We start from the raw sequence: 57,201 nt of genomic DNA, 5'->3' as shown, positions 1-57,201 counted from the left end.
CCACCTGGCCGGCGCGATCTTCACCCCTCCCTACCTGCTCAACGCGGACGGCAGCGAGAAGCCCCGCCCCGCCATCACCGGTCAGGTGCCCGCCCGAGTGGGAAACGGCAGCCAGTTGTCAGTAACCACTGACAAGGCCGTCACGTCCTTCGCCCTCGTACGCGCCGGCGCCGCGACCCACTCCACCGACAACGACCAGCGACGCGTACCCCTGCGACTGCGGGCCACGTCCGCCACCTCGTACGAGGTCGACATCCCGGCTGACCCGGGCATGGCCCTGCCGGGGACGTACATGCTGTTCGCGCTCGACGCCCAGGGAGTGCCGAGCAAGGCCCGGATACTGACGATCGGCTGAGCGGGACGACCCGGCCGGGCAATCGCTCGCCCGGCCGGGTCGCCGGGTCGGTTAATTGCGTAGCCGTGATTCACCGTCACGGATGGGCAACTGCTGTGCGCCGCGCCTAGGTTCGTTGCATCGCCCAGGCGCGCCGTCCCGAGCCCGGCGCGGTGACGACGGGAGCGAGTCGTCATCGCGCGTGCGGGAACATGCCCGGCGCGTCTCGCGATGTGTCCCCGCCCCGCGAACCAGGCGCGAGACACACCCGCCCGGTGTCGAAACGACCTCCCCCGGCGTGACGACACCGGGCGGCTCCGTGCCCGCAACGGCCCGGACACACCCCCTGTACGACCTCGTGCACGCACACCAGTCAAGACAGTCATCGCCGTTGGGCCGACCGGCCGGGAGACAACATTCGTGAGGAACGGAATTCCAGAGTTCGTGATGGAATTCAATGGGATCACCGAAGCACTCGACACTGCGAAAACATACGTGTTGGGTCGTGATCCGCATGCGGACATTCCATGCCAGGAGGCGTTCATCTCCTGGCGGCACGCTCAGATCCACTGGGACGGCCAGACCTGGGTCCTGCAGGATCTGGACAGCACCAACGGCACATACGCCCATGGCCGGCGCATCACGCTGGCCACGATCGCCGACGGTGCAGTGTTCACCGTCGGCGACGCCGCCCACGGTGTGCAACTGCGCTTCGCCTGCGGTGACGCGAGCGAGCCGTCGTCGTTGATCGCCCGGCAACTCTCCGTCAAGGTCAGATGCGGCAAAGGCTCAAGAAGGCTGCTGAACAGAGTCAGCTTCGTGGCGCCTCCGAAATCCCTGATGGCGGTGATCGGGCCGTCCGGTTCCGGAAAGTCCGTCTTGCTGCGTGCCTTGACCGGTCACCAGCGGAACGTCAAGGGCAAGGTGCGCTATGAGGGGCAGAACCTGCCTGGGTGTTTCGCCCAGTTACGTCACCAGATCGGTATCGTCCCGCAGCAGGACGTTCTCCATCCACAGCTCACGGTGCGGACCGCGCTCCGTCACACCGCAACACTGCGGTTCCCCCGCGAGACCGACGCTGCGGAGCGCGACCGTCGGGTCGACGAGGTTCTCAGTGACCTCAAACTCGACCTCCACGCCGACCAAACCGTCACCACGCTCTCGGGTGGGCAACGGAAGCGTGTTTCAGTCGCCCAGGAACTCCTGACCAGGCCTTCGCTCTTGCTCCTGGACGAGCCTACCTCCGGCCTGGACGCGGGCATGGACCGTGACGTCATGCGCCTGCTGCGGGGACTCGCCGACGGCGGCAGGACCGTCCTGGTGGTCACACACTCTGTCCGGGAGCTGGAGTTGTGCGACAAGGTGCTGGTCCTCGCCCCGGGAGGGTCCGTGGCGTACTTCGGTCCCCCGGAGGAGGCACTGGAGTTCCTCGGGCAGGACACATGGGCCGATGTCTTCTCCGCCTTCGAGGCGCGCAGTGGCCACGACTGGGCCGGCCGGTGGCATGAGTCGCCCCAGTACATGGCCTTGGCGACCGCCCTGCGGACGCCGGACACGCAAGTCTCCACGGCCCGTCAGATCGCCGCCCCGCCGAAGCCACCGCGTTGGACCACCCAGTTGTCCACCCTGGTCAGCCGATACCTGGCCGTCCTGGCCTCCGACAGGGGGTTCATCGGCCTGATGACCCTGCTGCCCATTGTCCTCGGCTTGGCCAACACCCTCATACCTGCCGATTTCGGCCTCCGGAAACCGCCCGACGGCACATCGAACGTCGAAGCCGGCACCATCGTCGCTTCTCTCGCCATCAGCATGTGCTTCGTCGGTGCCACGAACTCCGTTCGCGAACTGGTCAAGGAACGGGCGATCTACGAGCGGGAACGGGCCGCAGGTCTTTCCAGATCCGCCTACCTGGCGTCGAAGATCGTCGTACTGGGGCTGATCACGGGCGCGCAGGGAATCGTGCTGTGCGCAATCAGCCTCGCCCCTCGCGACCTTCCGTCCGAAGGCGTCGTCATCAAGGGCACCCCGGCCGTCGAGATGACTTTGGTCATCATGCTGCTCGGGTTCACATCGATGATGTGCGGCCTGGTCACGTCGTCACTGGTGAAGACCGCCGAGAGAACCATGCCACTCCTGGCTCTCTTCTCTGTTGCTCAGTACATGTTCTCCGGCATCGCGTTCAGACTCAGCGGTAGCCCCGGTGTCGAGCAGGCGGCCTGGCTGGCGCCCTCACGCTGGGCCGTCGCGGCCCATGGCGCGACGCTCGATCTTGAGCAGGTACTCCGTCCGCAGGACAGAACGACAAGCCCCCTCGCCACTGACCCTCTTCGGCAACACACGCTCGGCCAGTGGCTGATCGACACAGGAGTACTGCTGGCCGTTGCGCTCATGTGCTACCTGCTCACGATGCAACTCCTGCGCCGCCTCGAACCGGAACCCGTACGAAAGCCGAACCGACCTCGATGACAGTGTGGGGGATAGGGGGCGAGTCGCAGGTCGTGAGTGATGAGGAATGTGGTGCGCTCGGTGGTCGGGCGGCGCAGCGGCTCGGTGATCGCGGATGCGCCCATACGGTTGCCCGAGCGGCGCTGGCCAAGGCCGTTACCTCGATTCTGGCCACCGCCACGCCCGCCGCACACTGCAGAGCACGCCCCGCGTCCTGCTGCTGGGCAAGGCTCTTCCGCTGAACGCTCCGTCAGCCGATCGTCCAGCGCTGGTAACTCGACCCGGTGTAGCCCGCCTGAGTAATGAGGTCCCCGTCGCTCGGTCCGGCGACAGTGAGCGCCAGACGGCTGTGCTTGGCGAGGATCCTGCCGTCACCGGTCACGATCCACTTGGAGTTGTCCGCGCCGTCGAGCGGATACTGGATGACTGACGTTCCGCTGCTCATCCTGCTCTCCGTCACGTTCATCGCCAGGCCGGATACCACGTTGACGATCTCGTACGTCCCGTCGGCATTGGGCGTGAACCGCCAGTCCTGATGGTCGACGGCGGCCGAAGACCGCTGGTCGAGCTGCGTGCCCCAGTCCCGGGAAGCGTTCGGAACGTTCAGGACCTTGCCCGAACCGACGTTGGTCACCCGGTAGATGCCGTTCCACGAAGGTGAAGGCGAGGGCTTCGGCGTCGTTGACGGGGTGACCGAAGGTGAAGAAGGACGCTCAGGCGTTGGGCTGGTCGTCGGGGGAGCAACGGTGGAGGAGGCGTCGGTTGAGGGTGTGGGCTCGTGCGCCACGGGCTCTCGGCCCTCGGGGCCGGCAACGGTCGGCCTGGACGTCGACCGGTCGGGCGGAAACCCATTGCCGTCGTCATCGAGTGGCGCGGGCAGGACGAGGAAGGCGAGTCCGACGGCGAGAACGGCACCCCCGGCGAGACCGCCCGAGCGCAGCGGAGTGCGCGTGACCTGGGACCACCACCCCGCACCACCGTCCGGTGTGCCGGAAAACAACGCCCCACTGGCGGTGCCGGCTCCCCCCTCGGCCAAACGGGCCGCCACATACTGCGACTCGCCCCACAGCAGCACCCCGACCGGCAGCGCCGCACCCAACCGGGCGTTCAGATCGGCAAGTTCGATCAGCGCGCCCCGGCAACGGTCGCACTGCGCGAGATGCCGCTCGAGGTCCTTGCTCCTACGGCGGCCGGTGCGGCGCACAGCGGCACCGAGCAGCCCGGTGAAGCGGCGGCACTCCCCGCTCGAGGAAGCGCTCTCGGCGTGCGCGACAAGATAGGCCTCCCGCAGTCCCTCCCGCGCCCGAGATGCCAGCGACCCGACACCACTCGCGCCCATACCGAGGAGAATGCCCACCCTTGAGGCCGGCTCGCCCTCGACGACGGAGTGCCACAGAACGGCCTGCCAGCGCTCGGGCAGCGAACGAAACGCCTTCATCACGAGGCTGCTGTCCTCCAGGCGCAGTATCCGCTCCTCGCTGCTTTCCGCCTTGTCGTTCTCGGGCAAGTTCGCGAGCCACTGCTCGAAGTCCGGCGCCAGCTCGATGTGGCGAGCCGTAGTGGCCCATTCGGCGGCGATGCGGCGGACAACCGTGAGTAGGTAGGGGCGCCAGGCGGCCTCCGGACCACCACCACGCCGTACGGCTTGCAGGGTCCGGGCAAAGGCCTCCGAGGCAAGGTCCTCGGCGGTGTGCGCATCACGGCAGCACATGCGTGCGTACGCGAGTGTCGCCGACCGATGTCGCCGGTACAGCTCCTCCACCGCTGCGTCTGAGCCCAGCTCCCTTACCTTTCGGGCGAGTTCGGCGTCCGACGCGGCGACTTCGCTGTCAACGGACATGCGTGAGAGAGGCCTTCCTTGTGCCGACTACGAGGTGGAACGACATTCCCGATCAATCTTGCCCCTGCGGTCCTTATCGGCAAGACGGTGATACGCGAATACCTATACCCAAGAATTCCGAATGGCTTCTGCTCTCTTCGCCCTTGGGAAAACATGAGGATTGTTCATCCGGCCGACCCGCTGCTGCGGGTTGTACGCGCCAGGTCATGCCGGGAAAGCGCACCCACCTTCCGCAAGGCGCGAGCCACATGCTGCTCCACCGTCCGTGGGGACAGATGCAGCGTGGCTGCGATCTCTCGGTTGCTCAGGCCGGCACCGGCGAGTTGCGCGACCTCCTGCTCGCGCGGCGACAACCGCCCGTCGTAGCTGGGGCGGCCGGGGGGACGCCGCCGGTGGGTACCCGGATGGGCCCGTAACTCCGCTCCCACGCGTGCGGCATCCCACGTCGCGCCGAGCACTTCGAATTCGCGTGCGGCTTCGGACAGTTGCTGGATTCCTGCGGCGGTCTCCAGGCCGCCCGCCAGAGCGCATCGTCCACCGGCCTCCGCGACGAGGGCCGCCTCATAGGGCCGGGGCAGCACGCTGTAGCACATTCGAGCACGCTGGAAGTACTCCACTGCCGCTTGGAGTTCGCCGCTCGCCTCGGCCAGTAACGCTCGGCACCACGTCAGTGCGGCCACGGCGGTGGGGGCCCGTTTGCCCCCAATGCCAACGGCGAATTCGTCGGCCATCCCTCGCGCGACGCCCAGCCCCCCGGCCCGAACCGTCGCCTCCACCGCCCATGGGGCCAACTCGGCCGCCCACACCCATACGGCCTTCTCCCGCAGCCTGACCCATGCCTCGCCCGCCTCGCGTGCCGCGGCCGCGGGGTCCTGACGAGCCAGCGCAAGCCTGATGCGTACTCCTGAGGCCGCCGCCACCAGCGGGACCGCGCCATCGTCCCCGGACAGATCGGTGCTGGAGAGCCAACTGCCCACGTCGGTCCACTCGCCCTTCGCCAGGGCGAGCCGTGCGTGCACCAGGGCGGCATCGCCGTCAGGGGCCGATCCGGCGTCCACATCCCGGGTCAGTGCCCGCGCCCGGGCGGCCAGGCCGGACCAGCGGCCGGTCATCATGTCCAGAAGCAGGGAGGTGCAATGCGCGTTCCGTTGCGTATACGGCGCTCCGCTGCGGGCGGCCAACCGGGGCGCCTCGGAGAGCAGTTCGCGTGCCCGCACGTACTCGCCCAGCCAGACAGCCGCGTCCGCGGCGTTGGCCAAGCCACGGGCAGTGTGCCGGACGACCCGCGAATCGTCGCTGTCCCGGGGCAGTTGTTCCAGGTATCGCCATCCGAGCGGGTCACCAACGCTGAGCAGCACGGTCGCCCGGTTCGCCGCGACCGCCGCCCGGACTTCGGCATCCTCGCTCTCAGCCGCTGTCGTCCCGGCCCGCGTCAGCCAGGCGAGGTTGTCCTTCAGCGGGCCGGAAGACCAGTAGGGCAACGCCAGGGCCGACATGGCCCGCGCTGCCAGTACCGGGCAGCTCTCCAACTCCTCGACCGACCTGAGCAGTTCCACCCGCCCTTCGCGGCCCCGCCCGGCCTGGTTGCCCAGGAAGAGTCCGAGGTGGAGGCGGATCTCGCCCCGCACTGTCTCGGGCAGCGCCCGGTCTTCGACCAACCGGCGCAGGAGTTCCACCGTCTGACCGGAGCCCAGCCCGATGGTCGCGCTGCGTGCGAGTATCAAGGCCAGCCGAGGCCGGTTCGACTCCACTACCTCAGGGTGCGCCAGCGCGTCCTCGAGCAGCGAGATCGCCAGCTGGTGGTCGCCCGCCTCGACCGCTTCCTGCGCGGCATTCCCCACGCTCTCGATCCAGTCCGTGGTGCGACCGGTCGCGAGCTGATGACGGGCCAACCGGGCCCATGGCGCCGGACGGCGGGCTTCCAGGGCCGCGGCGGCGCGCCCGTGCAGCTCGCTGCGCACCGGACTCGGCACCAGCCGATACACGGCCGCGGCCTCCATCGGTGACCGCAGGCCGTACTGATCAGGCCCCAACTCGTGCAACACCCCTTCGCACAGCGCCGTCACCAGAGAAGCGCGGCCGTTCTCCGTCGACAGTCCGGCCACCCATGCCAATTCGTCCTCGCTCGCCGTTCCGTCGAGAACTGCTGCCGCCCACACCAGGCGCCGCGGCACCTCGTCCAGCGCCGCCAAGCGACCGGCCACCGACTCGGCGAGACGCAGCGGCACCTCGGCTTCGTCCACGTCCCTGGCAGTGAGCCGGCTCCGGCCGGCGGCCCCTGAGGATCTCGGGCCCGGCGGCGGAGCGGCCGCCCTCAGCTCCTCCAGCACATCGGTCACGACCTGCGCGATCCCACCCGTCCGCTCGTGGAGCCGGGTCAGGAACGGAGCCGAGCAGCCGTCATCACCCAAAGCGTCCACCGCCATCCGCTGCACGTCGGCCGCGCTGAGCGGCCCGAGCCGCAGATGGATCACCGGCAACTCGGCCGGGTACCCCACCGGCGCACCCAGCACCAGCCCGGGACGGGCCAGCTCCTCGGGGCGGTAGGTCATCACGACACGCAGTCCGGCCGGGGGATCGGCCAGCACGGTTCGCAGCGCGTGAGCGGCCTGCTCATCCGCGCGGTGAACGTCCTCGGCCACCAGAAGCACGGGCGAACCAGTGCCGCCCGAGGCCACCAGCTCCCCCAGAGACGATGCCGACAGCCGACCTGACCACGGCGACGCAGCCGGGGCACCGGCCTGCGTGGCGCCGGGACGATGTCCCGACCCCGCCTCCGGTCTCACCGACACGTTGCCATTCGGGTGGCATGGTCCGTCGACGACGGGAGCACCCGACGCCTCGAAGGTCACCATCAGGCGAGCGGCCTGGCCGGATTGGGAGCGGGCCAGCAGCCACTGCACGAATCTGGTCTTGCCCGTCCCCGCCTCGCCCTCGACCAGCACCAGTGCGGACGTGCCCGGCGCTGCCGACGCCAGCGGCCCGCGAACTGCCTTCTCCCACTCACTCTCACGCACTGCGGTCCCCCTACTTCGTTTCCTCGCACTTGAGCTTCAGCCGGCAGCCGGCTGGTCAGGCCGGTCCTGGTCCGTCCGGTATCCGGCGTCAGCTGCCAAAGCTGTTGGCTGTGACAGGGCGGACCTTCTTGCCCGATGAAGAGTGAGACTCGGCGACTACGTCCCGCGGCGTCACCAACTCGTTACATTGAGGGCTCCGGGACCCCCGGGGTTCCCGAGGTCCCGGGCTCGCATCCGCCGCCGCCACGGCAACTCCCGGCGGGGTAAACGCCTTGAATATGGCGTATCCGTATTTCGGGCGTCCCGCTTGTGCCGTCGGTCGGGTGGCAGCCACGGTCGGAGTGGTCTCTTGATCCCCCGATGCCTGTCAACGGGCACTCCAACGGAGTCCGATATGGCCACCACCGAATTCCCTCACCCCGCCAAGGCGCCTGCTCCGGTGCCATGTCTGGTGTTCCGCATCGCTCGGTCGACGCCCGCCACCGTGCGAGACCTACGACACCTTGCGCGCCATACAGCCCAGCAATGGGCGATCCCCGAGGGGCCGTGCCACTCGCTCGCGCTCGTCGTCAGCGAATTGGTCACGAATGTCGTGCTGCACAGCACAAGCCCGGACGTCGCTCTGCTGATCACCTTCGACAACTTCGCCCTGACCGTCGAAGTCATCGACAACGGACAGCGGCTGGAGGATGACGCCGGATTCTCCGCCATGGAGCAGCACGCCTCCTTCGGGCGAGGACTCGACCTGGTCAGAGCGTGCACCGACTGGCACACGATCCAACGCACCACGGCCGGTACCCGAGTAACGGCGCATATCCCCGTCACCAGTCGCGAGCCCGGGCGGCTGCCTCAAACCGGCGCATGAATCATGCACGTCGCCCGCATCACCGACCCCTCTCTCATGGAACCTGGAAGGCATTGCTGCTCCATGGTCGACAAGCAGGACGAAACACCCACTGACGCCGAGGCCCACGCCGCCGCTTCGCGGAGCCATGAATCCGACATCACGCTGGCGGAGTTGCGCCGGAGGCATCGTGACCAGGTGCTCGCGTACGCCTACACCTGCTGCCGTGATCCGGAGAGCGCCGACGATCTCACCTCGGAGGCATTCGCCCGCGCGCTGAGCGATGCCCGGGCCGGCAGCGCTCCCACGGTCGCCTGGCGCCCCTATCTGCTCGCCCTCGTCCGCCGCACCGCTGCCGACTGGGCGGACACCGCCCGGCGTGCCGAGCTGTCCTCCGACTTCCAGCAATGGCTGACCGACTCGCAGGCGAGCACGGCCGACGGCACGGAGCCCGAGACCATTCAGGAGCGCCTGCGCCGCCGTGAGGACGACAGCGCCGTTCTCACGGCGTTCCGTTCCCTGCCCGACCTCTGGCAGGCCGTTCTGTGGCACACCGAGGTGGAACGGGAACCGGCCGCTTCCGTAGGTCACTTGCTCGGCGTGGACGAGAGCGGAGTCGATCCGCTCCTGTCACGAGCCACGCGAGGGCTCCGGGATGCCTACCTGACCGCGCACGAGCGGAACTCCGCCACGAACGAATGCCGCACTTACGCCTCCATGCTCAGCATCGCCCCGCGCCAGTCCGAAGACGGCGCGGTTGAGGGCCCGGACCGGCATCCTTCGCAGTGCCACCGCTGCCGCAGGGCGCAGATCGAGCTCACCGCGATCGACGAGCAACTCGGTTTCATCCTGCCGCTGGGGGTTCTGCTGTGGGGAGGCCCGGTCTATGCCGTGCACCGGATGGTCGAGACCTGCCGGAGTACCGACGACAGGATTCCTGCCACGCATGCCGACCACGCCCTGGTGGACGACCGAATCGAGCAGCGGCCATGGGCCGGCTCACCGCTTCGCTCCGGGATGGTCGCCTGTGGCCTCGTCACCGCCCTCGGGCTCGCCATCCTCACGCTGCCGGAGATCCTCCACGGTCAGGACGAAGCGCCCTCGGCGGCTGCTTCGCAGGTGGAGCCGGAGTGGACGCCACCAGCGTTCGACGTCCCTCTGCCCACGCTCAGCCGCCCTACGTCACAGCCGTCCCCCACCGCATCACCACGCCGAGCCTCACCGACGCCCGTGGCATCGGTCACGGCAGCGGACCAGAGACCCACGGCGGCCATGAGACCTCCACTCGGACCGGTCACCTGGTCGGGCGCACTCCGCAACGCGGGAGTCAGCGCCCAGTGCGTCGAGTCCGCGGGCACGGGCGTTGTCCAGAACCCGTGCAACGGCAGCAGCGCCCAGGTCTGGGAGGCGGTGTCGTTCAAGGCGAAGCCGGGCTACTACTACCTGCGCAACGCAGCCAGCGGTGAGTGCATCGACTACCACGTAGGCGTTCAGCGTTTGCACGGGAACGCGGTCGACATCGAAGTCGCCATGGGCCCGTGCCGCTACACGGCGGAAGGACAGCTGTTCCGTTTCGACCCCTTCGCGGGCACGAGCGGCGACAGCAGCTACCTCCTGCGTGCCGAACTCGACGCCGCGAAGCCCTGGAACGAGATGCAGCTCGGGATGCGCGACTGGTGGGACGGGGAAGGTGCCACGCCGCCTCCGGAGCGGAACGCGCCGGTCGTGCTCACGTACCACTACTACAACGCCGTACGGCTCCACTACCTCGCCGAAGGCCGGGCACCCGCACCGAGCGCGCCCTCGAGCACGGCGGCCGCCCCGCCGAACTGACCGACGGCACTGACAGACAGAACTGACAGACGGAACTGACCGACGGAACTGAGCGAGTCCTTTCGGCTCCCGTGTCTGCCACCTACCACCGGAACAACAAGGGGAAAGGCTTGTATGCAATTACTCCTCGGTCCGCGCCCACGGCAGCAGCAACTCGCCGACGCGGCCTTGATGCTTGGGGCGCGCAAAGGACAGCTTGAGTTCTTCCGGCTTCTGTACCGCCGCCACTATTCCGCTGTGCAGGCCTATGCCTCCCAGTGCGTGGCAGGCCCGCTTGCCGCACAGGAGGTGACCTCGCGCGTCTTCGAAGTGCTGTTGCAACGGATGCAGGCGGGGGAGGCGTTTGTCGAACGCCGTCATGCCGGCATTCTGCGCGTTCAACTACTCGGACACGTCCGCACCACCGCCATCGCATACTGGCACCATGAGCCCGAGTCCCTGCGGCCGGACTTCCGCAGTTGGGTCGAGGCGGGCGCGAGGTGGCCTTGGGGCGAGGACGGTCAACTGGGTGTCGCGTTCGAGAGACTCCCTTCCCGCACGCAATGCCTGCTGTGGCATTCACTGGTCGAGCAAGACGCCCCAGCTTTGACGGCCCGTATCACAGGACTGCCTTCCCACGCGGTGCGCAGTTCGAGCGACGACGCCAGAAGGGCGCTGCGCCAGGCCCGGACGGACCTGTATCTGGAGCGGCTGGAACTCCCGGACTGCAGGGACGCGATCCAGCGCCTGGCGGCGCGGCAGGGTGCGCCACCCGCTACGAACGACGCGGCCCATCTGCTCGCATGTGCGGCCTGTATGAGCGTCTACGAAGACCTCACCCAACTCGACGCGCAACTTGAAGCACAACTGCCGGCCCGCCTGCTGGGGTGGTGGACCGGGCGGGAGTATCTGCGAGCCAAGGCCGCCATCCCCATACCGCTGGACGATCCGCCGTTCCTGGCAAGGCTGCTGAGGCAACCCCCCACCGATACCTCCACGGAACCCACGCGCGCCCGCCGGGCCGCCCCACGCACGAAACGAGCACGCGGCACCGGACGGAGGCGCGCATCCCGGCTGCACTCCTTGCCCCCTGTACTCGTCAGCCATTCCCGGACCGCTGCCGCTGTGACGGGCTTCCTCATGGGCATCGGTACGGGCCTGCTCCTGCTGACGGCTTGCACCCAGCCGTCCGGCGCGCAGCAGGAGCCGCCACGAAATTCACCGTCACCCACCCTTTCGGCACGAAACGGAGTCCGGGCCGACCAGTACTCCTCACAGCAGGAAACCGTCACCGGCTCCACCCCCGGCACTCGCCTCCTGGGATCCATGTCCTCGCTACGGTACGACGGGGTCCGCTTCTCCGCCGAGGACACCACCGCCCACGTCAGACTCGCAGGCCCCGCGGTGACAGGCGCCTGGATCGAACTGAGGGTCGACTCCCTCGCCGAGGTCCCGCTGGCCCGGATCGCGCCCAGCGCCGACGGTTCCGTGACCGACATGTCGGTGCCGATCACCCCCGTCGACGGCGTGCACCCTGTCCACGTGGTCGCCCACTGCCCCAAGTATCGGCCGAAGTGCATAGAGCTCTATTCCTTCGGCACCGGTACCGCATCATCGGGCCGGTGACGACCGAGGGACCGGTGATTTCCCGCGACCCGGTTTCGCCGTATACGGGGACGGTCGCGCCCGGTGCCTCGGACGCTGTCGCCGCAGCGACCGCCCTCGCGCCGAACTCGGTCATCCTGGCCGCCACATAAGCCCTGTGGGTCCGGGGCGCCCCGTGCGGCGGCGCCGAACATGGGGCCGTAGAGGCGGCACTCATCGATCCCCAGCTGGTCGGCGCGCACGCCCGGACAGGCTTCCCGCACGTCGCCCCGGGCTCCGGAGGCAGGCGGGGCGACATCGCTCTAGCTCAAGCCGAGCAGCTGACCGACGGACCGGGGCGGCCCGCTCGGCAGCCGTACCGCGGGCGGCGGTGAGCCGCCGGCGTGGGGTGGGTTCGGCGTTGACGATGTGGTCGGTGGCACCCGGGCCCTACAGTCTGCCCTTCACCGATCGGCTCGGGACTCGACGACGGGGAGACGGGCCACGACGCGGGTGCCTGCAGGGGAGGGGTGGATCGTGCACCAGTTGGTGCAGGCCCCGACCAGGTCCAGTCCTCGGCCGAACGCGGCGTCCTCGTCCTCCGCCACACGGCGGTCGGCCTCGCGCGTCAGCCAACGGCCGGAGTCGGTCACTTCGACGGTCAGCGCGACGCCGTCGAAGACGATGAGGGTCGTGACCTCCGCGCTGCCGCTGTGCAGCACGGCGTTCGTCGCCAGTTCGCTGACGACGAGCGACAGCGTCTCGCTCGCGTCGTCGGGAAGGGCCCACTGCTGGGCGGTACGGCGCGCGAAGCGACGTAGCTCCGGCACGGTTTGGGGCACCGCCCTGGCGATGCACAGGGCGCGCAGTCGTGTCGGTCCGCGGCGCGCTACCGATAACGGCCGCGGGCAGTCGGTGGTGTCAGGGCGAAGGCCGTCTATGAGGGCCATGCCAGTTTCTCCCGGAGTGGTCGCTGGTGTGCTGTGTGCGGGCATTGCTCCGACCGTGGCCGCCGTCGTACCGCCGGGACAAGCAGGGGAACCGACCTTACCTATACGTAATAACGCTGAGTACGCACGAGGTGACCCCCGCCTCTGCTTCGATGAGATCGCAGGGCTGCGAAATGGCCAAGGTGTTGAATCAGCCGTGGTTGGACAGCGTCCTGCCAAGCGCGGAACAACACAGGGGGACCCGTGATACGTGAGCGGGAGTGGGAGACGGCGGTACGCGAGCCACTGGCGTCGGCGCCGCCGGACGCGACGACGCTCGTGCTCGTCGACGGGGCGGCGGGGACGGGCAAGACCCGCTTCGTGAAGTGGCTTCTGGCGCTACGTGAGTTCAGCGCGATGCCGCGCCTGAAGGTGACGTTCTCCCCCTCGGGCGCCGTTGCCCTCCAGGAGCAGGCCCCCTTGAAAGGGCCCGCGTCACCGATGCCGAAGAACGGCTCCCTACGTCGCCCCGCAGGCACCCGGCCCCTAGCCCTGGGGCAGCCGGGACAGGCCGCACTCGCGACCTCCTCCCTGGGAGAACTGGCGGCATCGCTCGGCTCCGGTGGCCCGGTGCTGCTGGTGGCCGAGAACGTGCACCGCGCGGACGAGGAGGACGCACACGCGCTACGCACCCTCCTGGCCCACCCTCCGGCGGGACTACGCGCCGTGCTGACGTATCGCCCCGAGGAACTGGCCCGCCCCGGGCTGGTGCTGGGCGCGCCCGTGGGCTATCCCGCCGAGATGAGCCTCGTACGGCTGCGGCTCGGGCCGCTCGACGAGGCGGAGGTCCACGCGATGGCGCTGGAGGCGCTGGGCGAGGAGCGCTGTTCGGCCCAGTTCGTCACCCGGCTGCATGAGCGCTCGGGCGGCATCGCGCAGGCGGTGGCCGATCTGCTGACCGAGCTGAAGGCGGCCGTCGCGCTCCCGGACGACAAGCCCACGGCGCCCGGCCCGGCCCGGCTCACCGCCCGGCACGTGGACGAGGCCCCGGTGCCGGTCCGGCTCACCGAGCTGGTGGTCGGCCGTATGGCGGCGCTGGACGATCAGACCCGGCGCCTGGTGTGGGCGGCCGCCGTGCTCGACGACCTCGGGACGGAGGACGAGTTGGCCTCGGTCGCCGCTCTGCCGGCGGAGCACGGCCGGACGGCGCTCACGGCCGCGCTCTCCGAGGCGGTGCTGCACGAACTCGGGCTCGGCCGGTACGGGTTTCGTATGCCCATGGAGGCCGCGGCCGTGTATCTGCTGCTGCCCGGCCCGGTGCGCCGTGAGCTGCACGGCCGCGCGGCCGAGACGCTGGCGGTCAGGCGCCCGGCGCCCTGGGCGCGGCTGGCCCGCCATCAGTTCGCGGCCGGCCGGATCCCCCAGTGGCTGGAGAGCGTTGAGAAAGCCGCCGTCGAGGCCGTCGAGGCCGGGGACCACCAATTGGCGATCTCCTTGCTGGAGGACGTGCTGGCCCATCCGGTGGTCCAGCAGCCCGACCGGGTCCGGCTGACGTTGATGCTCGCCCGCAGCGCATACAACGGGCTGCGGTCGGACCAGACAGTGGAGGTCCTGCGACGGCTGGTCGACGACCCCGAGCTGCCCGCCGCCGTGCGCGGCGAGATCCGGCTCGACCTCGGGCTGCTCATCGGCAACCAGGTCGGGCGGCCGCGGGAGGGACGTACCGAACTCATCAGAGCCGTACGGGAGTTGGGCGCCCAACGGGCGCTGGCGGCGCGGGCCATGGCCGCGCTCGCGCCGCCCTACTGGCCGACCGGCCCGCTGGCGGAGAACCTCGCCTGGCTGGCGCGTGCAGAGACGACGGCGGCCGAGAGCGGGGTCGCGGCGGTACAGGCGGCGGTCGCGGCGAACCGGGTGACGGTGCTGCTCAGCGTGGGCGATCCGGACGGATGGCGGGAACTGGCGGAGCTGCCCCGGCAGAGCGACGACCCGCGGATTCTCCACCACGCGGCGCGCGGTCTGTTCAATGCCGCCGATTCGGCTGTCTGGTTGGGTGAGTACGCGCGTGCGCGTGAACTTCTGGCCGAGGGGTCGGAGCTGGCCGCCCGCAACGGGGACGCCTACATGGCACAGGGGCGCCGGGGGACCGCGCTGCGGCTGGACATGGCGACCGGCAACTGGGCGGGTCTGAACGCTCGGGCCCGCGCGCTCGTGGCGGACGCGGGCGAGATGCCGTACGTCGCCTGCGACGGCCTGATCGTGCTCGGCCTGCTCGCCGTGGCCAAGGGCAACTGGAGCCAGCTCGGGGACTGGCACTTCGGGTTCCTGGCCGGGGACGACTGCCCCGTACCGGTGGCCGCGGTGGCCGCGGGCAGCCGGATCAGGCCGGCCCAGGCTCGCGAGGACCTGGAGGGTGCGGCCCGGGAGGCGGCCGACGCATGGGCCAGGCTCAGGGCGAAGGGCGTGTGGGTCTGGGCGGCCGAGCTGGCCCCCTGGGCTGTCGAGGCAACGATCGGGGCCGGCCACCTGGATCTCGCGCGGGACATGGTCGATGAGTTCGCGGCAGGCATCGAGAGCCGACAGGCGCCCGCCGCCACGGTGGCCCTCACCTGGTGCCGGGCACTGCTCGCCGAGGCGGACCGGGCGTTCCCGGAGGCAGCCGACGGCTTCCGGCACGCCCGTACCTGTTACCGGGAACTTCCCCGCCCCTACGAGGCGGCCCTCGCCGCGGAGGCCGCCGGACGCTGCGCTCTGGCCGGGAGCCCGGGGGAAACAACCGCGGGAATCGCCGAGCTGACCACGGCGGCCGAGGAGTTGGAGCGCCTCGGGGCGACCTGGGACCTGGCCCGGGTACGGGCGCAGCTGCGCGCCCACCCCGGTGCCGAACGGCGGCCTCCGGGCCGTCCCCGGTACGGTGAGCAGCTCTCGCCGCGTGAGCAGGAGGTGGCGGAACTCGCCGGGGCCGGTCTGAGCAACCGCGAGATCGCGGCCACTTTGCATCTGTCCCCGCGGACGGTGGAGCAGCATGTCGCGCGCGCCCTCAAGAAGTTGGGCGCGGTCTCCCGGCTCGAACTGGCGGGGACGGTCCGTGGCGGCGAGCGGGACAGGTGAACGCGGCGGTTCCCGGCACCCGGTGCCTCAGCGGTCCGCCCCGACGAAGTCCCTGATCCGACGCCCTCCGACTCCCTCATCCGTAGGCCGCGCAGTTATGTACGTACCCGTGATGTGCCGTCACGGATAGGTAACTCCGGTCCTTCGAGCCTAAGTTCGTTGCAACGCCGCAGTCTCCGCTGCATCCGGGGCCGCACGATGCCGGTCGGGAGAGACCGGCTCGGGTGGCCACAGCACGCGAGGTGAGGCGCGTGTGTCCACCGTCCTGGCGACGCGGGGCGGAACACACCCACCCGGTGCGGGCCTGGGCATCCCCTGTCCGCCGGCAATGGCGGAGGCCCGACCGCACCGGGTGGCCCGCAGTCGGCCAAGCCCGGCCAATCCCCTTCAGACACCCCGGTGTTCGGCATGCCCGAATCCCGTGCATCGGATCGGAAAGGAACCAAGTGAACCAAACGCATCGAAAATCCCACCGCGGGCGCATACTCGTGGCCGCCGCCCTCGGCACCACGCTCTTAGGTGTCGCTGCCGTGGCCATGGCGGGAGAGGAACCTCCCACGCCGACGCCTCTCACAGCCCCCGCCGCGTCCTCGGCCGGAGGCAACCGCGTCCCCGAGCCGTGGAACCGGTCCGACCCCGAGGCCGGCCCGACCATGCCGGACGCCCGGCACCCGTCCACACCTGCCGGGACCGGACAGGCGGTTGACGGTACGGATCTCGACGCCTGCTTCGACAACGCCTGCGAGGTCGAGGTGACGGGCGCAGACACGATCCAGCTCGACGGTACGGCGGGCGTCGACGAACTCAGTATCGACAGCGTCGCCGACAACACACTGACCCTCACGGGTTCGTCCGGCAACGGCGCTCAGCAGTCCACCGCCAGCCAGACCGCCCCGGGCCGGTCGACGATCAACGATCTTGTGGTCGACCTCATCAGTGTCGACGGGGACCGGGCGATCATCCGGCTCTCCCTATTCGGTTCGCTGCGGGACAGCACCACCGAATGATCCGTTTCCCAGCGGATTCACCTCCCGATTCCCCTCCCGATTCCCCTCCCGAGCCCCCTCCCGATTCGCATCCGAATCTCCGTCTCTCCGTCTCTCCATCTCTCCGTACGAAGGACCGATCGTGACGCATTCACACGCCAGGCGTGCGCGCGGCAAGCGCACGGCGTTGGCAGTTGCCGCAGGCGTGGCGCTGTCCGCCACCCTGACCACATTCTTCTTCGCCAACGCGGACACCCCGACGAAGACCCGGCCGGAGGCTTCGCCCTTGGCCGGATCGCCCCGGATGCTCGCCGCGATGCAGCGTGACCTGGGCCTGACCACGAAGGAGGCACACACCCGGCTGGCTCAGGAAGCCGACGCGTCAGGCAAGGTCCCGTCAGTGCGGCGGGCCTCAGGAGCGAGCTGGGCGGGAGCGTGGTTCGATGCCGAGAAGGGGCGGCTCGCGGTCGCCGTCACCAGCACTGCCGCCGCGCGGCAGGCCGAGGCCCTGGGTGCTGTGCCCACCGTGGTCTCCCGCAGCCAGGCCGAACTCACAGGCATCGTGGACCAGCTCGACAGCGGGGCGGCCGGTGAGCCGCCTGCCGCGGTGACCGGCTGGGGAGCGGATCCGCGCACCAACAGCGTGGTCATCACCGTGGCCCGCGGACAGAACAAGGCTGACCCGTTCCTGACCCGAGCCCGCGCACTCGACCCTTCTGTGCGCGTCGTGGAGGGGGCGGCCGGGCAGCGTCAGCAAGAGGGAGAAGGGGAGGTGCGCGGCGGTGACGCATGGACGCCCGGCAACGAGTCCAATTGCTCCATAGGGTTCGCTGCCACGGGGGCGGACGGCAGCCGGCACTTCCTGACTGCCGGCCACTGCACGAACGACACGGGCCAGAGGGCATCCGCCGGCGACGGATCCGAGATCGGCGTCGTCAACGGCAGTGTCAACGGGGTCGACGGTGACTTCGGCAAGGTCGATGTCAACGCGGACGTCAGGCTCACGTCGACCGTCAACGCCTACGGCCAGGCGGCCAACGTGACGGTCTCCGACGTGGGCGAGGCGCTGGTGGGCCAGTCCGTGTGCCGGTCCGGCCAGACGACCGGGTTCCGCTGCGGCACTGTCCAGTCCGTTGACCGGACCCTCACCTTCCAAGGCCCCGATGGCAGCCAGACGGCGGTGGGCGGTCTCACCGAGACCGACGCCTGCTCCGCCGGCGGAGACTCCGGGGGTGCCTACGTCTCGGGCACCACGGCCGTGGGAACCCATGTCAGCGGCGCCGGAGAGTGCGGCTCCGCCGGCTCCGTGGCCAGCTTCCAGCCGGTCCAGGAAGAGCTCGACTTCTTCGGTCTGACGCTGGTGACCGGCGAGGACAATGCCGGTGGCACCGGCAACGTCCCCGCCGAACCCGAAAGCCCCGCCGTCACCCCTGGTACCGGCACCGATCCAGGGTTGTGACCCGACCCGCCCACCAGCACCGCGCGGTTCCACCCCGTACCGGTCCGGCGGCCCTGGCGACCGAACTCGCCGATCTCGCACGGCAGTCAGCTCCGCTGGGGCCGGCCGGCAAACTCTAGGCATCTGCGGATGGTCCGTTGGTCCGTGCAGGTCGCGCCACCCCGGCGTCAAGGCGGGCCACGGAGCCGCTGGGCCGATGCGGCAGGTCTTACCGGCGGCCGGCAGCGTGCAGGCGGCGGTTGAGCTGCAAGCACTCACTCTCCTGTGCGCGGTGGCCACTGACCGATACCGGTCCAGTGAGACGGGAATCCGCACACTGTGCCGTAGAACGACAAGCCGCCCGCCGTCGTGGACCGGACGGGCGCGCTTGCCGTCTGTGGAACCGAGGATCACCACTCCGGCCGCTCGCGATGCTGCCTCAGGCCGCCACGATTTCGTCGTGCGTCGGGTGACCATAGCGTGTGGGGGTGATCGGTACCACGGCGCGATGTCATGCCTTGTGTTAGTCTCACTCGTTTGCGTGGTCGTCGCGGTGGGCGATTCTGCCTGTTCGGTTCCGCCTGTGCGTGGGCTGTTCGATCCTGCCGGGCCTTCCTCGGTACGTCCCCCTGCGGAAGGCTGTTCATGAAGCATCCCGACGACTCCGGCATCGCTCACGGCGGTCCCGTCCAGTCAGAGACCACGACTCCGGCGCTGCCCCCGGCCGTCTCCTTCGCCGGCTTGGAACTGCCGGTGGAGGTGCTGCGGACACTGAGCGGGCTCGGGGTGCGCGAACCCTTTCCGATCCAGGCCGCCACACTGCCTGATGCCCTGAAGGGGCGCGACGTCCTGGGGCGCGGGCGCACCGGATCGGGCAAGACGCTCGCCTTCGGCCTGCCTCTGCTGACACGTACGGCCGGGCGCCGCGCCGAACCGAAGCAGCCCCACGCTCTGATCCTTGTGCCCACCCGGGAGCTGGCCCAACAGGTCACCCAGGCGCTGGCGCCGTACGCCGAGGCATTGCGGCTGCGGATGGCCACGGTCGTCGGCGGCATGTCGATCGGCCGGCAGATCGCCGCGCTGCGCCAGGGAGCCGAGGTGGTCGTCGCCACCCCCGGACGCCTGCACGACCTGATCGAGCGCAACGCCTGCCGCCTGGGACGGGTAAGAATCACCGTGCTGGATGAGGCCGACCAGATGTGCGACTTGGGATTTCTGCCGCAGGTTACCGAAGTGCTGGACCAGGTGCACCCCGACGGTCAGCGGATGCTCTTCTCGGCCACTCTGGATCGCGACGTCGATCAGCTGGTCCGCCGCTACCTCCACGACCCCGTCGTCCACTCGGTCGACCCGTCCGCGGGCACCGTCTCGACGATGGAGCACCACGTTCTGGTCGTCCACGGCCCTGACCGCTACGCCGTCACCACGGAGATCGCCGCCCGCGACGGCCGCGTCCTGCTGTTCCTCGACACCAAGCACGCCGTCGACCAGCTCACCCGGCATCTGCGGGCCAGCGGGGTGCACGCCGGGGCCCTGCACAGCGGCAAGTCCCAGCCACAGCGCACACGGACCCTGTCGCAGTTCAAGAACGGCCAGATCACCGTTCTGGTGGCGACCAATGTCGCAGCCCGTGGCCTGCACGTCGACGACCTCGATCTCGTGGTCAACGTCGACCCGCCCACCGACCCCAAGGACTACGTGCACCGGGCCGGCCGCACCGCCCGCGCCGGTGAGTCCGGCAGGGTGGTCACGCTCGTGCTGGCGGCCCAGCGCCGCGAGACGAGCCGCGTGATGGCCGGGGCCGGCATCGAGCCGACCGTCACCAAGGTGCGCTCGGGCGAGGCGGAGCTGAGCCGGATCACCGGCGCCAAGGCTCCCTCTGGCACCCCGCTCGACGGCGGGCCCGCCGCCCCTCGACCCAAGAACAGCAACGCTCCGTTCCGCGGCCTCGGTACCAGCAAGGACGCCTCCCGCGGCGCCGGCGGCAAGTCCCGAAAGGCCGGCGAGGCCCGCAAGCTCGCCGAGGCCCGCAAGGCCGCCCTCGTGCGTCGCAACGGCTGAGAGCCGTTGCTCTGTCAGCGAATCTCCTGGCCACGGGATTGACAAGATTGACAACCCTCGGCCCGGCTCGAAGCGCGTCCTGTGCCCCCACTGCGAAGCGAACGCCCTCGGCGGCGAGTGGGATACCCGCCGAAACGGAGCAGCGTGATGTTGCCGGCGCCCCGCACTGCGCCCGGCATGACAAGCTGTGCTGGCCCACTCCCGAACCCAGGAGGTCACCATGACCGCAGAGCCCGAAACTACGGAAGGTTCGGAGTCGGCTGCCCCCGAGACGTCCTCCCTGACGCCGGACAGCGACGGCAACTACGACCTCAAGCGCAAGTTCCGTGAAGCCCTGGCGCGCAAGCGCGGTGCGCAGGCGGACGCGGCCGATGTTGCCGCCAACCCGGATGCGTCGAAGGTGCGTGCGGCGCACGGCCCGGCTGCGAGCCAGCGGTCGTTCAGGCGTAAGAGCGGCGGCTGAGTCGATCAGCCCCGCGGTCCGGCCGCTTGACTGGCACTCCGCGCGCTGTCCACTGGCGCGTCCGGTGCCGTGGCCCGCAACGCGCGCATGTCCGTGTGCGCGTTGCGGGCGAGGCGTAGCCGGCGGTCTCGCCTGCGGGATGGCCCAACCGCGGCTGGCGCGGGTCGGTGGCGCCGCCGCACCGGCGTTCCCGGCCAGGACGTCCGGCCGCCGACGTGGACGGCATCCAGCACGCCACCGACCTGTAGCCCGAACGCCGCCGGCGCTTCATGGCCTGCTGGCACGGCATCCTCACGTGACGGGGCTCTCAGTGCGGTCCGGAGCGCCGTTCCGTAGCCTGGTCCCGCCTGTTGACCTGAACAGTGCCCCGGGACGTCTCCACGTCCGCCTGGCACAGGATCGGGAAACTCAGTAATCGGTCGGCATTGATGCCTGAACAGCAGGCGGTAAATCAGCGCGAAGTCAGCCGATGTAGGGTGAAAAGCCGCCCTTGACCTGCATGAGCAGGCAGGGAGCCGATCAGCAGGAGCGCCCCCAATGCTGCGTACTCTCTTCAAGTCCAAGATCCACCGTGCCACCGTCACCCAGGCCGACCTGCACTACGTGGGATCGGTGACCATCGACGCGGACCTGCTCGACGCCGCCGATCTGCTGCCCGGCGAGCTCGTCCACATCGTCGACATCACCAACGGCGCCCGCTTGGAGACCTACGTCATCGAGGGCGAGCGCGGCTCGGGCGTCGTCGGGATCAACGGCGCCGCCGCCCATCTCGTCCACCCCGGCGACCTCGTGATCATCATCAGCTACGCTCAGATGACCGACGCCGAGGCGCGGGAGTTCGAGCCGCGGGTCGTGCATGTGGACGGGGCCAACCGGATCGTGGCGCTGGGCGCCGACCCGTCCGAGCCGGTGCCGGGCTCCGACCAGGAGCGCAGCCCGCAGGCCGTGCCGGTGGCCTGACGGCCGCACTGCTCGACGCCAGACGCCAGACGCCAGACGTCAGACGGAAGACGGACCAGGGAGCGTGTCATGAGCGACATCGAGATCCGCGACGACCGGGCGGCGGGCCGCCTGGAGGCACTCCAGGGCGACGAAGTCACCGGCCACATCGAGTACTTCGTCCTCGAATCCCCGGCGCGCGCCCTCGTCCCCGTCCACACCATCGTGGAACCGGCCCACGAGGGGAAGGGCATCGCGGGCTCCCTGGCACGTGAGCTGTACGGCATCGCGGCGCGCGAGGGAGTCGTCGTGGCGCCGCTGTGCCCCTACGTCGTGAAGTGGGCCGAACGCCACCCGGACGAGGCCCCGGCCGCCGACCCGGCGCTGCTGGAGGCGGCGATGGAGTGGCTGCGGGAGCATCCCGAGCGGTTCTGACACGGGGCGGCTGCGTCGAAGCGCGGCTGCGTGAAGGGCGGCGGTGTCGAAGGGCGGCTGTGGCGTCGGGCGGTGTTGAAGCCGGGCGACTGTGGGCCAGGGCTGTTCCCACGACGTACATCCGAGTCGGCGCCGCCTCGGGCCGTCCCCGACGGGCCCACTTGGGCGCCGTCATTGACGCGGGTGAGTGACTGGTGGCGCGCCCGTCGGGTACGCGGGGGAGTAGTCCAGAGCCGATGTCACGGACTGGCTGGAGGACGCCATGACCAACCCGTTTCCGGACCCGGTCCATCCAGGACCGCCCCCGAGCCCGGAGCCACCGCACCCGGAGCCGCATCCGGTTCCGCCGCCAGAGCCCTCGCCGGCTCCCGAGCCGCCCCCGCCCGGACCGCCCGACGCCACAGCCGCCCTTCGACACCGCCGCCCTTCACGCAGCCTCGCTTCGACGCAGCCGCCCCGTGTCAGAACCGCTCGGGATGCTCCCGCAGCCACTCCATCGCCGCCTCCAGCAGCGCCGGGTCGGCGGCCGGGGCCTCGTCCGGGTGGCGTTCGGCCCACTTCACGACGTAGGGGCACAGCGGCGCCACGACGACTCCCTCGCGCGCCGCGATGCGGAACCCGTGCCGAACCCCGAGCCCGGGCCGCCGCTCACCTGAGCGCGAAACTCACGGAGGGTGAGATTTTCTCATCACGTAACTCCGTTGCGTGACGGTTCGGTCGCTGCCACCCTGGGTCACCTGAGAACGCGTACGGGGGACGGGGGTCCCGCGATGGGGGACGTCGCGAAGATCGAGATCGACAAGAAGCGGGCGAACGGCGCACGGGTGCCGGGGACCGGGGGAGTCGAGGTCGTCGAACTTCTGGTGCCGGGACTCGGCCCGGTGGACCGGGACCGGATGCTGCGCCCCCGCGGGCGTGGCCGGGAGACCGGGGACGACAAAGCCGGGTTCTACCGGTCCGCCGACCGCGACCCGGGCGTCGTACCGGGCACCGAGGATCAGCGGCTCGTCCGCGAGATCTACGACTGGACCCGGCTCACCATCGGCGGAGCCTCCCGGGCGCTGTGGCTGTTCCTGATGCCGTTCCTGCTGATCAACCTGGTGGCCTGGATGCAGCCGCGCTGGCCGTCCGGCGTGGACGGGCGCGGGACCAAACTGGCCGGCGCGGTCTACGAGTTCGCGGCCCGGCTGCTCGCCCTGTCGCTCACGGTGCTGGTGGTCGGCACGTTCGGCCAGGTGGCCATGGACCAGTTCGCCTGGCAGTGCCATCCCGCCGTGGAGAAGCGGGTGTGCGGCGACCAGGCCGGCGAGGCGCTGGCCGGTCTGCCCGGCCCGCAGTGGGGACTGGCGCTGGCCGCGCTCGTGCCGGCCGGGGTCGCCTTCGTGCTGCTGCGGGTGGCACGGGACGCGAAGCAGGAGTATCTGCCGGTGCTGCCGACCGTCACCGCGGACGAGGCGGAGGCCGCACGGCGCCGGCGCGACGCCGACGGCCTGCCCCTGGAGCTCGCGGGCTTCTGGGAGCACAACCGCCGCGACCCTGGGATAGCCGCCCAGCACGTGTGGGCCGGCCTGCTCACCACCGCGGCGCTCCTCACCTGGACGCCGATGCACCAGGATCCGGCCGGGAGCACCGCGAAGACCATCGGGATCGCCCTGTTCGCCGTGATCTCGGCCATGGCGCTGGTCGTGGTGGTGTCGGTGCCCGCGCTGTACCGCAAGTGCGGCATCCGGCTCCCGCAGCACTCGTTGCGGGCCAGGCTCGTGGCGAGGACGTGGTACCTGTCCACCAAGCCGATCAAGATCGAGCGCGAGTCCGGCACGGTGATGCTGCTGCCGCTCTGGCCGACGCGCTATCCCCTTCCTGCCGGAATCTGCTGCGCCGTCGTCAACGCGGCGGCCCTGCTGTACTGCCTCTGGCCGGACCGGCAGTGGCGCGTGGAAGGCCAACTGCCCGGAATCCAGGTGCAGTCCACGGCACTCTTACTGGCCCAGGGCGTGGGCGTGGCGCTGCTCCTGATCTCGGCCGTGCTCCTGCCGCGGAAGGGCACCCGGCGCGGCATGGCCCTGTTCGGTCACGCCGGCGCGGCCGTGGCGGTGCTGGCCTGTTTCCTGGGCTGGCTCTACACCGTGGCGCTGGCCCAGTGGACGAGCGCGTGGCTGGCCGAGGACCGGGCCGGGCCGGTGGTCACCGAGCCCGTCCACCGCATGGGCATGATCCTGCTGCCGGTTCTCGTGACCGTGGCGCTGGCCGCGGTGGTGATGTGGGCCGTCGTACGCCTGCTGCCCGTCCCGGCCGCCCCCGACGTGCCCCGTCCCGCGAACCTGCACCGGTCCGATGCCGACCTGACCAAGGACGACCAACGTCATCTGAACCTGCTGACGGCCGCCCGTCGCCGACACACCTACCTGCTGCGCGAGCTGAACTGGCTGATCGGGTTCAGCGCGCTCGCGATCGTGGTCTGGATCGTCCTGTTCGACCAGCTCAAGGACCTGCGCAAGCCCGAGGAGGGGGCGCGCAGCCTGATCTACGACCTGCTGGGCGCCGCCAGTGTGCCGCTGCTCGCGGCCCTCGCCGCGCTCATGCTGTTCGCCTTCCGCACCCTGGCACTGCGCCCGGAGATGCGTCAGAACGCCGGTCTTGCCTGGGCGTTCGGCGCGTTCTGGCCGAGGGCGGTGCATCCGTTCGCGCCGCCGTCATGGACGACCCGGGCGGTGCCCGAACTGGTACGCCGTCTTCAGTTCCTGTTGCGCGAGGAGCACAGGCTCGTCCTGATCCGGGCCTCGTCGATGGGGTCGGTGCTCGCCCTGGCGGCGGTCTGGCAGCTGGAGGCACATGAACGGGAGCGCATCGGGCTGCTCACGTCGGGCTGCCCGGTGGGGATGTACTTCAGCCGCCAGTACCCCGGGTTCGTCTGCGGCGACTCGATCCGCTGGCTGGCACCCTGCGGAGCCCGCGCGAAACTCGGTGCCTGGACCAACGTCTGGCGGGACACCGACCCGCTGGGCGGACCGGTCGGCATCGAATGCGTCGACCGCCAGTGGCCCGACGACGCCGAGGACTGGCAGGGCGTCAGAGGCGTGATGGCGCGGCGGTCGGAGCGGCACCCGGTCTTCCCGCCGATCAACGGCCACCGGAACTACACCACGGACGACCTGATGATCCGCGAGCGCGACCGGGTACTGGAGCGGCTGCTGCGCGTGCGCGCGGCGGGCGACGTGATAGCGCCGCCCACCGCAAGCCCCTAGGCCCACAAGGGCCACCCGTGCCCCCGAATCGGCCGGCCCGTCGCTCCTACGGGCCGATCTCGAACCGAGGCGGCCGCAGGCCCGCCAGGCAGGACCTGTTCGGTGCGGTCGGGGAGTTGAAGAACGAGACGGTGATCGCTTGCGCGCACGCTGATTCGGCGAAGGCGACATGGGCGACGTAGGGGACCGTGACGGCGGTGGACCGGCTCAGCGTGCGGGCGGCGTAGGCGCCGTTGCTCGCCCCGGTCTGGGCGTCGAAGCCTGCCGACATGACGAGCGTCGGGATGCTGCTGCGCGTCACGTTCCTGATCGAGTGCGGGGCCGGGGGGACGCTCCAGGCACGGCAGTCCGCGTGAAGGAAGGGGAGCTGCGGTGCGTTGGCCAGGACCGAGCGGGGGAACGACGGGAAGGCGCGCCGTCCCGCCCGGATCACGTCGGCCTCGCTCTCGAAGGGGGTCCACTCGGAACAGAAGACGCCGTAGGCGAGGCCGTGGGCGAGTCTGCCGATGGCTTGGGGGCTGAGTTTTCCTCCGGCCCACTGCTCGGCGATGCGCTGTGGGTTGCCGTGGGCCAGCTCGTCGATGGAGCGGGGTACTCCGGCCGCCAGGTGGGTGGCGGAGGTCAGCCAGTTCACCAGGACTCCGCCGTCCAGCACGACCTTCACCGGGGCCGGGCGGCCCGGGACCGTCACGGTCGTGGTGATCGGCCGCGCCTCGAGCCGGCGGACGAGGCGCTCGAAGGTGTCCGACAGGTGCGGGTAGCGCCGGTTGCAGGAGCGCTGCTGGGCGCAGGCCTTGAACAGGCCGTCGAAGCCCTGGCGTGCGGCACTCCAGGTCAGGCTCGCCCCGGCGAGGGACGGCGGGAGGACGCCGTCGATGCCGACCGACCGGACGCCCTGCGGAAACTTGCGCATGTAGGTGAGGGCCAGATCGGTGCCGTAGGAGATGCCGAACACGTTCCACTGCCTGATGCCGAGCGCGACGCGCAGGGCGGCGTAGTCGGCGGCGCTCTCACCGGTGTTGTAGGCGCTGAGGGCGGCCCCTTGGCGCTTCAGCTGCTCGCGGCAGGCCCGCGTCGCCCGGACGTGCAGGCGTCCGGTGGAGGGTGCGCCGTAGACGAGGCCGACGGAGTCGGCGTTGAACTGGTCGATGTTCGGGCACAGGAGAGCCGGATCGGCCGAGTACGTTCCGCGCTGCGACATGAAGATGACGTCCCGGTCCCGGTTCAGGCCGCCGTCGATCGCCAACTGGGCCTCGGAGACCGCGTCGTCGCCCGGCCCGCCGGCGAACCACACGATCGGGTCGGCCGCCCGTCTGGTCACCGCCGCCACGATCGCGACGCCGAGGGTGATCTTCCGCCCCTTGGGCCGGTCGTGCTTCTCGGGCACGGTGAGCGTGCCGCAGCGGGCCCCTTCGAGGGCAGGGATCGGATCCGCGGTGCGCGGGCAGGGGCCCGGCACGAAACGGGCGTTGCCCACCGTGCGGGCGACCGTGCCGAGCGGTGCGCCGGGGCCGTTCTCGGCACGGGCGGGCGCGGCGACGAGACCGGCGAGAAGGAGACCGGCGGTGGCTCCGGCGAGCGCGGCAGGGAGCCGGCGCGCGGTGCGCCGCTGGTGGGGCTGACGGACGGACATCATGCGGTCTCCGGGGTGGGCGTGATGGTGAACGGCTTCGGCGAGAGCCCCGGCACACAGCGGGTGTCGGGCGCGGTCGGACGGGCGAGGAAGGAGGCCAGGACGTTCTGCGCGCAGGGCGACTGGGGGACCACCCAGTGGCCGATCCCGGGAATGCGCACGACGGTCGACCGGGGCAGCGTGCGGGCCGCGTAGGCGCCCCAGCGCGCCCCGGTCTTGGCATCGAAGGTGCCGGACAGCACGAGGGCCGGCACCGTGCTGACGGTCGTCACACGCTGGACGGCGGTGCGGTCCGGGACGCTCCAGGCGCGGCAGACGTCGTACTCGAAGGGCAGCTGCGGCGCCTGCGCCAGGACCGTGTCCGGGAACCCGGGGAAGGCCCGGCGCCCAGCCCGCAGCAGGTCGGCCTGCGTGTAGCCCGGCACCCACTCACTGCACGCCACCGACTGTGTGAAGCCGTGCGCGAACTCGCCGAGGACGGGCGTGGCGCCGGCGGCGCGGGCCCGCGCGAAGCGGGTCGGGTTACCGCGGGCGAGCTCGTCGAGGGCCGCGGGGACGTCGACGGCCGGGACGGCGTTGGCGACCAGCAGACTGACCAGGGCGCCCCCGTCGAGGACGACCTTCACCGGGGCCCCTCCCGCCGGCGGCCGCGCCATCACCGTCAAGGGGCGCGCCTCCAGCCGCCGGACCTGTTCCGTCAGGACACGCGGGAGGTTCGGGTAGCGCTTCTTGCAGCGTGGCTGAGCCGCGCAGGCCGCGAAGATCGTCCGGATCCCCTCACTGGCGCTGTCCCAGGTCCACGGCAGACTGACGATCTGCGGGGGCACGACCGAGTCGATCGCGACCGAGCGCACGCCCCGGGGGTGCCGGCGCAGATAGGTCAGGGCCAGGTCGGTGCCGTACGAGTAGCCGTAGACGTTCCACCGGTCGATGCCCAGCGCCCTGCGCAGGTCGGCGAAGTCCGCCGCGTTCTCGGTGGTGTTGTAGGCGCTCAGCTCCACTCCGCGGGCCGTGACGCGGGTGAGGCGGTGCCGGCACTCCTTGGTCGCGCGGACCAGGAGCCGCCCGGTCGACGGCGCGTCGTAGCGCAGCCCCACGGCATCGGCGTAGAAGCGGTCGACCTCCGGGCAGGCGAGGTTCGGCTGTGCGTGGAGCGTCCCGCGCTGGGCCATGACGATCAGGTCGCGGTTCCGGTTCAGGCCCGAGTCGATCAGGAAGGGGATGTCCCCGATGGCGTCGCCTCCGGGACCCCCGGTCATGAACACCACAGGGTCCTCGGCCGGCCTCGCCGATGCGGCCGGGATGATCGCGACGGTCAGCCGGATCGTCCGCCCGCCGTGCCGTGCCCGGTTCTCGGGGACTTCGAGGACCCCGCACCGCCCCGGAATCGGCTCGGGCGCGGCCGGGCAGGGACCGGGCACGAACCGCGCCGGAGCAACCGGCCGCGGCTCGCTGGGGGGCGCGGGCACGGCACCGCTCGGCGTCGGGGCGAGCACGGCCAGGAAGGCCAGGCCGGCCGCGAGGAACGCCGCCCCGGTGCGCGCGTCCCGGACGCGTCGTCGTGCGGACCGGTACCGCGTCCGCCGTCGTACGAATCTGCCGCTCCCGTGAACGGACGGCAGGCCGCCCGCTCTGATGCCCTGTCCCGTCATGTGATCCCGTTTCTCCGACGTCCCGGCCGCGGCGACGTCGACGACGCCGCGTGAGCGCCGCCCGCCGCCACGAGATGCGGGCGGGCACGGCGTACGCCAGCCTGAGCGCGCGGAAGGACGTCCACCACTGGTGGGCGCCACTCGGAGCAGCCCGCCTCACCCGGACAGGGGTCCGCCCCGTGCCCGAAGCAGAGACCCGGGCACGGGGCGGTCATATGACGGACCGGACAGGTCCTAGGCGGACACCTCCGACCGGTCCCCGCCCCACAGCGTGTGGAACGAGCCGTCGCGGTCCGTGCGCCGGTACGTGTGCGCACCGAAGAAGTCCCGCTGCCCCTGCGTGAGCGCCGCCGGGAGCCGCTCGGCACGCAGCGCGTCGTAGTACGCGAGGGCGGCGGCGAAGCCCGGCGTCGGCACGCCCTGCCGGGTCGCGGCGACCAGGACCTCACGCCAGTCGTCCTGCGCGGCGGCGATCTCCTGCGCGAACGTGTCGTCCGACAGCAGGCTCGGCAGGTCGGCCCGGGCGTCGTACGCGGCACGGATACGGTCAAGGAAGGCCGCGCGGATGATGCAGCCGCCACGCCAGATCGCGGAGACGGCGCCCAGGTCGATGTCCCAGTCGTACTCGCCGCGCGCCGCGTCGATCTCGTGGAAGCCCTGCGTGTACGACACGATCTTCGACGCGTACAGCGCCTGCTCGACCCAGTCGGCGAAGGCCGCGGCCTCGGCCTCGCCGAGCGGCGTCGCCTTCGGACCGGCCAGCCCGTGCGAGGCCTCGCGCAGCGCCGCGTGCCCGGACAGCGAGCGGGCGAAGACCGCCTCCGCGATCCCGGACACCGGCACGCCCAGGTCGAGCGCGATCTGCACGGTCCAGCGTCCCGTGCCCTTCTGCTCCGCCTGGTCGACCACCACGTCCACGAACGGCTTGCCGGTCGCCTCGTCCACGTGGGACAGCACCTCGGCGGTGATCTCGATCAGGTACGAATCCAGCCGACCCTGGTTCCAGGTGCGGAAGATCTCCGCGATCTGCGCGGGCTCGTACCCGGCGACGTCCCGCAGCAGCTGGTACGCCTCGCCGATGAGCTGCATGTCGGCGTACTCGATGCCGTTGTGCACCATCTTCACGAAGTGCCCGGCGCCGTCCGGACCGACGTGCGTCACGCAGGGCGCGCCGTCCTTCGCCTTCGCGGAGATCTTCTCCAGCATCGGGCCCAGCGAGTCGTACGACTCCTTCGGGCCGCCCGGCATGATGCTCGGGCCGTGCAGCGCGCCCTCCTCGCCGCCGGAGACGCCCATGCCGACGAAGTGGATGCCCTGCTCGCGCAGGTCACGCTCGCGACGCCGGGTGTCGGCGAAGTGCGCGTTGCCACCGTCGATGATCATGTCGCCGGGCTCCAGCAGCGGCGCGAACTCCTGGATCACCGCGTCGGTCGGATCGCCGGCCTTGACCATGATCACCAGTCGCCGCGGTCGCTCCAGCGCCGCCACGAACTCCTTGGCGGTCTCGGCCGCGATGAAATCGCCCTCGCTCCCGAACCCCTCCACCAGCGCCCGCGTACGCGCCGGCGTCCGGTTGTGCACCGCGACCGTATAGCCGTTGCGGGCGAAGTTCCGGGCGAGGTTGCGGCCCATGACCGCGAGACCCGTGACGCCGATCTGCGCCGAAGTGCTCATGCGTTGGCTCCTAGTGCCCTCGATATATCAGCGGTGCCGGTCCTGCCCGCCAGTATTGCCCCATCGTCCATCCTGACGTGCCCGTACTCCGAGCGCACATCCGGGTGGCGCGATGTCGCAGCCTCATACGCACGGAACGCCCCGGCGCACTCAGCTGTTCCGGGTGGTCGGACAACATGCGCCCCTTCCACGCCACTTGGCGTGAACAGGCGGCTGATTTGCTGTCTTGTCATGGCCTGTTCGCAGCGCTTACTTTTGCCCCTCCTGACGCATGTCAATGGGGGGCTCCTTCATGGCCGTACGCGGCCGGCACCGCCGGTACCAGCCGAACAGGATCAACCGCGCCTCACTCACCGTCACCGCGGGCGGCGCCGGGATGGCGCTCCCCCTCATCGGCACCGGCGTCGCACACGCGGCCGACGTGGACACCTGGAACAAGGTCGCCGCGTGCGAGTCGACCAACCGGTGGCAGGTCAACACCGGCAACGGCTTCTACGGCGGTCTGCAGTTCGCCCAGTCGACGTGGGAGGCCTACGGCGGCACGCGGTACGCGGCGCGCGCGGATCTGGCCACCAAGGACCAGCAGATAGCCGTGGCGGAGAAGGTGCTGGACGGGCAGGGCCCCGGCGCCTGGCCGCTGTGCTCGGTCCGGGCAGGTCTGACCCGGGGCGGCGACACCCCCGACATCCAGCCGGCCGGCACCACGGAGAAGACCGCAAAGAAGACCCCGAAGACTTCGGTCCAGGACGTCCAGCCGCAGACCACCCCCCAGTCACGGGCGGGCAAGGCCGAGATGTACACCGTGGTCCACGGCGACACCCTCTCGGAGATCGCCGATGCGCAGGAGGTCAAGGGCGGTTGGCGGGGCCTGTATGCCGCGAACCGCAAGGCCATCGGGTCGGACCCCGACCTGATCCTGCCGGGACAGCGGCTCGCCCTGCGCGGCAAGGCGGCCACCACCACGGAGCCGGCGCCCACCACCAAGTCCACCCCGAAGAAGACCTCGTCCGAGCCGCAGGAGCAGGCCACGACGAGCAGTCGCTCGCTGGTCGCCCCGGTGAGCGCGGCCACCGGCACGCCGTACCGCAAGGCGGGTTCGTCCTGGTCGAAGGGCTACCACACCGGTGTCGACTTCGCCGTGCCGACCGGCACGTCCGTGAAGTCCGTCGGGGCCGGGCAGATCGTGAGCGCCGGATGGGAGGGCTCCTTCGGCTACCAGGTGGTGATCCGGCACGCCGACGGCCGCTACACCCAGTACGCCCATCTCTCGGCGATCTCCGTGAAGGACGGGCAGTCGGTGGGGCCGGGGCAGCGCATCGGCCGGTCGGGGTCCACGGGCAACAGCACGGGCCCGCACCTGCACTTCGAGGTGCGGACCGGGCCCGGCTTCGGTTCCGACGTCGACCCGGTGGCGTACCTCAGGTCCGGTGGCGTCAGGATTTGACGCGCATGCGGTGCCGGTCCWGGACCGGCAGCGGGACATGCGGGACGTACGGGCCGCCGTAGAAGGGGCCGTAGAGGTTCGGGGACTCCTGGTTGTCGGGACGCGGCTCCGACTCCTCGTACGGCCCCTGGGCGACCTGCGCCGGGATGAGGATGCCGTCGATGCCCTCGATCCCGTCCGGCACGAGAATCTCCTCGTGCGCCGCCGTCCCGGCCGGTTCCACAACGCCCTCGAGCAGTTCCGCCGCGGGCATCGCGGCCGGTGCCGGCTCGGTGAGCGTCGCCTCGGAGGCGGCCGTCTCGGTGCGTGCGATCCGCTCGGTCGTCAGCAGGATCAGGCCACCCGCCGCCACCACGCCGCAGCCCAGGGCGAGCACGGTGCCGGTCGTGCCGTAGCGGAAGGTTTCTCCGAACATCGTGATGCCGACCGCGGCCGCCACCACCGGGTTCACGACCGTCAGCGTGGCCAGCGGCGCCGCCAGACCCGCACCGCGGTAGGCGGCCTGGGACAGCAGCAGACCGGACGTGGCGAAGACGCCTATCGTGGCCAGGGCGGGCAGGTCGGCCGCCGACACCCCGCCGCTCCAGTCCACCGCGACGATCTTCGTGAACACCGAGGACATGCCGAAGGCGATGCCGGACGCGGTCGCGAGCAGCATGCTCCGCACCGCCGGATGCCGGTGCGCCGCCCGGCCCGCGACCATCAGCGTCACGACGATGCCGCCGGTCACCAGCGCCACGGCCACCCGCTCCGCGGTGTCCAGCGACTGCGCCTCGGAGGCGCCGACCAGGGACAACAGCCCGGCGAGTCCGACCGTCGCCATGATGGCGCCCCGCCAGGCCGTCGACCCGGCCTTGCGGCCCACGAAGAGCGCCGCCATCGGCAGCGCGAACACGATCGTCAGGGCACCCAGCGGCTGCACCAGACTCAGCGGACCGAAAGCCAGCGCCACCACGTGCAGCAGACCGCCCAGGCCGTTCAGCGCGACCGCCGCCCACCAGTCCGGCCGGCGCATCGGCGCGAACTGCTGCCCCGGGGAGGACACCGCGACACGCTCCTGCACGATCGCCCCGCCCGCGTACGCGACCGCGGAGACGAGCGACAGAAGCACGGACAACGCGAGGGCACTCATGAGCTGCTCCTCTGCGTGAAGCGGGGGCGCGAACCCCGGCGCGGCGAACGGTCGGCTTTCATAATCAACACGATGCCTCGAAAACCTCTTCCCGTCGTCGTACCAGAGCACGCACTGTGTCGTACTGCCGATGGAGTACTACGGCGCCGGACTCATCCCCAAGACGGGTGACCCCCGGGGGAGACCCCCAGGTGAAGACCCCGACGGCCCCTGGTACTACTGCTCTTCGTGGATCTCGACCCCGATCTCGCCGCGCTCCGGCCGCTCGGCGGCTTCTTCGTCCTAAGCGCGGCCGGGGAAGCTGTTCGGCCACTCGCGACGCTGGCGCAGGCCTACGCGGAACCCGGGCCCGCGGAGCCCGGGGATCCCCTTGCCTTCCGGGTGCGGAAGGTCGCGGACGCCCTGCGCGCCCCCGAGCCGCGGATCGCCGCCTCCGTGGCCCAGCAGGGCCTGGCCGCCCGGCTGTGGTCGGTGACGCTCGGCTGCGCCGCCCTGTACGGCGCCGTCCCCGACCTCGACCCCAGCCTGCTGCGCTGGGACCCCGACGCCGGCGCCCCCGACGACCTGTGGCTCGCCGAGGTACGCCCGCGCCCCGCGGACGCGTCGACCGTCGCGGACGTCGTCCTGCACGGCCACCTCGAACCGCTGACCGCCGCCCTGCGCTCCCGGTACCGAGTCGCCGACGGCCTGCTGTGGGGCAACGCGGGATCCGCGCTCGCGGGCGCCGCCCGGCAACTCGATCAGTGGGCGCGCGCCCACGGCCGCACGGACGTCGCCGCACGCGCCCACGCCCTGACCGTCGAGCTCTTCACCCATCCCCTCCTCGCCGGCACCGGCACCCTCCACGGAACCGCTTTCCGGCGCCGCAGCTGCTGCCTCTACTACCGGGTGCCGGGCGGCGGTCTGTGCGGTGACTGTTGCTTCACACGAGCCCCGCGCTCTTCCCCACGCGCCCCATCTGGGTGACCATGAAAGGGCAACCAGCCGCTGAGAACAGGGGGTTCCGGGTGCGAGTGGGCCTGCTGACCCGGGAGTACCCGCCGGACGTGTACGGCGGCGCGGGTGTCCATGTCGAGTTCCTCGCCCGGGAGTTGCGGGATCTCGTCGACCTGGAGGTGCACTGCTGGGGCGAGGGCCGCGCGGTGGGCGTGCTGCGCCACCGCCCCTGGTCCGCCCTCGACACCAGCAACGACGCGCTGCGCACCTTCTCCGTGGACCTCGCCATGGCCGCCGGCCTCGAAGGCCGCGAACTCGTCCACTCCCACACCTGGTACGCCAACCTCGGCGGTCACCTCGCCAAGCTCCTGTACGGCATCCCGCATGTGATGACCGCCCACTCCCTGGAGCCGCTGCGCCCCTGGAAGGCCGAGCAACTCGGCGGCGGATACGCCCTGTCCAGCTGGGCCGAGCGCACCGCGATCGAGGCCGCCGACGCGGTGATCGCCGTCTCCGGGGCCATGCGCGAGGACATCCTCGGCTGCTATCCGGCGCTGGACCCGGCCCGCGTCCACATCGTGCACAACGGCATCGACACCACCCTGTACCGGCCCGACCACCGCACCGACGTCCTCACCCGCTTCGGCCTCGACGCCGACCGCCCGTACGTGCTGTTCGTCGGCCGCATCACCCGCCAGAAGGGCGTGCCCCATCTGCTGCGCGCGATACGGCACATCGACCCGGCCGCACAGGTCGTGCTGTGTGCCGGCGCACCCGACACCCCCGAGATCGACCAGGAGTTCCGCGACCTCTACCAGGAGCTGAGCCGGGTCCGCGAGGGCGTGCACTGGATCCCGCAGATGCTGCCCCGTCCGGAAGTGATCCAGCTCCTCACACACGCCGCCGTGTTCGTCTGCCCTTCGGTGTACGAACCCCTCGGCATCGTCAACCTGGAGGCGATGGCCTGCGGAACTCCCGTGGTGGCCTCGCAGGTCGGCGGCATCCCCGAGGTCGTCGACGACGGCAAGACCGGACTCCTCGTCCCGCTGGACGACGACTTCGAGGCGGGCCTCGCGCGGGCGCTGGACTCCGTCATCGGCGACCCGGAGACCGCCCGGCGGATGGGCGAGGCCGGACGGGAGCGCGCGGTGGGGGAGTTCGGCTGGGACGCCGTGGCACGCCGGACCGCCGGGCTCTACCGGGAGATCCTCAAACAGGCTTAGCGCGCGCGACTCAGGGGCAGGCTGGCATCAACCACGGTGAGGGGAGCGGCCATGCGTCGTGGCGGACCTTCGGTGCTCGGAATCGTACTGGCGGGCGGAGAAGGCAAGCGCCTGATGCCCCTGACCGCGGACCGCGCGAAACCAGCGGTCACCTTCGGCGGCACCTACCGCCTCGTCGACTTCGTCCTCTCGAACCTCGTCAACGCCGACATCCTGCGCATCTGCGTCCTCACGCAGTACAAGTCGCACTCCCTGGACCGGCACATCACCACGACCTGGCGCATGTCGAGCCTGCTCGGCAACTACGTGACCCCGGTCCCCGCCCAGCAGCGGCTCGGCCCGCGCTGGTTCCTGGGCAGCGCGGACGCGATCCTGCAGTCACTGAACCTGATCTACGACGAACGGCCCGAGTACGTCGCGGTGTTCGGCGCCGACCACGTGTACCGCATGGACCCGCGCCAGATGCTCGCCCAGCACATCGAGGGCGGCGCCGGCGTCACCGTGGCGGGCATACGCGTGCCGCGTATCGAGTCGTCGTCGTTCGGCGTGATCAGCCCCGGCTCGGACGGGCAGACGGTGGAGCGGTTCCTGGAGAAGCCCGCCGACCCGCCGGGCCTCCCGGACGACCCGGAGTGCGTCTACGCCTCGATGGGCAACTACATCTTCACCACCAAGACCCTCGTCGAGGCGCTCCAGCGGGACGCCGAGGACCGGAACTCCGTGCACGACATGGGCGGTTCGATCCTGCCGCAGCTCACCGACCGGGGCGAGGCCCAGCTGTACGACTTCAGCGCCAACCACGTGCCGGGTGAGACCACCCGCGACCAGGGCTACTGGCGGGACGTGGGCACGCTGGACGCGTACTACGACGCCCACATGGACCTGATCGCCGAGCGCCCCGCCTTCAACCTGTACAACCGCAGCTGGCCCATCTACACCCACTCGGGCCAGCTCTCCCCGGCACGCTTCAACGCGGGCGGCATGGCCAGCGAGTCCATCATCAGCGCCGGGTGCCTGATCCGCGGGCAGGTCACGCGGTCCGTGCTCTCGCCGGGAGTCGTGGTCGACCCCGGGGCGGTGGTGCAGGGGTCGGTGCTGCACGACAACGTGCACATAGGGCGGGGCGCGGTGGTGCGGGGCGCGGTGCTCGACAAGAACGTCGATGTTCCCCCGGGCGCGACGATCGGCGTCAATCCGGAGCGGGACTCGGATCTCTACACCGTCTCCAAGGGCGGCGTGATCGCGCTGGGGAAGGGACAGCAGGTGTCCTAGCGGTCGTCCGATCGCGGTGCGGGGGGCCGCCTCTTCGACGGCCCCCCTTCCCGTCCGCTCAGCCGCCGCGCGTGAAGACCTCGCCCCGCTTGGAACCGGTGGAGCAGAGCCTCTTCTCGTCGGCCGTCATCTTGCGGGACTTGACCACGACCGCGTTGTGCCTGCCGTCCGTGCCGTTCGGGGCGGGGCCGGTGATCACGTCGGGTACGAACCAGTAGTAGTGGCCCCACTTGGGGTCGTCGTAGTGGGTCTGCCAGGTGCCGGTGATCCGCTGCATCACCTGCGCGCGGGAGATCCAGCCGACTTCTCCCGGCTGGACGTTCACGGTGAAGGTGCTCGTCTCCGTGTGCGAGCTCTGCCAGGTGTAGTTGTACGTCGCGGTCACACTGGCGGTGATGATCCCTTCGATGCCCCCGCCGACGGTGACCGAGCCTCCCACCGAGTGGGAGGAGCCCACGGTGTCGGCCCACGACATCGACTGGGAGGCGGGCGAGGCGGTGCAGTTGTAGAGCAGTTCCGAGACCTGACGGGGCTCACCGAGGTAAGCCTGGCCGATCTCCGGGGAGTTGAAGCCGCACTTGCCCTCCCCGGAAGCGCAGTCGGCCATGATCTGCTCCGCGGTGGGCTGCTCCTCGGCCGCGGCGGGCACGGCCGCCGCGATCATCCCGAAGGCCGTCGCAGCCAGCACCAACGTGCGGCCGCCGTACCGCGATGCGCGGTTCCTCGTCATGGGTGTTGCCTCTCGCCGTACATGCCGTACATGGGGGGACGGCGACATGGCCCGTTGTTCTCACTGGGCTCAAAGTCACCGCGTGGTGCCCACGAGGCTCACGTAATCGACGGCCGAGCTACACCAAGAAATAGTAAAGTTGTACTTGATTCGGCAATTGATGAACCGTCAATTGCGTGTCTGGTAGCGCCAATTGACCGATCGGAACGCTGATCCAGACTTGTCATGTTCCTGGACGGGCGGTGGAATCCGTGCTGTCATGCCAATAAATGTCCATGACAACGTTGTTATGGAGGCTCTGTGCGCACACGATGGCTCAGAAACCGACTCGGACTACTGCTCGCCGCAACCCTCGGGATCGCGGGACTGACCGCGGCACCCGCCCCGGCCGCGGCCGACGATCCCGTGGAGATCCATGGTCTGAAGGGCGAGTACTACACCCACTCCGCCCCCGGCGCCTTCGACTTCCACGAGCTCAAGGCGACCGCCTTCGACCCCACGCTCGACTTCGACAACCTGGAGCCGCGTCTGGCCTTCACCGCCGGCCGTTCGGACGACGTCAGCGTCCGCTGGACCGGAAAGATCGTGCCGGAGCGGACCGGCCCCCACACTTTCTCGATCATCGGCGACAACGGCTTCCGCCTCTGGGTGGACGGAAAGCTCGCCATCGACCACTGGGTCGACGACTGGGACCGTGAGCAGATGGCCGCGCCCGTCGAGTTGACCGCAGGCACCGCCTACGACATCAAGGTCGAGTACTTCGAGCATTACGGCGGCTCCAACCTCCATCTGCGCTGGACCGAGCCCGGCGGCAGCAAGGCGCCCGTCCCGCAGTCCGCGTTCCGCCTCCCCGACGGCTTCGACTACGACGGAGCCATCGCGGCCACCGTCCTCGGCGACGGCCGCACGCTCAAGCTCGACTTCGCCCGCGGCCTCTCCGCACCCCCGGCCGGCGTCACCGACCACCTCAACGCGGTGATCGGCGGAGCCACCTGGCCGCTCGCGAGCGCCAAGGTCGATCCGGCCGACCCGAAGGCCCTCCTCGTCGGGCTGAAGGAGCCCGTGGTCGGCAACAAGACCGGGACGGCGCGTGGCATCGCCGATGTCCGCTACGACGGAGCGGGCGGCCTGGCCGACACCGGCGGCAACGTTGTCAAGGCCTTCCTGAGCAGCGGCCCCAACCGCTCGACGTATCAGCTGCGGACGAAGTGGGCCGACGAGGTGGGCCCGGGCAACGCCCACCCCGAGTACCCGCGCCCGCAGCTGACCCGGGACGCCTGGCGCAACCTCAACGGCAGCTGGCAGTTCGCGGCGGCCGAGGCGGGGGAGCGGCCCCCGGTCGGCAGGGACCTCGCCGAGCGGATCCTCGTCCCCTACCCGGTCGAGTCCCAGCTCTCCGGCCTCGAACGCCACGAGGACCGCATGTGGTACCGCCGCACTTTCACCGTCCCGGCCGACTGGCGCATCGGCTCCGGCAAGCGCCTGAGCCTCAACTTCGGCGGCGTCGACTGGCGGTCCGAGGTGTACGTCAACGGCACGAAGGTCACCGAGCACACCGGCGGCTACGACAAGTTCAGCGCCGACATCACCGACGCGCTGAAGCCCGGCCGCACCCAGGAGCTCATCGTCGGCGTGTACGACCCGACCGACGCGGCGAACGGCGAGAACCCGCCGCTCGGCAAGCAGCGCCTGGACCCCAGCGGCATCTGGTACACCCCGTCCTCCGGCATCTGGCAGACGGTGTGGATGGAGCCGGTCGCCCCCGACCACGTGGACGGGCTGAAGCTCACCCCCGACGTCGACGCGGGCACCCTGACCGTCGAGCCGCAGGGTGTGCGCGACGGGGTACCCGTCACGGTGACCGTGTACGACGGACGGCGCAAGGTCGCCACCGCGAGCGGCCGCACCGGCGGGCCGCTGACCCTGACCCTCCGCGATCCGCACCTGTGGTCGCCCGACGATCCGTTCCTGTACGACCTGAAGGTGGCCGTCGGCGCCGACCGCGTCGGCAGCTACTTCGGCATGCGCTCCATCGCCGTCGAGAAGGTGAACGGCGTCCCGCGCATGGTCCTCAACGGCGAGCCGATCTTCATGATGGCCACCCTCGACCAGGGCTTTTGGCCCGACGGCCTGCACACCGCCCCGACGGACGAGGCACTCGCCCACGACCTGAAGGCGCACAAGCAGCTGGGCTTCAACTCCGTGCGCAAGCACATCAAGGTCGAGCCGGACCGGTGGTTCTACTGGGCCGACCGGCTCGGTCTGCTGGTGTGGCAGGACATGCCCGCGATGACCGCGGGGGTGAACCCGGGTGCCGAGGCCCGCGCGCAGTACGAGCGCGAGATGAAGCAGATGATCGACGAGCACATCAGCAGCCCGTCGGTGGTCATGTGGGTCACCTTCAACGAGGGCTGGGGGCAGTACGACGTCGGCCGGATAGCCGAACAGGCGAAGGCCTGGGACCCCACCCGGCTGGTCAACAACCAGTCCGGGCTGAACCTCGGGGCCGACGGCAATGCCGGCGACATCATGGACGAGCACGGCTATCCGAGCCCGGCCCTGCCGCCGCGCCCCGACGGCGAGCGGGCGCTGGTCAGCGGCGAGTACGGCGGCCTCGGCCTCGCGGTGCCCGGTCACGCCTGGTCGGTGCAGCAGTCGTACGTCGACGTCGACCCTGCGACCTACACGGACGGCTATCTGGCCAGACTCGACGAGGTGCGGGCCCTGGTCTGCAAGGGCGGCAACGGCGCCGTGTACACCCAGATCACGGACGTCGAGGGCGAGCTGAACGGGCTGCTGACCTACGACCGTGCCGTGCTCAAGCCGGACGCGGCACGGCTGAGGGCCGCTCACGAGGCGCTGATCCGTGACGCCTCCCGGGTGACGCCCTCGGGATGCCCGGTGCCGCTACCCGTGGTGGAGTGACCTCATATGCACCATGAGTCCCGCCCCTTTCACGAGGGGCGGGACTTAATCTGTCGTTAACTGAGCGTAGCTTGATCGTACTTGACTGTAATCGCCAGAGGGCGATTGACTGCTGGTCCACCCTTCGTCGACGCGAGGCAAGCCTTGACCTCTGACCTGCTCGCACCCCTCGACCTGGCGTTCTGGAACATCGAGTCCGCCGAACACCCCATGCACCTGGGCGCCCTCGGCGTCTTCGCGGCACACACGCCCACCGCGGGTGCTCACGCGGCCGACCTGCTCGCCGCCCGTGCCGCGGCCGTGCCGGGACTGCGGATGCGCATCCGGGACGCCTGGCAGCCGCGCGCCCTCCTCCAGCCGTTCTCCTTCGGCGGCGCCACCCGTGAGCCCGCCCCGGACTTCGACCCGCTCGACCACGTCCGGCTGCACGCCCCGACCGCCGACTTCCAGGCGGTGGCGGGCCGGCTCATGGAGCGCCCGCTGGAGCGCGGCCGGCCGCCGTGGGAGGCGCATGTGCTGCCGGGCGAGGACGGGGTGTCGTTCGCGGTGCTGTTCAAGTTCCACCACGCCCTCGCCGACGGACTGCGGGCGCTGACGCTCGCCGCCGCTGTCCTGGACCCGATGGACATGCCCGCACGCAAGCCCCGCCCGGAGGAGCCCCGGGGCCGTCGCCTCCCGGATGTGCGCAGGCTGCCGGGACTGGTGCGCGGCGCCGTGTCCGACGTGGGCCGGGCCCTCGACATCGGCGCCTCCGTCGCCGTGTCGACGCTGGGGATGCGCTCGTCGGACGCGCTGACCGCCGAGTCGAGCGGCACTCGCCGTACCGCCGGGGTCGTCGTCGACATCGACGATGTGCACGTGATCCGCAAGGCCGTCGGCGGCACCGTCAACGACGTCCTCATCGCGGTCGTCGCGGGCGCCCTGCGCCGTTGGCTCGACGAGCGCGGCGACGGCAGCGAGGGAGTCGCGCCGCGCGCCCTGATCCCTGTCTCCAGGCGTCGCCCGCGCACCGCACACCCGCAGGGCAACCGGCTCTCCGGCTACTTGATACGGCTCCCGGTGGACGACCCCGAGCCGCTGCGCCGCCTCGCCACGGTCCGCACCGCCATGGACCGCAACAAGGACCTGGGCCCGAACCGGGGCGCGGGCGCCGTCGCCCTGCTCGCCGACCACGTCCCGGCGCTCGGCCACCGCATCGGCGGACCGCTGGTCGGTGGGGCCGCCCGGCTCTGGTTCGACATCCTCGTCACCAGCGTGCCGCTGCCCGGCATCGCCCTGAAGCTGGGCGGCCACCAGGTCACCGAGGTCTTCCCGTTCGCCCCGCTGGCCCGCGGCCAGTCCCTGGCGATCGCGATCTCGACCTACCGCGGACGCGTCCACTACGGCCTCGTCGCCGACGCCGAGGCCGTACCCGACCTCGATGTGCTCGCGCGGGCCGTGTCCGAGGAGGTGGCCGAGCTGATCACCGCCTGCGGTCCCTGAGCCCCTCTTCCCCGGGCCCGCTTCGCCGGATTTTGGAGGTCCGGCCCGGCGCTCCGTACAATTCCCCGTTCGAAAGCGGGCGCGATCGGAGCGCCGCTCGGGTGATCAGGGAAACGGCAGCGCGATGACGGTGACAGAGGAAGGCTCGGCGATCACGGACGAGGTCGTGTACGAGCCGGGTGACGAGGTCGTGTACGGCCCCGGCATCGACCCCGAACGGCTCGCCGTGTGCCTCAGCGTGCTCGACGAGCTCGACAAGCTGGAGGTCGACCACCCCGACGCCATCGCCGTGCGCCGGGCCACCGCCGGCGTCTACCGCACCGTGAAGCAGCGCCGCCGCCAGGAGCGCCGGGCCGCCAAGACCGCCCACGACAAGGCGGTCACGGAGGCCACGGCGACCGGCTCCGCGCAGCGCATCGACGACGAGACCGAGGGTCTGCTGCCGTCGTCGGCGACGCAGGAGGGCAGGATCGCGGGGATACTCCAGCGCCCGCGCTCCTGCTACACCTGCAAGACCCGGTACGTGGAAGTCGACTACTTCTACCACCAGCTCTGTCCGGACTGCGCCGGCCTGAACCGCGACAAGCGCGACGCCCGCGCCGACCTCACCGGCAAGCGCGCCCTGCTCACCGGCGGCCGCGCCAAGATCGGCATGTACATCGCGCTCCGGCTGCTGCGCGACGGCGCCCACACCACGATCACCACGCGCTTCCCCAAGGACGCCATCCGCCGCTTCAAGGCCATGGACGACTCCGCGGACTGGATGCACCGCCTGGAGGTCGTCGGCATCGACCTGCGTGACCCGGCCCAGTCCGTGGCCCTCGCCGAGCAGGTCGCCGAGGCGGGCCCGCTCGACATCCTCGTCAACAACGCGACGCAGACCGTACGCCGGCTGCCCTCCGCCTACGCCGCGCTGGTCGAGGGCGAGAGCGCCCCGCTGCCCGCCGGGGAACTCCCCGCCCACCACGTCATCGGCGCCTTCAACTCCGGCGCCGTCGACGGCCTCGCCGCGCTGCCGCTCGGCACCAGCGGCCTCGACGCCCAGAAGGTCGCCGACCTCGCGCTCGTCGCGGGCAACGCCAGCGTCGCCCGGCACCTGGACGGCACCGCCATCGACGCGGGCGGGCTGGTCCCCGATGTCGTCGACTCCAACACCTGGGTGCAGACCATCGACCAGATCTCGCCGGTGGAGCTGCTGGAGACCCAGCTCTGCAACTACACGTCGCCCTTCATCCTGATCAGCGCGCTGCGGCCGGCCATGGCCGACGCCGCGAGGAAGGCGTCGAGCGGGCGCGCGTATGTCGTGAACGTCTCGGCGATGGAGGGCGTCTTCGGGCGTGGCTACAAGGGTGCGGGGCACCCGAACACCAACGCCGCCAAGGCCGCCATGAACATGGTGACCCGGACCAGTGCGCAGGAGATGTTCCAGAGCGACGGGATTCTCATGACCTCGGTCGACACCGGGTGGATCACCGACGAGCGGCCGCACTTCGACAAGCTGCGCCTCGCCGAGGAGGGCTTCCACGCGCCGCTGGACCTGATCGACGGCGCGGCTCGGGTCTATGACCCGGTCGTGCGGGGCGAGGCGGGCGAGGACGTGTACGGCGTCTTTCTGAAGGACTACGCGCCGGGTAAGTGGTAGGCGGGTTCGGTCGTGCGTCTGCGGGCCGAGTGTGGCTGGTCGCGCAGTTCCCCGCGCCCCTAGGCGGGCCGGTGCGCACGCAGGTGTTCATGAACCGCGAACGCTGTGGCCGGTCCCGCGGAACGCACCCGTGTCCCGCCGTCCACCAACAGATCCGCTCCGGTCACCCACTCCGCCGCGTCCGACGCCAGCCACACCACCGCCCGCGCCACGTCCTCAGGCTCCCCGATCCGGCCGAGCGGCAGCCCGGCGGCGACCTCCTCCTCGCCCGGCTCCCACACGAACCGGGCCATCTCGGTGCGGATCAGTCCGGGCGAGACGGAGTTGACCCGCACCTTCGGGCCCAGTTCGCCGGCGAGCTGGCGGGTCAGATGGAGGAGGGCCGCCTTGCTGGTGCCGTAGGCCCCGATGCGGGGGCCGACATGGGCGGCGCCCTCCGTGCAGACGTTGACCACCGCGCCGCCGTGTTCGCCCATCCAGGCGTGCCAGGCGCACTGCACGAGCCGTAGCGGTGCCTCGACGTTCACCGTGAACGCCTCGCGCCACGCCATGGGGTCGACGTCCATGAGGGGGCCGTAGGGCAGGTTCGTCGCCGCGTTGTTGACGACGATGTCGATCCGGCCGAACTCGCGCAGGGCGAGATCCGCCACCGCCCGAGGATGATCGGCGTCGGCCATGCTCCCGGCCGTCCCCACGCCGCCCAGCTCGGCAGCCGTCCGCCGTACCTCGTCCGCGTCCCGCGCGGTCACGCATACCCGCGCCCCGGCCGCCGTCAGCTCCCGGGCGACGGCGTGCCCGATGCCGCGTGTGGCGCCGGTGACGATGGCGGCCCTGCCCTGGAGACGGTACGGCGACGTCATCGCCGTACCGTCTCATGACGGGTCGTCAGTTGGCAGCCCCGAGCGGCGAGTTCCTGGAAGCCACCAGCTCCAGTACCGCGCGCCAGTCCTCCAGCACCCCGGCGTCGAACTCCACGCTGCGGCCCTCCTCGTCGGCCTGGTGCAGGCGCAGCAGGTCGTCGTCGGCGATCTCGCGGGCCCGGCAGTGGTCGCGGACGAGGTGGGAGACCCGTTCGCCGAGCAGGGGTCGCACCGCGTCCGCCGCGCTGTCGGAGTGGCGGGTGACATCGCCCGGGCGCAGCAGCGGGCCGATGGCATGAACGAGCCCCGCGACCTGGAGTTCCTTGTCGGCGGGGCGGGCACGGCGCAGTAGGGCGGCCGTCTGTAGTGCGTGTTGGTGGAGATCGACTCGGGCGCTTCCGAGGGCCGGTGCGTCCCGGGTGCCCCGGCAGGCGTACAGCAGATCCATCAGCTCTTCGACACTGCGCAGCTCCATGCGTCAGTCCTCCCGCCGGACAAGCCGTTGCCGTCCGTCAGCAGATCATGGCCGCCTTGCGAACCGGCCAACGGGACTTGAACTGCGCTGCGTCCATCGGTCCGGTGCCGGGCGGCGAGGAGCCGTTGAGCCGAACGAGTGATTGGTAAACGACACATTACAGAAGAAAACAGTGAATAACGGGCAGGTGAAAACCGGTCGACTCCGGATAGTTACACGTTGTTTGCAGCCCCATCGAGCGGGTACCCGCTCATTTGGTTAATCTGTAGTGGACGGACAGCAATACAGGGTCCCAACCCACACCCATGGTCCGTCCCGGGACAAGCCGGTGCACAACGGCCTGCTCTCGCACCAGTTATCCGGCGCCACCGCGTCCGAGCCGACTTCGAGTAAGACCCGAGCGGGCGTCAGGTGCCGGACCGCAGACTGGTCCGGCCCGCCCCGAGGGTGATCCGACACAAAAGGAGTGCGCGGTGACACCTGAGAAGACGAATCGTGAGCAGCGCCCCAAGGAACGCACGGAGCGCGCGGGCCGGTCGAAGGAGATCGGCAGTCTCGATGTGTGGGCCAGGTCCGCCCCCATCCGCCTGGCGGGGTACGAGGACGACCTCGCCGAGCCCCACATCCTGCCCAGCGTCGACTGACGGGGGCAGAACCCTCGCGATCGCCGATCGCATGGGCGTGCGAGACTCACGCCCATGCTGATCAGAGAAGCCGCGGCCGACGACTGGCCGCGGATTTGGCCTTTCTGGCACCGGATCGTCGCCGCCGGCGAGACCTACGCATGGGATCCGGACACCTCTGAGGACGCCGCCCGGGCACTGTGGATGAACCCGGCCAAACATGTCTACGTCGTCGAGGACGACGCCGGATCCCTCGTCGCCTCCGCCTTTGTCACCCCCAACTACGGCGGCCCGGCCGCCCGGATCGCCAACGCCGGCTTCATGGTCGACCCCGATCACGGCGGGCGCGGCATCGGCCGCGCGCTCGCCGAGCACATCCTGACCGCGGCCAAGGCCGAGGGCTACCGGGGCATGGTGTTCAACGCCGTCGTCGAGACCAACCCGGCCGTGCGTCTGTGGACCTCCCTCGGCTTCACGATCCTCGGCACGGTGCCGGACGCGTACGACCATCCACGGCACGGCCGGGTGGGGCTGCACATCATGTACAGGGACCTCTGAAGGCCCGCCCCTCGTCCCTGCATGTCATCCTCGTTTGCCTAAATGCTTTAGGCAGGTGCATACTCGCTTTCGGTAAGCGAGAGGATGGCTATGGCACGCGTAGGGCTGACCACGGAACGTCTGGTCCGGGCCGGGGCGGAGCTCGCCGACGAGATCGGCTTCGAGAAGGTGACCGCGTCGGAGCTCGCCCGGCGCTTCGACGTCAAGGTCGCGAGTCTGTACTCGCACGTGAAGAACTCCCAGGACCTCAAGACGCGTATCGCCCTGTTCGCGCTGGAGGAGCTGGCGGACCGGGCCGCCGACGCCGTGGCCGGACGGGCGGGCAAGGACGCACTGGTCGCCTTCGCCGACGTCTACCGCGACTACGGTCTCGAACACCCCGGCCGCGCCGCCGCCGCGCGGATGACGCTCGACCCCGAGACCGCGGCGGCGAGCGCCGGTGTCCGGCACGCGCAGATGACCCGCGCGATCCTGCGCGGCTACGACCTGACGGAGCCGGACGCGACACACGCCGTACGGCTGCTGGGCAGCGTCTTCCACGGCTACGCAAGCCTGGAGCTGGCGGGCGGCTTCAGCCACAGCGCTCCCGACTCCCAGGAGACCTGGACCCGGATCCTCGACGCTCTCGACGCCCTGCTGCGCAACTGGCCCACCGAGCCCACCCCTTGACCGACAGGCAGAGGACATGGACACCGAGCACGACTGGATCACCACGCCCGTCACCGCCGACCTGCTGCGCGGCGCCCTCGACGTCGAGCGCACCGAGCACGGCGTACTGCCGCACCGGCTGCCCGCCCGGGCCCGCGCGCAGAACACCGACGGGCAGCTGGCCATGGCCGAGTCGCAGTCGTCGGGCGTACGGCTGGCCTTCCGGACCCGCGCCACCGCCGTCGAACTGGACACGCTGCCCACCAAGCGCACCTATGTGGGCGCCCCGCCCCGCCCGGACGGCGTGTACGACCTGCTCGTCGACGGCCGCCCCGCCGGACAGGGCACCGTGACCGAGGGCAATGTCGTGGTCATCGACATGATGGCCGGGACCGCCGAGTACCGGCCCGGCCGCGTCGGCACCGTCCGCTTCGCCGGGCTCCGCGCGGGCGACAAGGACATCGAGATCTGGCTGCCGCACAACGAGACCACCGAACTGGTCGTCCTGCGCACCGACGCCCCCGTCGAGCCCGCGCGGGAACCGGGCCGCAAGGTGTGGCTGCACCACGGCAGTTCGATCAGCCACGGCTCCGACGCCGCGAGCCCCACCGGCACGTGGCCCGCGCTCGCCGCCTCACTCGGGGGCGTGGAGCTGATCAACCTGGGACTGGCCGGCAGTGCCCTGCTCGACCCGTTCACCGCCCGCGCCCTGCGCGACACCCCCGCCGACTTCATCAGCGTCAAGATCGGTATCAACCTGGTCAACATGGACCTGATGCGGCTGCGCGCCTTCGGCCCCGCGGTCCACGGCTTTCTCGACACCGTCCGGGACGGACACCCGACGACGCCGCTGCTCGTCGTGTCGCCCATCCTGTGCCCCATCCACGAGGACACGCCGGGCCCCTGCGCGCCGGACTTCAGCGGCATGAGCAACGGCCGGCTGAGGTTCGTCGCCCTGGGCGATCCCGCGGAACGCGCGAGCGGGAAGCTGACGCTGGGCGTCATCCGGGACGAGCTGGCCCGCATCGTGCGGCAGCGGGCGGCGGACGACCCGAACCTGCACCACCTCGACGGCCGCGAGCTCTACGGCGAGACCGACTCCGCGGAGCTGCCGCTGCCCGACGACCTCCACCCCGACGCCGCCACCCACCGCCGCATCGGCGAACGCTTCGCACGGCTCGCGTTCGGGGCGGACGGGCCGTTCGCGGCGACGACGTAGGCAGTCAGGCGCGTACAGGCCCTACTCCAGCGGAGCCGTCCGCCGCCACGGGCCCAGCTCCTCGATGCGCTCCGCCAGCGCCAGCAGCTCCGCCTCCGAGCCGGGGCGCCCGACCAGTTGTACGGCGGTAGGGGCGCCGGACGGCAGAGTGCCGAACGGGATCGCCATCGCGGGCCAGCCGGTGAGGTTCCACGGCGGGGTGAACGGCGAGTAGTTGGTGTTGGCCATGACGTTGCGCAGCCAGCCCCGCTCGTGCCAGGGCTCGGACCTGGGGGAGCGGCGGGCGAGTGCCGGGGTGAGCAGCACGTCGTACTCGGCGAAGAACGGTTCGAGGCGCCGGCGCAGCTCGTCCCGGCTCTCACCGCCGCGCACCCGGTTCACGAACCGCTTGCCGACGGTGGCGTGGACCCGAGTCCGGCGGGTCAGCCGCTGCGGGTCCAGGTCCTTGGCGTCCACGGCGGTGCCCGCGGTCCAGTGGGTCAGCGAGGTGACGCCCAGCGACATCGGATACGGCGGGTCGGCGCGTCGCACCTGGTGACCGGCCTTGATCAGCAGACCCGCGGCCTCGCGGGCGGCGGTCGCGTACGGCTTACTGAGGGCGACCCCGGCTATCGGGCTGCGCAGGGACACGGCGATCCGGTACGTACTCGGCGTGTCCGGGCGTATCACCTCGGTGTCGGCGAGGACCGACAGCATCAGGCGCGCGTCCTCGACCGTGGTGGCCAGCGGGCCGTTCTCCGACATGCCGAACCAGTCGCCGTCGCTGACGCCGGCCGGGACCACACCGGTGCCGGGCTTGATGGTGATCAGGCCGCAGTTGGCCGCCGGTATGCGCAGCGAGCCCATGCCGTCGTTGCCGAGGGCGATCGGCACCATGCCCGCGGCGACGGCGGCCGCGCTGCCGCCGGACGAGCCGCCCGCCGTGCGCGAGGTGTCCCACGGGTTGCGGGCGGTGCCGTGCACGCCCTCCGTGGTGCCGAAGACACACAGCTCGGGGACGTTCGTCAGTCCCACGACCACCGCACCGGCGGCACGCAGCCGGGCCACGGTCACATGGTCGTCGTCGGCCGGCGTGTCCGGTGTCGCCGCGGAACCGATCCGCTTGGACTCGCCGCGCACCGCGAGGTTGTCCTTGACGGCCACCGGCACACCCGCCAGGGGCAGTTCGGCGAGGTCGCCGCGCGAGGCCACCTCGTCGGCCTCGGCGAGCGCCGCCTCGGCCCGCACCACCCGGAACGCGCCGACGCCGCCGTCGAGCCGCGCGATCCGCGCCAGGTGCTCGGCCACCACCTCCCGGGGCGTGGCCCGCTTCTCGCGGACGGCGGCGGCGATCTCGGCGGCGGTCCGACCGACCCAGCTGGTCACGGGCGCTCCTCAAGGCTTACTCGCGAGTATGTAGGACGAACTCTGCCGCTCGGCGAGCCTGCCGTCGAGAGGGTGCCGGGCTTGGATATTCGCGTGGGTGTTGTTGGACTTTTCGCGGCGCCCCTCTTCTTTGCCGCCCCGTTGACCTGCGCCTCATCCGATCAATAAGTCAACTCGGCTGCTTTCGGCTCCCATTGACAGCCCTTGGGGCCAGCTCAATCATCAGACATCCGATGAATGGGGATGTCCTATGAGGAGACGCTGGAGATCGGCCGGAGTCCTCGCGGCGCTGACGCTCTTGCTCACGGCGCCACTGCCGGCGGTCGCCCGGGAGGAGCCGGCGGCGCCGGTCACAGTGCCCGCCCTGACCGACTGGACACCGGCATCCGGCAGTTACGGCTACGGGCGCTCCACCCGTCTGGTGGCCGACGGCGCGAGCGAACGGCGCGTCGCGGGCACCCTCGCCGACGACCTGCGCGACGCGGGCCACGGCACCGTGCCCGTGGTGCGCGGCGCCGCCCGGACCGGCGACATCGTCATCGACGTCCGGCCCGCCCGGACCTCCCTCGGCGCGGAGGGCTACGAACTCACCGTCGGCAAGCGGCTGTCGGTGACCGCGGCGACCGAGACCGGCGCCTTCTACGGCACCCGCACCCTCCTCCAGCTGCTCGCCCAAGGCGACCGGATCCCCGCAGGACGCACGGTCGACGTACCGCGCTACAAGGAACGCGGCGTCGGCGTCTGCGCCTGCTACATCCACGTCTCCCTGCCCTGGCTGGAGAACCTGGTCCGCGAGATGGCGTACCACAAGCTCAACCAGCTGCTCCTCGAACTGAAGGTGAAGAGCGACGCCCACCCCGAGGCCAACACCTGGGGCTACTACACCAAGGACGAGATCCGCGGCCTGGTCGCCCTCGGCAAGCGGTACCACGTCGAGATCATCCCCGAGATCAACTCCCCGGGCCACATGGACCCGTGGATCGAGAACCGCCCCGATCTCCAGCTGACCGACTCCGACGGCAACAAGCAGCCCTCGCGCCTGGACATCACGAAGCCGCAGGCCCTCGCCTACTACACGAGCCTCGTCGACGAGTACGCCCAGGTCTTCACCTCGACGTCCTGGCACATGGGAGCCGACGAGTACATGCTCGGCTCCGACTTCGCCAAGTACCCGCAGATCCTGAAGTACGCCCAGGACAGGTACGGCCCCGGCGCCACACCCCAGGACGCGTTCATCGACTTCGTCAACCGCGTCCACGCCCACGGGGCGGATAAGGGCAGGAAGCTGCGCATCTGGAACGACGGGCTGACCGGCGCCAACACGGTCCCGGTGGCCGCCGGGACGACGGTCGAGCACTGGCTGAACGTGGCGACGAAACCGAGTCGGCTCCGCTCCCAGGGCTATCCGTTGATGAACGCGGCCTATGCCCTCTACCTCGTCCGCGGCGGCTTCCACAGCGACACCAAGGGGCTGTACGAGCAGAGCTGGGACCCGCGCAGCTTCGAGGGCGAGAAGCTGGCCACCGCCGAGGGCATCACCGGCGCCAAGATCAGCCTCTGGCCCGACAACGGCCGGGGCGAGACCGAGAACGAGGTCGCCGTCGCCCTGTGGCCCGCGCTGCGCCACCTCGCCCAGGCCACCTGGGGCGATCCGCACCCCGACGCCACCTACACCGGGTTCACCGCGCGCGGCGCGGCCGTCGGGCACGCACCGGGTTGGCGGGACCTGACCCGGGTGCCGGTGGCCGACGGCTCGTACACCTTCCGTACGCAGGGCCGGTCCTTCGACGCCGAGGTGGCCCGCACCGCCGACGGCCATGTGACCGTGCGCACGGCGGACGGCTGCCTGGAGATCCGGGGCGGAAAGCTCACGCTCAACGTGCCGCTCCAGCCCGGGGTGGAGGCGACCCCACAGTCGTGCGACACCCGGAACACCCTCCAGCGCTGGCAGTTGGAGCCCGCCGGCGGCGGCTACCGGCTCGTCAACGCCATCACCCGGATGACGGTGAGCGTGACGGACGACGGCCGGCTCGTGCAGTACCCGCCGGACCAGCGCACCCCCGCCCTGTGGCAGCTGACCTGAGGACCTGACCCGAGGAGCCTTCCCATGGCCGTTTCCCGACGCGTCTTCGTCGCGACAGCCGCAGCCCTCGCCGCGACCGGCGCCACCGGACCCGCCCTCGCGGCAGCCACCGCTCGCGTGCAGGACCCGCGCTACCGCATCCCCGTCAGCCCTGACGACACCGAGGCCGACCTGGTCCGCAAGGCCTCCCAGGTCCGCCCCACCGCACGGCAGATCGCCTGGCAGCGCCTGGAACGGACCGCCTTCCTGCACTTCGGCGTGAACACCTTCACCGGCCTCGAATGGGGCACCGGCGACGAGGACCCGGACGTGTTCCAGCCGGCCGGCCTCGACACCGACCAGTGGGCCCGCGCCCTGCGCGACGGCGGCTTCAAGCTCGCCATCCTCACCGTCAAGCACCACGACGGCTTCGTGCTCCACCAGACCCGCTACACCAACCACTCGGTGGCATCCAGCAGTTGGCGCGACGGCCGGGGGGACGTCCTGCGCTCGTTCGCCGACTCCATGCGCCGCCACGGCATCAAGGTCGGCGTCTACATCTCACCCGCCGACGAGAACCAGTACCTCCACGGCGTCTACGCCAACGGCAGCGCCCGCACCGACCGCACCGTCCCCACCCTCGTCGAGGGCGACGACCGCACACCGCCACGGTCGTACACCCTGCCGGGCACCGACTACGGCGCCCACATACTCAACCAGCTCTACGAGGTCCTCACCGAGTACGGGCCGATCGACGAGGTGTGGTTCGACGGGGCCCAGGGCCGGATCCCGCCGGACAAGGTGGAGAAGTACGACTGGGACAGCTGGTACGCTCTCGTCCGCTCACTCGCGCCCGACGCCGTGATCGCCGTGTCCGGCCCCGATGTGCGCTGGGTCGGCAACGAGGGCGGGCTGGCCCGGGAGGACGAGTGGAGCGTCGTACCGGTCCAGGAGAAGGACTACGGTCGGACCGACTACGCCCTCGCCTACGACGCTCCCGACATGGGCAGCCGTGACGCCCTCGTCAAGGCCAGGCCCGTCGCCGACCACCTCCAGTGGTGGCCGGCCGAGTGCGATGTGTCGATCCGGGACGGCTGGTTCTATCACGCGGATCAACAGCCCAAGAGCGTGGAGCAGTTGACGGACATCTACTTCCGGTCCGTGGGCCGCAACTCGGTGCTGCTGCTCAACATCCCGCCCGACACGGACGGCCTGCTGCCCGCCGCCGACGTGGCACGGCTGCGGGAGTTCCGCGAGCGCGTGGACCGCGAGCTCCCGCAGGACCTGGCCCGCGACGCCCGTACGACCGCCGCACCAGACCGTGTCACCGTCGACCTCGGCCGGGAGCGGGAGGTGGACCGGATCCGGCTGGCGGAGGACATCCGGCACGGGCAGCAGGTCGAGAGCTTCGTCGTCGAGGCGCAGCGCGACGGCGCCTGGACCGAGGTGACCAGGGCCGGCGCGATCGGCGCGAGCCGGATCATGCTGCTGGCGGCGCCGGTGCGGGCGCGGCGGTGGCGGGTCCGCGTCACCGGCTCGCGCGCGGCGGCACGGCTCGTGGACTTCGGGCTGTACCGCTCGCAGGTCTGAAATTCGGTTGACCGGGGCGGGGCCGTGCGGGCTGGATGGTGCATATGGCCGACATTCAGGGCTCGTACGACAACCTGTTCACCGCCGTGCCGAACGCGCTGGCCGCCATGCTGGACGCGGGGGACGCGGGTGGCTCCGTCGCGGTCTTCGTGGACGGCGAACCGGTCGTGGACGTCTGGGGCGGCTTCGCGGACGCCGACCGCACCGTCCCGTGGGAGCGCGACACAATCGTCAACGTCTGGTCGGTGACCAAGACGATGACGGCCCTGTGCGCCCTCGTCCTGGCCGACCGCGGCGCACTCGACCCGGACACCCCGGTCTCCCGCTACTGGCCGGAGTTCGCGGCGGCGGGCAAGGAGAAGGTGCTGGTACGGCACCTGCTGTCGCACACCGCCGGCCTGCCCGACTGGGACGGGCAGGCCGAGGACCTCTACGACTGGCCGTCCGCCACGGCACGGCTGGCCGCGCGGGAGCCCCGGTGGGAGCCGGGCACCGCGGCCGGGTACCACTCGCTCACCCAGGGATTCCTGGTCGGCGAGGTGGTGCGCCGGGTCAGCGGCCGCAGCGTGGGCGAGTTCCTCGCCGAGGAGGTGACCGGGCCGCTGGGCGCGGACTTCCACATCGGCCTGGCCGCCGAGCACGACCATCGGGTCGCGCCCTCGATTCCGCCGACCGGGCAGGGCGAGGACTACGCGGCCAGCGCTCCGGGCAACCCGGAGGGCTCCGAGGCGGGCAACGGCGTGCGCGTGAGGGACGGGAACAGCCCGGCCTGGCGCCGCGCCCAGATCCCCGCGGCCAGCGGCTTCGGCAACGCCCGCTCGGTGGCCCTCGTGCAGTCCCTGATGGCCTGCGGGGGCGAGGTGCGCGGAGTGCGGCTGCTGTCCCGGGCGGGCTGCGACCGGGCGTGGGAGGAGCAGTTCAACGGCGACGACCGCGTCCTCGGCATGCCGATGCGGTGGGGCCTGGGCTACGGCCTCTTCGGCACCACGTACGGGTGGGGCGGCTGGGGCGGATCCCTGGTGATGATCGAGCCCGGCAGCCGGATGGTCGTGGCCTACGTGACGCAGCAGATGCGCGAGCCCACGGAGGACACCCGGGGGATGGAGATCGTGACGGCCGCCTACGAGGGGCTTCAGGGACTGCTGGTCTAGGGCCGTACGACGTGGGTGGCGCGCCAGCCTGTCACGCGCCCCGCGCCACCCCCGTACTCCCGCGCTCGATCAGCCGCGGCACCGGCACCCGTACCGCCCGCGCCGACCCCCCGTCCAGCAGCGCGGTCAGTTCGCGTGCCGCTGTGCGGCCGAACTCCACGCTGTCCCGGGACAGCGCCGACAGCCATGGCTTGACCATGCGGCACAGTGCCGAGTCCTCCCAGGACACCACCGAGACGTCCGCCGGTACGGAGAAACCGAGTTCGGCCGCCGTGGCGGCACCGGCGACGGCCATCACGTCGTTGTCGTAGATCAGCGCGGTCGGCCCGGCGACACCCTCCAGCACCCGGCGGGTCACCGCCGCGCCCTCGGCGTCGGAGTAGTCGGTGGTCACCGACTTCACCTCGGTCAGACCCCGCCGCCCCGCCTCGGCGCGCAGCGTACGGATACGGCGCTCGGTGTGGGCGAGCCCCGGCAGGCCGGCGATGTGCACGATCCGCCGGTGGCCGAGGGCGTACAGGCCGTCCACGACCGAGGCCATCGCGCCCGCGTCGTCGGCCCAGACGGTCGACAGGCCGGGGTGCCGGTCGTCCGGCGCGCCGCCGATCACCACGGCGGGCAGGCCCAGTTCGTCCAGAAGGTCGGGGCGGGGATCGTCGGTGCGCGGGTCGACGACCAGGACGCCGTCCACCCGGTGCTCGGCCCACCAGCGCCGGTACACCGCGCACTCGTCGGCGACGTCCTCCACCACCTGGAACAGCAGGCCCAGATGGCGCTCCGCCAGCACCTCCTGGATCCCGGAGACGAGTTGGAGGAAGAAGGAGTCCACACCGAGGGTGTCCGCGGGGCGGGCCAGCACGAAGCCGACCGTCGCCGCGCCCTCCCCGGACAGTGCGCGCGCCGCCGTACTCGGCCGCCAGCCCAGGTCCTCGGCGACCCGCCGCACCCGGTCACGGGTGTCCTCGGACACGCCGGGCCGGCCGTTCAGCGCGAAGGACACCGCGCTCTGGGAGACCCCGGCGTGCCGCGCTATGTCCTTCATCGTCGGCCGACGGGCCGGTGACCGCTTGCCTGACATGCTGATTCCCCATTCCGCCGCCCCATTCCGCAGCAGTATGCACTAATGCGGTTCAGGTGCGGGAACCTAATGCGGTTCAGTTCGGTGATCCTAATGCGCATTAGTCACTAAAGAAATTAGCTGCGCGAGAGCCATTGACGGGCCCGTGGAGCGGCATGCAGGGTCTGCCTCGTCGACCAACCCGTCCGCAAAGGAGGCCGGTTCACGGTGCCCATATCCCGTAGAGCCCTCGCTGCCGCATTCGCCGTCTGCATCGCCCTGCCGCTCAGCGCCTGCGGTTCGGGAGGAGGCGGCAGCGCCACCGCCGACGCCTCCGGCAAGGTCGAGGGCGACATCACCTTCCAGACCTGGAACCTGCGCGCCATTTTCAAGGACTACTTCGAGGGCCTGATCGCCGACTTCGAGAAGAAGTACCCCGGCACCGACGTCAAGTGGATCGACCAGCCCGCCGAGGGCTACGCCGACAAGATCAGCGCCGACGCGGCCGGCGGCACGCTCCCGGACGTCGTCAACGTCTCGCCCGACCTGGTCGCCCCGCTCGCCAAGGCGGGCCTCGCCCTCGACCTCGACAAGGCCGCGTCGCAGTACAAGAAGGAGTATCTGGAGGGGGCGTGGGCCAGCCATCGGATACCGGGCATGCAGGGCACGTACGCCTTCCCCTGGTACCTCAACACCGGCCCGCTCTTCTACAACAAGACCCTCTTCAAGGAGGCCGGCCTCGACGCGGAGCAGCCGCCGAAGACGTACGACGAGGTCTTCGACGCCGCCCTGAAGATGGCGAAGGAGACGGACGGCAAGGTCGCCACCCTCGCCAACGTCCCCACCGTCGAGGACTTCGGCCGCTACGGCGTCGAGCTCATGAACAAGGAGGGCACCGCCTTCAGCTTCAACGACGCCAAGGGAGTCGAGCTCCTCACCAAGTACAAGGAGCTGTACGACGCCAAGGCCCTCGACCCGCAGGCGCTGACCGCCACCCCCGAGTCGTCCGGCAAGAAGTTCCTCACCGGCGCCGTCGCCATGAACCCGGGCAGCGCGCTGGACCTCGGCAACTTCAAGAAGCAGGCGCCGAACCTGTACAAGAACATCGGCATCACCGACCAGATCACCAGCACCGGCCACGTCAACATGTACGTGATGGGCGTGATGGTCAACGCGCAGACCAAGCGCACGCCGGCCGCGGTCGCCTTCGCGCACTACGTCACCGACGCCGCGCACCAGATGTCGTTCGCCAAGCAGGTCGCCATCTTCCCCAGCACCGCCGGCTCGCTCGACGACCCGTACTTCACCAAGGAGGACGGCACCGACGAGACACGCGTGCGGGTCGCCGCCGCCAAGTCGCTGAAGAACGCGGTCAACTACACGCCCGTGCTGTTCAGCGAGCAGATGAAGACCGAGCTGCGCAACGAGGTGGCCAAGGCGTTGCAGGGCAAGGAGAGCCCCAAGGAAGCTCTCGACAACGCTGTCAAGGCCTGCAACACGCTGCTCCAGCAGCAGGGGTAGTACGCGATGGCCCTCTCCACCGTCTCCCGGGTGCGGCGCCAACTGCCCGCCAGCCCCTGGCTGTTCGCCGCCCCGGGCCTGCTGATCACCGGCGCCTTCATCCTGTACCCGTTCCTCTCCACGCTGGTCAACGCCTTCACCGACCGCCGCACCCTGATCCCGGGCGAGTTCGTGGGCCTGGCCAACTTCCGTGAGCTGCTCGGCGACGACATGTTCTGGATCGGCCTGCGCAACAGCACGCTGTACGTCCTCGGCGTCGTGCCCGCGCTCGTGATCCTGCCGCTGCTGCTCGCGCTGCTCGTGCAGAAGAACATCCCCGGCATCACCTTCTTCCGGTCCGCCTTCTACACCCCGGTCGTCGCCTCGATCGTGGTCGTCGGGCTGATCTGGGTGTGGCTGCTCGACGAGCGCGGCCTGGTGAACTCCCTGCTGGAGACCATCGGCGTCGGCCGGGTCGGCTTCCTCAGCGACCAGTGGCTGCTTCTGCTGAGCGCCATGGCCGTCACGGTCTGGAAGGGCCTCGGCTACTACATGATCATTTACCTGGCCGCGCTCGCCAACGTGCCCCGCGAACTGCACGAGGCGGCGGCCGTGGACGGAGCCGGATCGATCCGCCGCTTCCTCACGGTCACCGTGCCCGCCGTCCGCTCCACCATGGTCCTGGTCGGCGCGCTCTCCTCGGTCGCCGCCTTCAAGGTGTTCTCCGAGGTGTACCTGATGGCGGGCCCCAGCGGCGGCCCGGCGGGCGAGGACACCACCCTCGTCATGCTCGTCCAGCGCACCGGCACCGGCCTGACCGGCCGGGTCGGCTACGCCTCGGCCATCTCGGTCGTCGTGTTCGTCG

The 57,201-nt window shown here is 70.7% G+C and carries 41 protein-coding genes and 1 pseudogene; 29 read left to right on the top strand and 13 right to left on the bottom strand.

What is annotated here, in order from left to right:
• Together EAO75_RS31940 and EAO75_RS31935 are read left to right on the top strand one after the other, a co-directional pair.
• A partial coding sequence (locus tag EAO75_RS31940) for a galactose oxidase early set domain-containing protein (protein WP_147998698.1) occupies positions 1-355 on the top strand: 355 nt, incomplete at its 5' end.
• Positions 356-754: 399 nt separating this feature from the next.
• Complete coding sequence (locus EAO75_RS31935; protein WP_261989497.1) at positions 755-2,800, top strand: ATP-binding cassette domain-containing protein; 2,046 nt, start codon at positions 755-757, stop codon at positions 2,798-2,800.
• A 229-nt stretch (positions 2,801-3,029) separates the two neighbouring features.
• Here EAO75_RS31935 and EAO75_RS31930 read toward each other — a convergent pair whose 3' ends face one another.
• Together EAO75_RS31930 and EAO75_RS31925 are read right to left on the bottom strand one after the other, a co-directional pair.
• Complete coding sequence (locus EAO75_RS31930) at positions 3,030-4,619, bottom strand: sigma-70 family RNA polymerase sigma factor (RefSeq protein ID WP_147998627.1); 1,590 nt, start codon at positions 4,617-4,619, stop codon at positions 3,030-3,032.
• Positions 4,620-4,783: 164 nt separating this feature from the next.
• Positions 4,784-7,636, bottom strand: coding sequence for a LuxR C-terminal-related transcriptional regulator (locus EAO75_RS31925; RefSeq protein ID WP_147998626.1), 2,853 nt, complete (start codon positions 7,634-7,636; stop codon positions 4,784-4,786).
• A gap of 394 nt (positions 7,637-8,030) precedes the next feature.
• On the opposite strand from EAO75_RS31925, the gene EAO75_RS31920 reads away from it, so the two are divergent.
• From EAO75_RS31920 to EAO75_RS31910, 3 genes are all read left to right on the top strand, one after another.
• On the top strand, positions 8,031-8,501 hold the full coding sequence (locus EAO75_RS31920) for an ATP-binding protein (RefSeq protein ID WP_147998625.1): 471 nt from the start codon (positions 8,031-8,033) through the stop codon (positions 8,499-8,501).
• Between the two features lie 63 nt (positions 8,502-8,564).
• Positions 8,565-10,313 carry a sigma-70 family RNA polymerase sigma factor gene (locus tag EAO75_RS31915; RefSeq protein WP_187284654.1) on the top strand — a complete coding sequence of 583 codons (1,749 nt, stop codon included), beginning with the start codon at positions 8,565-8,567 and terminating at the stop codon, positions 10,311-10,313.
• A gap of 114 nt (positions 10,314-10,427) precedes the next feature.
• A complete protein-coding gene (locus EAO75_RS31910) occupies positions 10,428-11,918 on the top strand; it encodes a hypothetical protein (protein WP_147998623.1) in 1,491 nt (496 codons plus the stop codon).
• Between the two features lie 422 nt (positions 11,919-12,340).
• Here the strand turns inward: EAO75_RS31910 and EAO75_RS31905 are convergent, their stop codons facing one another.
• Entirely contained in the window at positions 12,341-12,826 is a 486-nt protein-coding gene (locus EAO75_RS31905; RefSeq protein ID WP_261989496.1) for an ATP-binding protein, read from the bottom strand.
• Positions 12,827-13,069: 243 nt separating this feature from the next.
• On the opposite strand from EAO75_RS31905, the gene EAO75_RS31900 reads away from it, so the two are divergent.
• The 7 genes from EAO75_RS31900 (at position 13,070) to EAO75_RS31870 (ending at position 22,238) form a co-directional block, all read left to right on the top strand.
• On the top strand, positions 13,070-15,916 hold the full coding sequence (locus tag EAO75_RS31900; protein WP_147998621.1) for an ATP-binding protein: 2,847 nt from the start codon (positions 13,070-13,072) through the stop codon (positions 15,914-15,916).
• Positions 15,917-16,569: 653 nt separating this feature from the next.
• Positions 16,570-16,923, top strand: a complete 354-nt coding sequence (locus EAO75_RS46125) for a hypothetical protein (RefSeq protein WP_187284652.1) — start codon at positions 16,570-16,572, stop codon at positions 16,921-16,923.
• Between the two features lie 121 nt (positions 16,924-17,044).
• On the top strand, positions 17,045-18,361 hold the full coding sequence (locus tag EAO75_RS31890) for a S1 family peptidase (RefSeq protein WP_147998619.1): 1,317 nt from the start codon (positions 17,045-17,047) through the stop codon (positions 18,359-18,361).
• Positions 18,362-18,985: 624 nt separating this feature from the next.
• Complete coding sequence (locus EAO75_RS31885) at positions 18,986-20,401, top strand: DEAD/DEAH box helicase (protein WP_147998618.1); 1,416 nt, start codon at positions 18,986-18,988, stop codon at positions 20,399-20,401.
• A 220-nt stretch (positions 20,402-20,621) separates the two neighbouring features.
• Entirely contained in the window at positions 20,622-20,864 is a 243-nt protein-coding gene (locus EAO75_RS31880) for a DUF5302 domain-containing protein (RefSeq protein ID WP_147998617.1), read from the top strand.
• A 537-nt stretch (positions 20,865-21,401) separates the two neighbouring features.
• Positions 21,402-21,824 (top strand): aspartate 1-decarboxylase, encoded by a 423-nt coding sequence (gene panD / locus EAO75_RS31875; protein WP_147998616.1) that lies wholly within the window; start codon positions 21,402-21,404, stop codon positions 21,822-21,824.
• Positions 21,825-21,893: 69 nt separating this feature from the next.
• A complete protein-coding gene (locus EAO75_RS31870) occupies positions 21,894-22,238 on the top strand; it encodes a GNAT family N-acetyltransferase (protein ID WP_147998615.1) in 345 nt (114 codons plus the stop codon).
• A 461-nt stretch (positions 22,239-22,699) separates the two neighbouring features.
• Here the strand turns inward: EAO75_RS31870 and EAO75_RS31865 are convergent.
• A pseudogene (locus tag EAO75_RS31865) lies at positions 22,700-22,849 on the bottom strand (N-acetyltransferase); the annotation flags it as partial.
• Between the two features lie 159 nt (positions 22,850-23,008).
• Here EAO75_RS31865 and EAO75_RS31860 point away from each other — a divergent pair.
• Positions 23,009-25,483 (top strand): hypothetical protein, encoded by a 2,475-nt coding sequence (locus tag EAO75_RS31860; protein WP_147998614.1) that lies wholly within the window; start codon positions 23,009-23,011, stop codon positions 25,481-25,483.
• A gap of 46 nt (positions 25,484-25,529) precedes the next feature.
• On the opposite strand, the gene EAO75_RS31855 is transcribed toward EAO75_RS31860, so the two are convergent.
• The 3 genes from EAO75_RS31855 to gndA form a co-directional block, all read right to left on the bottom strand.
• Positions 25,530-27,119: an alpha/beta hydrolase gene (locus EAO75_RS31855; RefSeq protein WP_261989495.1), complete on the bottom strand. Its 1,590-nt coding sequence runs from the start codon at positions 27,117-27,119 to the stop codon at positions 25,530-25,532.
• The gene (locus EAO75_RS31850; RefSeq protein ID WP_147998613.1) at positions 27,116-28,768 is read right to left on the bottom strand and encodes an alpha/beta fold hydrolase; all 1,653 of its coding nucleotides are present in this window, start codon (positions 28,766-28,768) and stop codon (positions 27,116-27,118) included. The genes EAO75_RS31855 and EAO75_RS31850 overlap by 4 nt, the downstream gene beginning before the upstream one ends.
• Positions 28,769-29,002: 234 nt before the next feature.
• On the bottom strand, positions 29,003-30,442 hold the full coding sequence (gene gndA / locus EAO75_RS31845) for an NADP-dependent phosphogluconate dehydrogenase (RefSeq protein ID WP_147998612.1): 1,440 nt from the start codon (positions 30,440-30,442) through the stop codon (positions 29,003-29,005).
• Between the two features lie 292 nt (positions 30,443-30,734).
• On the opposite strand from gndA, the gene EAO75_RS31840 reads away from it, so the two are divergent.
• Positions 30,735-31,886 carry a transglycosylase family protein gene (locus EAO75_RS31840; protein ID WP_147998611.1) on the top strand — a complete coding sequence of 384 codons (1,152 nt, stop codon included), beginning with the start codon at positions 30,735-30,737 and terminating at the stop codon, positions 31,884-31,886.
• Here the strand turns inward: EAO75_RS31840 and EAO75_RS31835 are convergent.
• Complete coding sequence (locus EAO75_RS31835; protein ID WP_187284651.1) at positions 31,876-33,018, bottom strand: DMT family transporter; 1,143 nt, start codon at positions 33,016-33,018, stop codon at positions 31,876-31,878. The two genes, EAO75_RS31840 and EAO75_RS31835, sit on opposite strands and share 11 nt — an antisense overlap.
• A gap of 228 nt (positions 33,019-33,246) precedes the next feature.
• Here EAO75_RS31835 and EAO75_RS31830 point away from each other — a divergent pair, with 228 nt between their 5' ends.
• From EAO75_RS31830 to glgC, 3 genes are read left to right on the top strand one after another with little or no spacing between them, the layout of a single operon-like run.
• Positions 33,247-33,984 (top strand): (2Fe-2S)-binding protein, encoded by a 738-nt coding sequence (locus tag EAO75_RS31830; RefSeq protein ID WP_147998609.1) that lies wholly within the window; start codon positions 33,247-33,249, stop codon positions 33,982-33,984.
• Positions 33,985-34,025: 41 nt separating this feature from the next.
• A complete protein-coding gene (gene glgA / locus EAO75_RS31825; protein ID WP_147998608.1) occupies positions 34,026-35,177 on the top strand; it encodes a glycogen synthase in 1,152 nt (383 codons plus the stop codon).
• Positions 35,178-35,228: 51 nt separating this feature from the next.
• A complete protein-coding gene (gene glgC, locus EAO75_RS31820; protein ID WP_147998607.1) occupies positions 35,229-36,449 on the top strand; it encodes a glucose-1-phosphate adenylyltransferase in 1,221 nt (406 codons plus the stop codon).
• 58 nt (positions 36,450-36,507) lie between these two features.
• On the opposite strand, the gene EAO75_RS31815 is transcribed toward glgC, so the two are convergent.
• Positions 36,508-37,179 carry a hypothetical protein gene (locus EAO75_RS31815; RefSeq protein ID WP_147998606.1) on the bottom strand — a complete coding sequence of 224 codons (672 nt, stop codon included), beginning with the start codon at positions 37,177-37,179 and terminating at the stop codon, positions 36,508-36,510.
• A 300-nt stretch (positions 37,180-37,479) separates the two neighbouring features.
• Between EAO75_RS31815 and EAO75_RS31810 the strand changes: the two genes are divergently transcribed.
• The 3 genes from EAO75_RS31810 to EAO75_RS31800 all read left to right on the top strand — a co-directional run bounded on the left by EAO75_RS31810 (position 37,480) and on the right by EAO75_RS31800 (position 43,228).
• Entirely contained in the window at positions 37,480-40,104 is a 2,625-nt protein-coding gene (locus tag EAO75_RS31810) for a PA14 domain-containing protein (protein ID WP_147998605.1), read from the top strand.
• A gap of 144 nt (positions 40,105-40,248) precedes the next feature.
• Complete coding sequence (locus tag EAO75_RS31805; protein WP_147998604.1) at positions 40,249-41,586, top strand: wax ester/triacylglycerol synthase family O-acyltransferase; 1,338 nt, start codon at positions 40,249-40,251, stop codon at positions 41,584-41,586.
• Between the two features lie 124 nt (positions 41,587-41,710).
• A complete protein-coding gene (locus EAO75_RS31800) occupies positions 41,711-43,228 on the top strand; it encodes an SDR family NAD(P)-dependent oxidoreductase (RefSeq protein WP_147998603.1) in 1,518 nt (505 codons plus the stop codon).
• A 59-nt stretch (positions 43,229-43,287) separates the two neighbouring features.
• Here the strand turns inward: EAO75_RS31800 and EAO75_RS31795 are convergent, their stop codons facing one another.
• A complete protein-coding gene (locus tag EAO75_RS31795) occupies positions 43,288-44,088 on the bottom strand; it encodes an SDR family oxidoreductase (RefSeq protein ID WP_147998602.1) in 801 nt (266 codons plus the stop codon).
• Positions 44,089-44,113: 25 nt separating this feature from the next.
• Positions 44,114-44,563 (bottom strand): HD domain-containing protein, encoded by a 450-nt coding sequence (locus EAO75_RS31790; protein WP_147998601.1) that lies wholly within the window; start codon positions 44,561-44,563, stop codon positions 44,114-44,116.
• Between the two features lie 473 nt (positions 44,564-45,036).
• Here EAO75_RS31790 and EAO75_RS46120 point away from each other — a divergent pair, with 473 nt between their 5' ends.
• From EAO75_RS46120 to EAO75_RS31775, 4 genes are all read left to right on the top strand, one after another.
• The gene (locus EAO75_RS46120; RefSeq protein ID WP_187284650.1) at positions 45,037-45,207 is read left to right on the top strand and encodes a hypothetical protein; all 171 of its coding nucleotides are present in this window, start codon (positions 45,037-45,039) and stop codon (positions 45,205-45,207) included.
• A gap of 54 nt (positions 45,208-45,261) precedes the next feature.
• Entirely contained in the window at positions 45,262-45,744 is a 483-nt protein-coding gene (locus EAO75_RS31785; protein ID WP_147998600.1) for a GNAT family N-acetyltransferase, read from the top strand.
• Positions 45,745-45,834: 90 nt separating this feature from the next.
• Positions 45,835-46,413, top strand: a complete 579-nt coding sequence (locus EAO75_RS31780; RefSeq protein ID WP_147998599.1) for a TetR/AcrR family transcriptional regulator — start codon at positions 45,835-45,837, stop codon at positions 46,411-46,413.
• 16 nt (positions 46,414-46,429) lie between these two features.
• The gene (locus tag EAO75_RS31775) at positions 46,430-47,611 is read left to right on the top strand and encodes a GDSL-type esterase/lipase family protein (RefSeq protein ID WP_147998598.1); all 1,182 of its coding nucleotides are present in this window, start codon (positions 46,430-46,432) and stop codon (positions 47,609-47,611) included.
• Between the two features lie 21 nt (positions 47,612-47,632).
• Here EAO75_RS31775 and EAO75_RS31770 read toward each other — a convergent pair whose 3' ends face one another.
• Complete coding sequence (locus EAO75_RS31770) at positions 47,633-48,976, bottom strand: amidase (RefSeq protein WP_147998597.1); 1,344 nt, start codon at positions 48,974-48,976, stop codon at positions 47,633-47,635.
• Positions 48,977-49,226: 250 nt separating this feature from the next.
• Here EAO75_RS31770 and EAO75_RS31765 point away from each other — a divergent pair, with 250 nt between their 5' ends.
• Genes EAO75_RS31765 through EAO75_RS31755 form a run of 3 tightly spaced genes read left to right on the top strand, consistent with a single transcriptional unit; the run spans position 49,227 to position 53,779 of the window.
• Positions 49,227-51,059 (top strand): family 20 glycosylhydrolase, encoded by a 1,833-nt coding sequence (locus tag EAO75_RS31765; protein WP_147998596.1) that lies wholly within the window; start codon positions 49,227-49,229, stop codon positions 51,057-51,059.
• Between the two features lie 24 nt (positions 51,060-51,083).
• Complete coding sequence (locus EAO75_RS31760) at positions 51,084-52,628, top strand: alpha-L-fucosidase (RefSeq protein ID WP_147998595.1); 1,545 nt, start codon at positions 51,084-51,086, stop codon at positions 52,626-52,628.
• A gap of 44 nt (positions 52,629-52,672) precedes the next feature.
• A complete protein-coding gene (locus EAO75_RS31755) occupies positions 52,673-53,779 on the top strand; it encodes a serine hydrolase domain-containing protein (RefSeq protein WP_147998594.1) in 1,107 nt (368 codons plus the stop codon).
• 31 nt (positions 53,780-53,810) lie between these two features.
• On the opposite strand, the gene EAO75_RS31750 is transcribed toward EAO75_RS31755, so the two are convergent.
• Positions 53,811-54,857: a LacI family DNA-binding transcriptional regulator gene (locus tag EAO75_RS31750; protein WP_147998593.1), complete on the bottom strand. Its 1,047-nt coding sequence runs from the start codon at positions 54,855-54,857 to the stop codon at positions 53,811-53,813.
• 207 nt (positions 54,858-55,064) lie between these two features.
• On the opposite strand from EAO75_RS31750, the gene EAO75_RS31745 reads away from it, so the two are divergent.
• Both EAO75_RS31745 and EAO75_RS31740 read left to right on the top strand, forming a co-directional pair.
• A complete protein-coding gene (locus EAO75_RS31745; protein WP_147998592.1) occupies positions 55,065-56,357 on the top strand; it encodes an ABC transporter substrate-binding protein in 1,293 nt (430 codons plus the stop codon).
• A 6-nt stretch (positions 56,358-56,363) separates the two neighbouring features.
• Positions 56,364-57,201, top strand: an 838-nt coding sequence (locus EAO75_RS31740; RefSeq protein ID WP_147998695.1) for a carbohydrate ABC transporter permease, incomplete at its 3' end; no start/stop codon positions are given.

Source organism: Streptomyces sp. UW30, assembly GCF_008042075.1.
GTDB lineage: Bacteria > Actinomycetota > Actinomycetes > Streptomycetales > Streptomycetaceae > Streptomyces.
The sequence above is the reverse complement of the archived record's forward strand: the minus strand, read 5'-3'. Positions and strand labels throughout refer to the sequence as shown.

Bases quoted from the DNA above. Each gene is read 5' to 3' on its own strand.
- EAO75_RS31870 (WP_147998615.1), top strand. From the start codon at position 21,894: ATGAGCGACATCGAGATCCGCGACGACCGGGCGGCGGGCCGCCTGGAG.
- EAO75_RS31775 (WP_147998598.1), top strand. From the start codon at position 46,430: ATGGACACCGAGCACGACTGGATCACCACGCCCGTCACCGCCGACCTG.
- EAO75_RS31885 (WP_147998618.1), top strand. From the start codon at position 18,986: ATGAAGCATCCCGACGACTCCGGCATCGCTCACGGCGGTCCCGTCCAG.
- EAO75_RS31755 (WP_147998594.1), top strand. From the start codon at position 52,673: ATGGCCGACATTCAGGGCTCGTACGACAACCTGTTCACCGCCGTGCCG.
- EAO75_RS31855 (WP_261989495.1), bottom strand. From the start codon at position 27,119: ATGATGTCCGTCCGTCAGCCCCACCAGCGGCGCACCGCGCGCCGGCTC.
- EAO75_RS31790 (WP_147998601.1), bottom strand. From the start codon at position 44,563: ATGGAGCTGCGCAGTGTCGAAGAGCTGATGGATCTGCTGTACGCCTGC.
- EAO75_RS31920 (WP_147998625.1), top strand. From the start codon at position 8,031: ATGGCCACCACCGAATTCCCTCACCCCGCCAAGGCGCCTGCTCCGGTG.
- gndA (WP_147998612.1), bottom strand. From the start codon at position 30,442: ATGAGCACTTCGGCGCAGATCGGCGTCACGGGTCTCGCGGTCATGGGC.
- EAO75_RS31785 (WP_147998600.1), top strand. From the start codon at position 45,262: ATGCTGATCAGAGAAGCCGCGGCCGACGACTGGCCGCGGATTTGGCCT.
- glgC (WP_147998607.1), top strand. From the start codon at position 35,229: ATGCGTCGTGGCGGACCTTCGGTGCTCGGAATCGTACTGGCGGGCGGA.
- EAO75_RS31860 (WP_147998614.1), top strand. From the start codon at position 23,009: ATGGGGGACGTCGCGAAGATCGAGATCGACAAGAAGCGGGCGAACGGC.
- EAO75_RS31800 (WP_147998603.1), top strand. From the start codon at position 41,711: ATGACGGTGACAGAGGAAGGCTCGGCGATCACGGACGAGGTCGTGTAC.
- EAO75_RS31750 (WP_147998593.1), bottom strand. From the start codon at position 54,857: ATGTCAGGCAAGCGGTCACCGGCCCGTCGGCCGACGATGAAGGACATA.
- EAO75_RS31850 (WP_147998613.1), bottom strand. From the start codon at position 28,768: ATGACGGGACAGGGCATCAGAGCGGGCGGCCTGCCGTCCGTTCACGGG.
- EAO75_RS31905 (WP_261989496.1), bottom strand. From the start codon at position 12,826: ATGGCCCTCATAGACGGCCTTCGCCCTGACACCACCGACTGCCCGCGG.
- panD (WP_147998616.1), top strand. From the start codon at position 21,402: ATGCTGCGTACTCTCTTCAAGTCCAAGATCCACCGTGCCACCGTCACC.
- EAO75_RS31795 (WP_147998602.1), bottom strand. From the start codon at position 44,088: ATGACGTCGCCGTACCGTCTCCAGGGCAGGGCCGCCATCGTCACCGGC.
- EAO75_RS31915 (WP_187284654.1), top strand. From the start codon at position 8,565: ATGGTCGACAAGCAGGACGAAACACCCACTGACGCCGAGGCCCACGCC.
- EAO75_RS31840 (WP_147998611.1), top strand. From the start codon at position 30,735: ATGGCCGTACGCGGCCGGCACCGCCGGTACCAGCCGAACAGGATCAAC.
- EAO75_RS31815 (WP_147998606.1), bottom strand. From the start codon at position 37,179: ATGACGAGGAACCGCGCATCGCGGTACGGCGGCCGCACGTTGGTGCTG.
- EAO75_RS31930 (WP_147998627.1), bottom strand. From the start codon at position 4,619: ATGTCCGTTGACAGCGAAGTCGCCGCGTCGGACGCCGAACTCGCCCGA.
- EAO75_RS31880 (WP_147998617.1), top strand. From the start codon at position 20,622: ATGACCGCAGAGCCCGAAACTACGGAAGGTTCGGAGTCGGCTGCCCCC.
- EAO75_RS46125 (WP_187284652.1), top strand. From the start codon at position 16,570: ATGCCGGACGCCCGGCACCCGTCCACACCTGCCGGGACCGGACAGGCG.
- EAO75_RS31760 (WP_147998595.1), top strand. From the start codon at position 51,084: ATGGCCGTTTCCCGACGCGTCTTCGTCGCGACAGCCGCAGCCCTCGCC.
- EAO75_RS31910 (WP_147998623.1), top strand. From the start codon at position 10,428: ATGCAATTACTCCTCGGTCCGCGCCCACGGCAGCAGCAACTCGCCGAC.
- EAO75_RS31780 (WP_147998599.1), top strand. From the start codon at position 45,835: ATGGCACGCGTAGGGCTGACCACGGAACGTCTGGTCCGGGCCGGGGCG.
- EAO75_RS31765 (WP_147998596.1), top strand. From the start codon at position 49,227: ATGAGGAGACGCTGGAGATCGGCCGGAGTCCTCGCGGCGCTGACGCTC.